Genomic DNA, 57,671 nt, shown 5'->3' with positions numbered 1-57,671 from the left:
TCGCATTACGATTCGGGAGGGTTTGGAGACCAAACCCCTACCTCCCCAGATCAAAATTGACACGCTTGTATAAATCTTTTAAGGCAATTTCAAAATTTACTGCTTCTAATTTTAATATAGAATCCTCTTCTAAATATTCTGTTAATAACCAGCGCCCATCTTTTTGTTTTGTGTATTGTTCTACATTATAACTGGTTTGGGAAATCAAAATATATTCTTGGAATGAGGCGATCGAACGATACTTTTTAAACTTGTCCGTTTTATCATAATCTTTGGTCGAACGAGACAAAATTTCGACAATCAGACAAGGATTAATAATTGCTGTTTGTTTTTCATCGGTAAAAATCGGTTCGCCATCTGTCATCATAACATCAGGATAAGTATAGCGGCGGTAACTTGGAATCCATAAGCGCATATCGCTCATAAAAATATCATAGTCCTTTTCATCAATACTCAAAGGAAATGAACGACAAAAATTCAGGGAAATTTTATTATGATTTGCAGTAGCCCCTGCCATAGGAACGATTTCTCCATCTAAATATTCATTTTTAAATTCTGCTTGTTCTTCCAATTCCAGATATTCTTCTGGGGTGAAGTATTTGGATTGAGTGGCAACAATCATCAGCTTATCCCTTCGACACGACTTTACCGCTAATAATATTATAATCTATTTGGCACAATTGCGATCGCCTGATTAAGATTTCGAGACGAGAAAAAGGTGGGCAATGCCCACCCTACAAGTCTAACTTAATAATTCAACAGCACGCTTAACAAAAGCATCTGCGGTTAAACCATTTAATGCCATAACAGCCCCTGCACTTGCAGCCGTTTCTCCTCGCTTCCAAGCAAACGTATCTCGCGGGGAAGAACTCCGCAACATAACCGGTTCTAACATCGCAGAAGAACCGCCAGTAATGCCTAATAAAACATCACCACCCAACAAGTTTTCAAACCCAGTATCATCTAAGAATCCCGCATCAGATTCGGAACAAGTTTCATAAGCTGTATCTGAAGGACGATATAAACGGCGAGGACTGATCAAACTGACAACTTTTGAGCCAATTCCTTGACTTTTCAACTCTTCTGCTGCATCTAAAACAGGAATTAAAGTCATATCACCAATAACAGCAAAAACAACTGTTTTTTCTCCTGCAATTTCCTGCACGATAAAACCACCTTCTTTTAACCCTTTTCGGGTTTGTTCAAAGGTGCTGCGAATGGGTAAAGGAGACTTAGAAGCAGTAATGGTAATCCCCTTATTTTTAGTACCCAAAGCCCATTCATAACAGGCTTGAATGCTATTAGCATCACAAGGGAATAAAGGAAATATATTGCCATTCCGCATTAAAGCAGCAAAATAGTTTTCAATTTCCGGACGTTGATGGGTCCAACCATTGCGTCCTTGCTCTAATGCCCCTGCTGTGAATAAAGTAATGGTAGAAGGTGTAACATGGCGCAATTCTGCCATTGCTTGGGTAACAGTTTGCCAAATGGGTAAACCATTGATGGCAAAAGATTCATAAGAACACCATAAAGTCCGCGATCCAAATAATGCTAAACCTGCTGCCAAACCCGCACAAGCATCTTCGCTTAAAGGTTCGTAAACTTGTCCCTCTGGTTGTTGAAAATAGTCTTCATCAACGGTAGGATGAACGATTTTTAAAGCAATATTGACGTTATTAATTCCCGAAGCTGCATTCCCATCTGCATTGGTCAAAACAAAATTAGGATCGTTTTGTCCCACGTGACCAATTAAAGTACCCATCGCCGTTGTTGCAACTTTTTTATCTCCACCAACGGCATATTCTTCTAAGGGTAATTGTCCCAGATCGGTTAAAGGATATTCTGTTTCCGTAACAACGGTTTTTGCCGCAGGACCTCCCTGCGATCGCGTACAATTTGTTCGCACTAATTCCCATGCTTCCGGTGTTAATGCCCGCGCTTTCAAAGCCTCAACGATATAATCTTTTTCCGTAGTATCTCCAGGATAAAGGTTGTGGGATTTTGCGCCGCGTTTGTGAACTCCTGCCCCTTTCAACTGTTTGACAATTAAAACTGTTAATTCTCCATTTAAGGCACATTTTGCCGCCCGATCTGTTGCATCTAAAATAGCTTCCATAAATTCCAAACGTTTTTTGAGAGAGAATGCCGTACTATCAACATAATCTCCAGTTTGTTTCGCATCATCGTAATGCTTTGCATCCACTAGGAAGATTTCTTTAAAGCCATTTCCTCCCCAATATTCGATCATTTCATCATTGGTTTTAGTGGAAACCATGCTATGATGTTCTTGGGAATAGCCATTCCAGACTAGAATGGGCAGAAAGTTCGTGACTTTAGGATAGGCAGTGTTAAAGTGAGCCATACTACTCATGACATAAGGCTCACCTAAACCTCCATCCCCAATTGTAACGGGAAATAATGTTCCGGGATGTAACTTCGCACCAGCCATCGCGAAATGCTGTCCTTGTCCCAAAGGTCCTGCGGGGTTGAGAAGCCCTGGAATTTGCCCAGATAAGTGACCCAAAAGCCCATCGGTTTCCCGATAGCGATCGCGCATTTGCTGTACGGTTTCAATGCCCATCTCCTCCAAAGAGCGATCGAGGAACATCGTGCTGTAGAATCCAGGGGCGTGATGTCCGACTTCGGTAATAATATTTTTGTACCCCAAGAGAATTAAAGCGGCGATCGCATCGGCAATACTGGCAAACCCTCCAGGATGTCCCGAGGCTTTTGAAGCAGTGACTTGTAAGGTTAAATAGCGAAGGGCATCTGCCATCAGCATCGTTTGATAAACTGCAGCCGGATCGCTAGGGGAACTAATTGCAGTTTGTCCCTCCCCAATAGCAGGAGTTTTCCCGTACTTCTCAAACTCGGGTAAGGTTTCGCTAAAATGCTGAATTCCTTGACAAAATGCGGGAATTGCGGTAGCAACGGTCATATTGTAAGATTCCTCTTTGAATAGGCTATAACTCTTAAATAAATCTTACAGTTTGCTGGGATCAACAGCCATGAATGTATGCCTCGAGAGAGAATAAAACGATTAAAATTCCCCCTTGCTCATTAAGAAGAATAACGCGATCCAGGCACGACATAATCCCAAGTTGTTTGTTGAGTGGGATTGACAAAAATATCGAGAGTGGGTGCATATTCAATTAATTTTCCTACCCGATCGCCCCGAGAGTTAATTTCGACATTAAAAAAGGCAACGCGATCGGTAACTAATGCAGCTTGTTTCAAATTATGAGTAATCAGAATAATCGTGTAATATTGTCGCATTGTCATTAATAGATCATTAATCCGTCCCGCCGAAATTGGGTCTAATGCTGCGGTGGGTTCATCCATTAAAATGACTTCTGGATTTAAAGCAATAGTGCGGGCAATACATAATCGTTGTTGTTGTCCTCCCGATAAATCCAAGGCGTTTTTCTTGAGTTTATTTTTGACTTCATTCCATAAGCCAACGTGACGCAGAGATGTTTCTACGCGATCGTCAAGATTACCGCGATAACCATTCACTCGTAAACCGACGGCAATATTATCATAAATTGATTTAGGGAAAGGATTGGGGCGTTGAAAAACCATGCCGATGCGACGGCGAATTTCTACGGGATTCATCCGGCGAATACTTTGTCCAAAAAAGCGAATTTTCCCGGTCATGCGGGTTTCGGGGATGAGGTCGTTAAGACGATTAAAACATCTTAAAAATGTGCTTTTTCCACATCCTGACGGACCGATAAAACTGGTAATTTGATTTTTGTATATCTCTAAACTAATATTCTGCAAAGCGGGAATTCCGTGATAGGACACAGAAACATCTTCCGCTTGTAAAATAACTTCTGGCAAGATTTCAGAAGATTCTTGCTCAGATTTTGATGTGAATACGGGATTATTCATTGTTATTGCTTGTTGGTTATTCATTGATAATTTTTCAGGGTTTATTATTCGCTAATTCTCCTTTTTTTTTGCGATAAAAATCGCGCAATAAAACCGCAAAAATATTGATCGTAAAAACGATCGCGCCCAAAACCAGAATTGTTGCCGCCGCTAAATTGTGAAACTCTTTTTGCGGGCGGGCAATCCAGTAAAAAATCTGGGTGGTTAAGGTTGTAAAATTACTTTGCAAGTCCCCTAGAGAAAATTCTGGCACAAAGGAGATATAAGCCACTGCACCAACGGCAATGAGAGGGGCTGTTTCGCCAATAGCACGGGATAGGGCTAATAACATTCCTGTTATAATCCTTGGGAAAGCTGAGGGTAAAATTACATTGTGAATCGCTTGCCACTGGGTCATTCCCACGCCAAATGCCGCTTGACGTTGACTTTGGGGAACCGATCGCAATGCCCCTCGAGTGGTAATAATGACCAGAGGTAACACAATGGAGGATAAAACCAAAGCCGCCGAAAGCAAGCTGCGCCCTCCCGTGATGGGTTGCAATACCCTAGCAAATAAGGCCAAACCCAACAACCCGTAAATAATCGAGGGGACGGCGGCAAGATTGGCTAAATGAATCTCTAAAATGTGATTGAAGGTATTGCGAGGTAAATACTCTTCGAGGTAGATCGCCGCCCCAACGCCAATGGGAAAGGCGATCGCGGCGGTTAGCACCAATAGCCATAATGTTCCCACTAAAGCTGCATAAATCCCCGCATCTTCGGCATTACGAGAGGCAAAACTGGTCAAAAAGCTCCCATCGAGTACGGGAATACCTTGCAGTAGTACACTGGTGAGTAAAATAACTAAGACGATCGCCCCCACTAAAGTCGTGCATAAAGTCAGAGAAAGAAACAGGCGATCGTAACGTTGGCGACGAGTTAAGGCTTTTTCAAAGGATAAATGAGTATCGAGGGGGAAATTTAAGCTGGCGATCGCGCGACTTGATTCTCTGGAGGAATCACTCTCAACTTCGATAGAGGGAATGCTTAACCCTTTCATCATCTGTTCGTGACGGCGTACTAACCAATGCCCCAACCAGTTCAAAGAAAAGGTGAGGAGAAACAGGACAAAACCGACGGTAAATAAGGTATGGAAAAGGAAAGAATTGGCCGGAACATCTCCTAAGCTCACTTGAATGATAAATGCGGTGATACTTTCAACGGGAACGAGGGGATTTAAGGTTAAATTGGGATTTTGTCCCGCCGCAATGGAGGCGATCATGGTTTCTCCCAAAGCACGGGAAGTTGCCAGGGTAATAGCTGCGACGATCCCTGGAAAAGCGATGGGTAAAATCACTCGCAGGATGTTTTCCCGTTTGGTAAAGCCGAGGGAATACCCCCCTTCTCGCAATTCCATTGGCACATTTTCGATCGCATCTTCGCTAATAGAAGAGACAATGGGAGTAATTAAAATTCCCGTGACTAATCCCGCACTTAAGGCATTAAATCCTCCTAAATTGGGGATAAATTGCTGCAGTAAGGGGGTGACGAGTAAAACAGCAAAATAGCCATAAACAATGGTGGGAATGCCCGATAGGGTTTCCAGGGCTGGTTTGAGAATGCGCCGAACTTGTTGGGGGGCATATTCTGCCAGATAAATAGCAGCTAACAAACCGATGGGAACAGCCACAAAAGTTGCGATCGCGGCAATGGAAAAGGTCGCACTGGTGAGAACGAAAATGCCGAACTTTTGACTGGCAAAGAGGGGAGTCCATTGGGTATCGGTCAAAAATTGCCAAGGGGAGACTTCTTGGAAGAAAAAAGTGGCTTCGTACAGAAAAACACCCAAAATAGCCAAGGAAATTAAAACGGGAATTCCGGCGGCGATCGCTAAACCGACTTCAATAATACGCTCTCTCATGAACAAACCCACCAATAATCCCTTGTTAAAATGTTTAGGAGACGAATTGAGGGAAAAACGAGGATCATTCATAGAGTATTATAGCGATTGCTCTTTTTTCTGCGGTAAAGTAAATCACTGGATGTTGGTATAGCATAGGTTAAATTTGTTTTTCTCGATCCTGTAATTTTGAATACTTTTCTATCTTTCCAAAAAATCCCTAACTTTTCGGTTAACAATGGGTTAACTGATGTTAAAACGACAACACTCCAGAGAGAATTAGGAGGCAATAGCACCCTAGGACAGTAGTTCGTGATAGTTGGGATCTAATTTAATTAAAATAAGGAGTTCGGTATTCCGAACCCCCAAGCAGAAAAAAAGGGTTAACTTAAAAACAGTTAACCCTTATGATGTTTCGGAACGCAAATTGGAGACTACTGGATAACCAATTTAACATTGGCATTCTGTAAACCGCGTTGCTTGACTTCAGATAAGGTTTTGTTGACAGCGTACTTTTGATTGATGGAGTTGATCAACTCGGTCTGGTTGTGCTTTTTAGCAACACCCCAAAGGTCGGCAATCAAATCAAAGGTACCATCGCCATTGCGAGACCAACCGAGATCGTATTCGCCATCGAGAACGGCAACCAAGTCGGCGCGAACGCGCTGTCCGTTATAACCGCGAACGTCAGCATCGTCTTTAACGCTGATGCCCAAATCGCGCAAAGAGGTTTGGAGAATCGCAACATCGGAGATTTTGGTACGCAAGGTGCTGAAATGAGACATTTGGATTTCCTCTCGAAAAGGTAAACGACAGTGATATATTTGTGATGTGTTTTTGAGTTTGAGCTTGCCGTCAGAGTGGCTTCTGAAGGCAGCTTTTTTTTTGCTTGTTAGCGACTTGCTAACGTTAAACTACTAGCGATTTGCTAGTCTTTGCTCCCTTCAAAACGAGGGGAGAAAGCCTGTTAGAACTCCATGCGCTGGTATTCAGCCGTGGCGGTGGCGGCAGGTCTGGCACGCTGTCTGGCCCATTCTCGCAGCGCAGTTACCTGTTCCATCATGGTTCGGGACAGAGGTAGAGTGGCTTTGAGTGCCGCAATAATATCGATTTGTACGAATTCCCGATCTTGGGCGAATGCTTCGTACATGGCGGCGATAATTGCCTGCTCGATCTCTGCTCCGGAAAATCCGTCGGACATTGTAGCAAGTTGGGGAAGGTCGAAGCGTGCAATGTCATCCCGTCGCTTGCATAAATGAATTCTAAATATTTCTTCCCGTTCTTGTTGCGTGGGAAGGTCAACAAAAAATATCTCGTCAAAGCGTCCTTTGCGTAAAAATTCCCCTGGCAATCTTTCGATCCGGTTTGCTGTTGCCATAACAAACACTGGGGAGGTTTTTTCCTGCATCCAGGTTAGGAAGGAGCCAAAAATTCGGCTCGATGTACCGCCATCGGAGTCCGCAGAACCCGTCCCCCCTGCAAAGGACTTATCGAGTTCGTCAATGAAGAGAATGGCGGGAGAAATTGACTCGGCGGTTCTGAGGGCATTGCGTAAGTTGGCTTCCGATCGCCCTACCATTGAACCATCATACACTCGCCCCATGTCCAAGCGCAGGATGGGCAATCCCCAGAGACGCGATGTGGTTTTGGCGATCAAGGATTTACCGCAGCCTGGAACTCCTAAAATGAGCATTCCTTTCGGTTGAGGAAGTCCGTATTCTCTGGCTCGTTCGGTGAAGGCGTTAGAACGTTGGCGCAGCCATTTCTTTAACTCGTCTAAACCTCCGATCGCGTCAAGGGTTTCATCTTCTTCGATATATTCCAAGATGCCATTGCGTCGAATCAGTTGTTTTTTCTCTGAAAGAATAATGTCAACTTCTTCTTGGGTGAGACGACCGGCTTTAACATAAGCCTTGCGGTAAACTTTTTCGGCTTCGTCTTTGGTTAAACCGAGGGCCGCTCTGAGTAGTTTCTCGCGAACTTCTGTGGTAATACGACTCGTCTTGGTTTTATTGAGGTGGCGATCGAGAACTTTATTCAGTTCTGCCATATTGGGCAGGGGATAGTCAAGAACGACGACTTCTTTCTCGAGTTCAATGGGAATTTCTTGTAGGGGAGACATGAGAATGATAATTTTCTCAGTCCCTTTAAAGGAGGCGATCGCATCTCTTAATGCTCGCTTTACGCCTGGATCTGTAATAAAATCGTGTAAGTCTTTAAATATAAATAGTCCCGCCTGTTCCTGCTGAATCACCCATTTAATTGCGGCTTCTGGGGAGACAGTATTGTGTCGGGTTGAATTCCGCGCTTGATTCCGATCTGGGTTTGTCTGTTCGTTTCCACATTCCACCATCCCCTGGGTCATCGTCCAAACAAAAACCTGTTGGTGTTGGGTTTCTGTTCGAGCGATGCGGGCGATCGCCTGCTCTGCTCGCTGCTCCTCGGGAGTAACGAGATAAATTAGGGGATATTGAGCTTTGATGAGAATGCTTAATTCTTCTTTCATGGTGATTAACCCTTAAGTAATCGATCGCTCAACAATCAAACCCCTTGCGATCTAAAGAGATTTAGAAAAATCTCCAAAAATATTAGGCAATGAGAGTGAAATGAGATTCTAATAGGGCGAAATTATTTTCTAACAGAAAAACCCAATAGAAATAAAATAACAGGAAACTTTAACAAGGAACTAAGGTCTCCTCTTCCCGAGATTCAGAATGAGAATTGAGTTCTTCATTGAGTTCTCCATTGAGTTCTCCTCTAACCTGCTCGCGCATTTTCTCAACCGAGATTTCCTGGGAAATTTCATTAACGAGAACGCCAGCTTGGTTTTTTAAAGAAATCAATTCACCCTCTCTTTGAACGACAGGAGAGCGACAGTCGGGACAATGATAAACCTGGTGGGTTTGCCCTTGTTTTCCCTCCAAAGATTGGTTTTGTTCCTGGGTTTGTTCGATAACTTCCGGATGCTGCAAGTAAAAAAGAACGGCCTTTTCTACCATTGCGGACATCGATTCAATATCCACGGCGGACTTGATTTTAAGTCTTTGGTGGAGGTCTGGTGGAAGATAAAGAGTAACTTTGTGCTTGTCTTGCATCTCGTGCTTGTTTTGTTTTTACCCGGGTATGTTGTGCCATCTTAATTGCCTTTTTGGGAAACTGTCAAGATGCCAAGCCAGTATGACAGCATTATTGTAATATTTGTTTACAAAGCGGGGAGAAATGAGGGGAGATTCATCCGGTAAATAAGTCGCTAAAGCCTTGTCTGCGGCGTTTTGGGGATTCTGGGGCGATGTAACCCCAGAGACTTTCCCAGTAAAAGAAGGAAACACCAGCAAAATGGCGATCGCGGACTTCTCGAACTTGTTCTTGAATGGTATTCATAGGGACGGGCTTGGAGACGACCCCGCTTAGAATGCCAATACTGACGGGGATATGTTGTTGGGCGAAACGGACTGGGGGTTGAGAGAGTTCGTTAATGAAGCCCTGGCGATCGCCACGATAGACTTGCAGGACTAATTCATCAATCAGACCTCGAGCAATCCAAACTTGCCAATTTTGTAGATAATTTGTATAGGAATAGCTTTGAGAATTGGGAGACAGAGAAATAAGACAATCGGGTTTTATGGCTTTAACTTCCTGATAAATTTCTGTTATCAACTCAGTAACTTTGTTTGCTCTCCACCCCATCCAACGCGGGTCGTAAGGGTTGCTGGGGGGTAATTTACCCTGATGTTCCTTTTGATAGATTTGCAGGGTTAAATCGTCGTAGCCCATTTCTACGGGTATCCCAAAATGATCGTCGATCTGAATGCCGTCAACATCATAATTTTGGACAACCTCTAAAATCAGTCCTTTGATAAACTTTCTCACTTCTGGATGTAACGGGTTTAACCACACCTGACGCATGGAAAATAAATTATTGAACCACTCAAAGGACTTTTTGGGTTCTTCGCTATCTTGAAAAGCATCGCGATATTCTTTTCGCTGTCGATCTAAGGTTTGCGTAAACCAGTCGGGATGACGTTTAGCTAAGACTGAACCTTGAGGAGTCATCAAACCATATTCAAACCAGGGAATAACCTTAAATCCTTGTTGATGTCCTCGGGTTACGACCTCTTTGAGTACATCGGAACCCAAGTGCATGAGTTTGAGGAAAGGTTCGCGATCGCGTCCGGTTGCTGCTTTGGCGATCGCACTGGGATAAAACGTATCTCCTCGATTCCAAACGACGGGATAGAGAGTATTAAAATGCAATTGCGCCAATGTATTAACAGCGCGTTGTATACCCCAAGGGAAAAAGAGTACGCCGCTATTGACATTGGTTAGCCAAACACCACGAACTTCCCCCGCATCTATTGGTAAAGGACGCGGAGAAATAGGGGCATTCAAGAGGGCGATCGCCAAACTCGCAATCAGTCCCAAGAGTAAACCGTTTTTAAACCAGTCCCAAAATTGAAGTTGCATCTATCTCTAGAGAGAAATTGTTTATTTTGAAGCAAAGATTTTCCACAAGAATCCTTAATTTAGAGGATTTACGCAACTAGGGAGCGAGACGCTCCCACTCCCGTATTCTCTCGTTTTAGGTTAAATTGCTTGACTCTCGGAAAAAGTTACGGGAAACTTAACAAAATATTGAGGCGAGTTGTTCCATTAATACGAAACTTTGTTAAGATTCTTGAAATATTAATACTGTTTCGCCGAAAAATGGGTAAGACAAAAAGAGAACTGCGATCGCATTTTTCCCCCTATTCTCTATCTGCATTTTGGAGGAGCAACCCCCAGCGATGAGCATGGAAACCCTAGAGTTTATTATTTATCCAGACGGTCGCGTACAAGAGAAAGTCACGGGAATCCTGGGCAAATCTTGCGCGGAAGTCACTGCGGCGATCGAGGCTCAACTCGGTCGGGTCATGTCTGTGGAAAAAACTTCAGACTATTACGCCCTCAAGCAACAGGGGAAAGTCTCTGATTCTGTTGCAGCAACTAATCCCCAAACGACTTGGACGGATTGGTAAGGTCACAAAATGAGCAAGGGGACGCAAGCAAACCAAATGGGGTGCAAGCAATCCAGATTGGGCGCAAGATTGGGCGCAAGCATTGGGCGCAAGATTGGGCGCAAGATTGGGCGCAAGATTGGGCGCAAGCATTGGGCGCAAGCATTGGGCGCAAGCATTGGGCGCAAGCAAACCAGATTGGGCGCAAGCAAACCAGATTGGGCGCAAGCATTGCGCCCCTACATAAAATTCTGATTTCAATTATTCATTAAGGAACTTTACAATATGTCTCATTTCAGCAATATCAAAACCCAAATTCGCAATCTTGTTTCTCTCAAAGCGGCTTTGACTGACTTGGATATTGAGTGGAAAGAAGGTCCCGAAACTGTTCGGGGTTATCAAGGTAAAACTCAGAGTGCTGAAGTTGTCGTAGAACAAGAAAACAACTACGACATCGGTTTTAGCTGGAATGGGGAAGAGTACGAAATGGTTGCCGATCTGCAATACTGGCAACAGCCTTTATCTGTGGAAGGTTTTATTAAGCAGGTGACTCAGCGTTATGCTTATCACACCGTTGTTGGCGAAACGGAAAAACAAGGGTTTCAGGTAGCGCGAGAGCAGAAAAATGAAGATGGTTCTATTTGTTTGGTTGTCCAGCGCTGGAGTGCTTAAATGAGCGATTTCGATCCTACTCAAGAGAGATCGGGTTTTGAACCGGAGTTGGGGGGCATTTTTCGAGATGCTCCCGATCGCACGGGTTTTGAGCCAGAATTAGGCGGGAAACTGCGAGAGAAGGGGGTTTACGTCGATGAGGTCACTTGCATCGGTTGTAAACACTGCGCCCATACGTCTCCGAATACTTTTTATATTGAGCCGGATTATGGACGGGCGCGGGTGATTCGTCAAGATGGCGACTCGGAGGACAGCATTGGCGAGGCGATCGATACTTGTCCGGTGAACTGCATTCATTGGGTAGATTACACGGAGTTGAAGGAGTTAGAAGCAGCACGAAAATATCAAACAATTCCTATTGCGGGTTTTCCTGTTGATGCTTCGATTTCGGCTGTACAGAACCGACTCCGACGGGAACAAGAACTTAAGCAAAAGGAACAGAAACGCAAAAAGGCGATCGGTGAATAAGAACTCTTTAAGAAATGTTGAGGCTGGTTGATATCAGTCTCTTTTTGTTTGTTTATTTTTATAGCAATATATTTGGAAGCATGGCAAGCAGAAGGTGAACCGATCCCCGAACCTCGTTTGCTTCAAATTGCCTTAAGAATATCGCTTTTCCGCAAACAATTCTCATGGTAAAAGGAAAGACCTGAAACCCTTGTTTTATAGTAACTGAAACCTGAATTGTTCCCTCATTCCCTTATCATTCCCTTCTCAGAATGATAAGTTAGGCTAGCATCAGATCGAAAATCTATACTTTTATTGCATCTTCTCATGCAGTTTCCTCAATGGCCGCGCCAGGCTGCGAACCACTTTAGACAACGCTTTGATGTTCATTCCCTGCAATTTCAGCTTACCATTGGCATTGCAGCCATGTCCGTAGTGGGCATTAGTAGCGTAACATTGGGCATTGCTTGGAAACTCGATTATTTAATTATCTCTTCTCATAAGAAACAAGTCGAACAATTAGCAAAACGCTTTAGTGAAAGTGTAGAAATTTATAGCGAAATGATGAGCGTAGATGAGGCAATTGAGAGAGCGATCGCCTATCTTGCGACGGAAGAAAACTCTATTTGGGTTGTGCGTCCCGATGGTACGATCGCACGATCGCCGAGTCTAGCACGAGGAGGACAAGAGCGCTTACTTTTAGTTGCCGATCGCCAAGCAACCCCTATCCCGAAAGTATTTCGCATTCGAGAGAGTTATTGGGCTATTTGCGCGGGGGATTTGCAAGTGGACGCACACACTGTCGGAACAATAAACATTGCTCGCAATATTACCGTAGATCGGCAGATGTTTCGTAAGCTACTTTGGACTCTTTCTTCGGTTAGCGCGATCGCCATTGGAGTCATTACTATTGCGATCGCCTTTTACATCAAAAAATCCCTGCAACCTCTACAGAAATTCAGCCAACTCACCGCTAGTTTTTCCGCAGAACAGTTAGGGAAAGAACAACTTTATCTCGACTCTGCACCCAGCGAACTACACCAACTGGAAAACGCCTTCAATCAAATGCTTGAGCGTTTTCACGAATCCTGGGAACACCAACGGGAATTTGTCAGCGATGTTTCTCACGAGTTGCGAACTCCTCTCACTATTGTTTCTGGATATTTACAAAGTACCTTGCGGCGCGGCAGTAACTTAACCGATCCTCAAAAAGAGGCCTTAACTATTGCATCTTCAGAAGCCGATCGCACGGTACAATTGCTAGAAGACCTACTCGAACTCGCCCGTGCTGATAGCGGACACCTGCACTTTCGCAAAGAACCCGTTTTCCTCAATGATTTTGCCTCAGAAGTGGTTGAGATGGCGAAACAATATAACCCCGATCGCGCGATCGAGTTTGAAAATAGCCCCGAATTGATCGAAGTCTGTGCCGATTTTAATCGCCTCAAACAAGTGTTATTAAATTTAATCGATAATGCAGTCAAATATTCCCCCAGCGATCGCCCTGTAACAGTTACGGTTTCTCGCGATAAAGATCGCGGTATTATTCAGGTGCGCGATCGCGGTCCTGGGATTCCTCTTGCTCAACAAACCCGCATTTTCGAGCGCTTCTACCGTCCCGATGAGGCTCGATCCCGCACGACGGGAGGAACGGGTTTAGGATTATCCATCGTTAAAACTCTCGTTGAAGGGATGGGAGGAATGGTTTCTCTGCGTTCTAAGCAAGGAGAAGGCAGTATTTTTATGGTTAACCTGCGATTAATTGATAGTAATCTCAAAAAAGTTCAACAAATAAAATAAAATAAAATAGAGGTGCAAAAAAATACACCTCCATGTTTTTTTTGATAAACTTAGATTTTCCGAGAATAATACTCAACTACAAGGAGTTCGTTAATCTGGAGGGCAATCCATTCGCGATCGATAATTCCATTCACTTTCCCGGTCATATTTTCCTTGTCGTATTCTAGATGACTGGGAATATTTGCTAAACCAGGAAATTCCATGTTGGCTTGTACCAAACGGCGAGAACCATCACGATTTCTCACTTTAATAACATCCCCTGGGCGACACTGATAGCTGGGAATATCTACCCGGCGATCGTTGACCATAAGATGGCCGTGGTTGACCAGTTGCCGCGCACCGGGGATCGTTCCCGCCATACCGAGACGAAACACGGTATTATCGAGACGCATCTCCAATAATTGCAATAACTTTTCCCCCGTGGACCCGGTAGCGCGACGTGCCTGTAGCATATAGCGCATTAACTGCTTTTCCGAGATACCATAGTTAAAACGCAGTTTTTGTTTTTCTTCGAGACGAATAGCGTATTCCGATCGCTTGCGTCGGTTTTGGCCGTGTTGTCCGGGGGGATAGGCGCGACGTGCGGTTTTTCGGGTTAAGCCTGGGAGTTCTCCCAAGCGTCGTGTAATCCGCAAACGCGGTCCTCTGTAACGAGACATTTATTTTCTTACTCCTGTTAGATTTGAAATTTCAGGCTTGAAGTTCGCTTTTGAGGGCGATCGGGTGTTGGTGGCTTTGCACCTAAATTTTTTACCCGAACTTACTATCATACCTCAAAACGGTTGCGCGATCGCCTCCTAGATTGAAAACTCCCTCGCGATCGCAATAACTTGTAATCTGAGAAAATGTAATAAACTGTTACAGTAAAGAGGGAAAAAGAGAATTTCTGAACAGCCCGATAGTAAACTGGTAGTATGCCCAAAATATCAATCCCAACCCCTCCAGAAAGCAAAATTCTGAAAGGGGTTCAGCCAAAACACAACCCAGTCAACAACAAGCAAAAGAGGAATAAATTGTCAATCTCAATTGTCAATTCTATCAATTCTTCCGGATTGCAAAAATTTAAGGACCCCCATAGAAAAAATCATAATGAGAGGTACAAAATGTTACATTTTCTTTACATTCTAGCTTTTACAGTCATTGCCTTTGTTGCGATCGGAAATTTGATTCGCAATCTCTTTACATTGGGTCGAGAATCTAATCGCAGCCTCCCCCATCTAGGCTTAGAAAATAACACATCTAATACATCTACGCCTCAGCCTGCAACTCGTAGGGCTTCTATTACCCATCCGGAATTGTTTGATAGTAATGGTAAACCCATTAACGAACCCTTATTAGTCATGCGATCGGTTGATGTAGAAGAAGCGAGAGAAAAACTTGATGCGCTTTATCGTTCTTCTCCCGGTGTAAATGAGAATGAAGGATAATGAATCATCCCTCTTTATCGCCTAAATTCCGCACTTCAAAATATGTTTGAATATTGATTAAAAATAAAGGAGTGCGGGTTCTGGGTGATAATTATAAAGCAAGAGTACATAAAAAAAATATGGTGCAAACTTTAGCAATTGAGAGAAATCTTAAAACCTTAAGGCAACTCCAAAACGAATTTGCTTTGAGTCGAACCGAAAAAGATGAATTTTTCCCAGAATGGTATCGGGATTTAGCCAAACTGACTACAAACGAGATAAATTGTTTAGATGAAATTAAAGAACAGTATTTGTATCAATTAAGTCAAGGAAGATTAGGAGAGGAAACAATTAAATTGATTGTCTTGTCTCCACTACTAAAATTAGCTGGCTTTTACGATCCACCCTTTCAGTTTCGTGCCGAAGAAACGATTCAATTAACAATTGAAAGTCAGGAAATAATTTATCGAGGTAAAATTGATGCCCTTGTCCTTCAAGATCGGCTTTGGATCGTTGTTATCGAATCAAAAGAAACCAGTTTTTCCCTTGAATTAGCAATCCCACAAACATTAGCTTATATGTTAGCCAATCCGCAACCCGATCGCGCTGTTTTTGGCATGATAACCAATGAAGGGAATTTTATTTTCTTAAAATTGGAGCATCAACCCTCACCCCAATATGAAATATCCGATCTCTATTCTCTCTTACCTCGTCAAAATCGACTTTATCCTGTTTTACAAATTTTGAAAGGTTTTGGCGATCGCATGAAAACAAACTAAAAAAATTCCTTACATCTCAGTTTTGCAAAAATGCGCGATCGCAGTACAATTCAGAAAGTTTCAGCATTAATTCTTTCCTTTTGATTCATGGTTGTCCTGCTCAAAAACACCTCATCCCATCAAGATTTAATCGTTACACCACCGACAGAAGGGATATCTTTACACGGTAGCGTAAAAATTCCAGGAGATAAGTCGATTTCTCATCGCGCCCTGATGCTAGGGTCCATCGCCCAAGGAAAAACAACCATTCAAGGATTATTGTTAGGAGAAGATCCCCACAGTACCGCCGCTTGTTTTCGCATGATGGGGGCGACGATTTCCGAGTTAAATGATACAGAGGTGAGCATAGAAGGGATCGGTTTGGGCAATTTGCGAGAACCTAAAGGAGTTTTAAATGCGGGAAATTCGGGAACGACATTGCGGTTAATGTTGGGATTATTGGCTTCTCATGGCGATCGCTTTTTTACGGTAACGGGAGATGATTCCCTGCGATCGCGCCCCATGTCCCGCGTCGTCAAACCTCTCGCCCAAATGGGGGCGACGATCTGGGGGCGAGAAGATAACGCCTTTGCACCTTTAGCCATTCGCGGACGACAATTACAGGGCATTCATTATCATTCTCCCATTGCCTCCGCCCAAGTCAAATCCTGCCTTCTTTTGGCGGGTTTATCGGCGCAAGGAAAGACTACTATTACAGAACCCGCCCTCTCTCGGGATCACAGTGAACGGATGTTAAAGGCTTTTGGGGCGGAATTAAGCGTCGATCGCGAAACCAATAGCGTTACAGTGGTTGGGCGATCGGGTAGTTTACAAGGGCAAAATATCATCGTACCAGGAGATATTAGTTCGGCGGCATTTTGGCTAGTAGCGGCGGCGATCGTGCCAGGTTCGGAATTATTGATTGAGAATGTCGGCGTAAACCCAACCAGAACAGGAATATTAGAAGTTTTGGCCATGATGGGTGCAGATATCGTACAGGAAAATGAACGCCTCGTGACTGGGGAACCTGTGGCCGATCTGCGAGTGCGTTACGGTAAGTTAAAGGGGTGCGCGATCGCCGGAGATATCATTCCTCGTCTCATCGATGAGATTCCCATTTTAGCCGTCGCAGCGATGTTTGCAGAAGGGACAACGACGATTAAAGATGCAGCAGAATTGCGAGTCAAAGAAAGCGATCGCCTGGCGGTGACAGCTTCGGAATTGAATCGCATGGGTGCAAAGATAACTGAACTCCCCGATGGTTTGGAAATTACCGGAGGAGTGACCTTAACGGGTTGCGAAACTGATAGTTATACGGATCATCGCATTGCGATGAGTTTGGCGATCGCGGCACTTGCAGCCAAGGGGACAACCACAATTCATCGGGCTGAGGCGGCTGCAGTTTCCTATCCAAATTTTGTTAGCACCTTAGAAAAAATTATACAATAGTTTATATTGCATCGATGCGTTTGTCGGCTTGCTGTCCGAGGATTTGCCCGATCAAAGAGCTAATTTGTTTTTTAGGGCTGCGATCGCAGGACAGGGTTTTTTCATCTGAAGATTATCTGCTGATTGTCCATTAAAAACACTCCAACGAAAGGGACCTTTTTTCGCGGCTGACATCCAGAGTAATCGTTTTGCTCGCGTCATGGCAACATAAAGTAAGCGATATTCTTCGGCTTTTTTTAACTGATTGGCTTCTTCCCATGCTTGCAAAGGTGGAGCAAATGAGGTTATTTTATCAGCTTCTCCTAAAGATTCTAAATGGGCATTATGAACAGCAGTACGAATTTGAGCGCGGGCGACTCCATCTAAGGTAAAATCTCCTAAAAACTTACTCGCTGTCGGTACCCAAGGGAACCCCGGAATGATATCTTCGTGCAGGAAAGGAATAAAGACATAATCCCAATCCAATCCTTTTGCTTTGTGCATGGTAATAATAGTTAATTGACCCGAACGAGTATAAAGATCGTCTGATTCTTCTTGGACTCCTTCAAAACGTTCGGAAGCAACGATTTCTTGTAAGGCTTCAATAATCGCTTTCAGAGATTTATTACCGAGGGTTTGTTTAATGGCTCTTTCGGCTAATTTCTGCACGGTTGCTAATTCCGATCCTGTATATTTCATGGTCATTCCTAAAAAAGAAATGAGATGATAGGAGGGCAATTCTAAACGGGCGCGAAGGAGATTATTACAATATCGTCTTGCATTTTTTACGTGCTGTTTTTGGGGTGGATCGAGAGGAGTAGGATAGAGAAATTGTTCTGGAGAAGCGGCTAAAGCGTTGAGGTCTTGGGTAGCAATAAGGTCACGTTGTTCGAGGATTTCTAATGCTCCTTTGAGATTATCTGGAGAATGGGGACGATCTAAAAATGCTAACAATTTGAACATTTCTGCGGGAATTTTGGAATGACGTTCCATTTCTCCCACTTCATAAATATTAAAATCTCGATCTTTTTGCAGAGGCTTAAGTTTTTCAGCGAGGAAATGTGCTTGGCGATTTTCTCGGACTAAAATGGCGGCGTTATGTTGGGGATTTTGAGATAATAAGGCGATCGCGCGTTGGCCAAGTTCTTCTACAGTTTGATAAACATCATCGGGAGTATAAATTTCTACCCCTTTTCCGGTGGCGATCGGGTTGGCATCGGGTTGAGGATCGTCGGGATCGACGGGGTGAATATTTTGCCTTCTGAAGGGGAGAAGTAAGTTATTTTGTTTTCTCTCTTTTTTCTGGTTTTCTTCCCTCCATAATTGGTTCGTCCAGTTCAAAACAAAGTTCGCGGACTGTAAGATAATAGGGCTACTACGTCCCGATTGATCCATTGTTGCCAGATTGCCCTGGCGATCGCACAGATCGCAAAAATGATTAAAATAAAGGGGATCGGCTGGAGTAAAAGTCGAGTTAATGGCTTGGTTGGGATCCCCCACACGAACGAGATTAACTTGGGATGAGTCGGGAGAAGTTGCCAGAATTTGCAATAATTGCGTCTGTAAGGGGGTTGAATCCTGCGCTTCGTCTTCAAATACCCCAAAGACTTGTTTTTGCCATAATTGACAGATTGCGGGGCGTTTTAACACCCGTAAAGCTGCTAGAATCATGTCATCGTAGTCAATGAAATCCCGCGATCGCATAATCTTCTCATATTCATCGTAAATCCCCGCAGCAACGGCTAAAGTTGCATAAGGATCCTCCAATTCTTGACTTACTCGCCATAAATCATCGGCTAGAAAACCCGAACTTTTTGCCTCATGAATGACGGTACTCGCTAAACTCGGTAATACTTCCGTTCGCAATACCGACTGACGGCGCAACCGTTCCGTTTCTTCCCCATCAAAACTGACTCCTTCCAAAAGCAGTTGATAGCGTTGAAAATTCTTGCCGATCCACTGTTCTACGGCACCTTTTAAGAGGCGATGGCTTTGGGTAGGAGTAATCACCGTAGAGGTGTCTAAATTCAACCCAGAGGCTTCAGGATGGCGCGAGGCGATATGTAATGCCAACCCGTGTAAAGTATGAACGACAAAACTACCTTGGGGTAATTGTAGTTTTTGCAGATTTTCGCGAATTTTGTTTTTGATACTGGCTGCAGCAGAACGGGTAAAAGTGACGACGATTAGTTGTTTGCGGGGATGCAGTTGATGGCGAACGATCGCCAGGGCGGCACCGACTGCCATACTATGGGATTTTCCCGCCCCCGGTACCGCCGAGATAGCCAGTTCTCCTCCCTCCCATTCGGCAATATTAAGCTGTCCCGGTCGCAAGCCATTATATAGTTCTTTCATTCTGACAAAAAAAGAAGATGAGATCGCGATCGCCTGAAAATTGATAGCACTAAAAAAAGCTCAATACATCCGATGTAAAATGTATTCAGCCAAATCTCTCAGGGCTTGAGAACATTCTGAAGGTTTAAAGGTTGTCAGATGTTCGATCGCTTGGCAAGAATGATATGCTGCCAGTTGCCGCGATTTTTCGATCCCCTCGCTTTCTTTAACCAAGGCGATCGCCGTCTCTAAATCCCCTTCTTCGCTAAATTCTCGCTCAATTAAAGTCGTAATATAAGGATTTTCTTCCATAGCATACAATACAGGCGCTGTCAAGTTCCCACTGGCCAGATCGGAACCGGCAGGTTTGCCCAAGATATCACTCGAAGCCGTAAAATCTAAAATATCATCAACAATTTGAAAAGCCAAGCCAAAATGACGACCGTAATGATAAATATCTCGCGTAATTTCGTTGGTCGCATCGCTCAATAATGCCGCAGATTTAGCACTATTCGCCATTAAAGATGCCGTTTTATAATAACTCTTCTCTAAATAAGATTCGAGGGATATATCAGTATCAAAGCGATTCAGACTTTGCTGAATTTCTCCTTCGGCAAAATCGCGAATCACCTCAGAGAGCAATTTTACCACTTCAAGATTATCTAAATTAGCCAAATACCAAGAAGATTGAGCAAATAAGAAGTCTCCTGCTAAAACAGCAATACGATTACCAAAAAGACTATTAACCGTTGCAACCCGACGACGAGTATCGGATTCATCCAGCACATCATCGTGAACTAAGCTGGCAGTATGAATCATCTCGGTAATTTCTGCAAGCCGACGATGGCGAGGGGTAATCTCTTGGTCTAACATTGTCCCTCGAGCCACCAATAGGACGATCGCGGGTCTTAATCGCTTGCCTCCAGCCCCAAACAAGTGTTCTGCTGCCGCACTCAGGATGGGGTGTTTTGCGCCGATCAGTTGTTTTAAGTTGTTCGCTAAAATTCCAAGGTCAGCATCGACTGGGGAAAAAAGAGATGTTACTGAGGTCATTTTTTTGCCGTGTCTGGCTAAATTTAAAAAACTTTACATACTTTTTAACATATTTTAACTTAAAAAGGAGTTTTCCCAAGGAAAGGCAAAAGGTAGAATTTTCTTTTTGGCTCAATTTTTGTTTATCGAGCTTTGCCCTTAATCTCATAACAAACCCACTAAATGTAGAGGTCCATTACCCGTAATTAATTCGATCGCCAGTACCAAGAATCCTAGCATGGCCAAGCGACCGTTCCAGACCTCTGCTGCTGTTGTCATGCCCCATTCCCACTTTTCTGGGGGATAAAGTTTAACTTTTTTCTCCATGCGTTTTGCTTCAGCAAAGGTTTGAGGTGGATTGGCGAGAGCATCTATCACTAAAGTCTTTAAGGATTCGATAAAAAGCGGATGGGTATTTAAAGCAGGAACTCGACCAAAGTTTTTGATTCCCGCTTCTTCAGCGATTTCTCGATATTCAATATCAATTTCTTGCAGGGTTTCGATATGTTCGGAAACAAAACTGATCGGTACGACGACAATCTCTTTAATACCCTCTTCTCCCAAAGTTACTAAAGCATCTTCCGTATAGGGTTTGAGCCATTCTACCGGTCCGACGCGACTCTGATAAGCGAGGGTATGAGGATTAGGTCGATTTAAGGTTTCCATAATCAAGCGGGTACATTCTTCGATTTCGTGCTGATAGGGATCCCCAGCTTCTTCAACATAACTGACTGGGACTCCGTGAGCGCTGAAGAAAAGATGAACGCGATCGGGATGAGAAAATTTATCTAATTCCCCTGCAATTAATTCTGCCATTGCTTGCAGATAAAAGGGTTGATCGTACCAAGAAGAAATGACGGTATAACGGATTTTAGCCAGTTGAGGGTCTTCTTGCCAAAGGCGATCGAGCAGTCGAAACGATGACCCACTCGTACTAATAGAAAACTGAGGATAAAGGGGAAGAATGACCAACTCTTCGATCGCATCTGCTTCGATCTGCGCGATCGCATCTTCCGTAAAAGGATGCCAATAACGCATACCTACATAAATTTTAGCATTGCATCCCTGTTCTCTTAATTTTGCCTGTAATGCGACTCCTTGTTCTTCTGTAATTTGTCGCAGGGGCGATCCACCGCCAATCTGTTTATAATTCGCTTGGGAAGTATCCGTGCGTCGTGTCGCAATAAACCACGCTAAGGGCTTTTGCAACCAAGGAAAAGGCAAGCGGATGATTTCGGGATCGGAAAATAGATTAAATAGAAACGGGCCAACGTCTTCGAGTTTGTCTGGCCCTCCTAAGTTTAACAACAATACACCTATACTATTATTTGTAGCCATAACAGTTTTCTAACTTTTTTCAGATTCTTTACCAAGTGTAACAATATATGTTGTTTCTTCGTTAACCTAAAGACAAGGAAATTGGCACTAGCAAGGAGTTGCAAATTTTGGCCACAATTTTTAGATCCCTCAGCTATCGATACCAATGGTTATATGACAGTATTACTCGCCTTTCAGCTTTAGCGGTGGGTGGAGAGGCACGTTTTCGTCAATTGGCTTTGCAAGGTTTACCGATTAAGCGGGATACAGACATTCTCGATTTATGTTGCGGTGCGGGTCAAGTGACGCGGTTTTTAGTGGGTTTGTCCGATCGCGTCACGGGTTTAGATGCGTCTCCAAAGGCGATTCAACGTGCCAGTGAAAATGTGCCTCAAGCAAACTATATTGAGGCTTTTGCGGAAAAGATGCCTTTTGAGGATTGTACATTTGATCTTGTTCATGTTAGCGCCGCTTTGCACGAGATGAATCCCGAACAATTTCAGCGCATATTAGAGGAAGTATATCGTATTTTACGACCGGGCGGAATGTTTGCGATCGTTGACTTTCATCAACCCACCAATCCTATTTTTGTGCCTGGTTTGGCGCTTTTTATGTGGTTGTTTGAAACAGAAACAGCGTGGCAATTGCTGCAACGGAATTTAAGCCAAGAATTGGAGAATATTGGGTTTCAGAGATGCGATCGTACTCTTCATGCGGGAGGCAGTTTACAAGTTGTTCAGGCAAGGAAGAAGTTTTAAATTTTAAAGATAATTTTTAAAGACTAAACAGTTTTTTGACTCGATTGCGAACCCAGTCTACAACATTGTTATTATCGTCTTTTTCATCGAGTCCCATATCCTGTAATTGTTTGCGTCGTTCGGATAATTCTTGCTGGTGTTTGCTTAACTCTTTAACAATATTCTCAGCCAACTCTAAATTTTCGCGCAGTAGCCTTTTAAAGCCGCTATTATTAATAACAAATAAAATAGTATCTTTCTTGGCGATTACTGTCGCAGTACGAGGAATGCCTAACATTAAAGCTAACTCGCCAAAAAATTTACCTGTTTCTAATGTTGCCAAATGCTTGTCAATTTTTTGGGCATAAACATCGACTGAACCGGATAAAATAATATAAAACGCATCCCCTGGATCGCCTTCTCGAAACAGTACATCTTCTTGTCGCAAGCGCTTGCGATAGCCAATTTCAATCAATTCTCTTAGTTCTAGATCGGTAAAGCCTTGAAAATAAACTACCTGCTTCAATAAATCGCGAATAGAGAGTGCTTTGGGAGAAGATGGAGGAGGCGATCGCATCTCATCTCCTGCCGATCGCAGCGATCGAGAGGGATGAATGATAGGGGAAAGAACTTCAGGATTTCGTAACCATAAATCTTGCTGAGGAAAAGGAACATTAATGCCTTGGTGTCGCAAACTATCTTCAATTAAAAAGTTTAAGGTACTTTTAACATAGGGTTCGCGATCGTAACCTCGAACCCACACCCGCAATTCAAAGTTTAAAGCATGATCTCCAAAATTTCTAAAAAGAACGTGAGGAGAAGGATCATGGAGAACATTGGGTTCATTATAAGCAGCATTTAATAATGCTTCCGTTACTAACACAGGATCGCTATCATAGGCAACCCCAATAGGAATATGAATGCGTCCTAAAGCATCTTCATAATTCCAATTAAGAACGCGATTTTCCACTAACTGACTATTAGGAACAATAACATCTCCACCTTCCCGAGTCCGAATTACCATCGATCGCAAAGAAATTGTTTTCACATATCCGGAAAGATGGTCAAATTCAATAAAGTCACCCACTTTAACTTTACGTTCCAATAACAATGTTAAACCACTAACGGAATTTTTGGTAAAATCTTGTAAACCAAAACCAATTCCTACCCCAAAACTGCCCACAATCACCGCAAGAGATTCAAATTTAAAACCTACACCTTGTAGTAGAATAACAAAAGCAAGACAGCCAAACCCATAGCTAATAAGAGTTGCGATCGCTTCTCGATTACTGGCATCTAACTTTAAAGGTTTGAGCAATTTTGCCTTCAACAATCGACGGAATAAACGGACGCAAAAGAAAACAACAATTGAAGCTAAAAGTAATTGAAAAATTGACCCAAGACTTAGATCAGACTCGGTGCCAAAGAAGGGGGTTTCAAAAATATTTTTGAGGCGATGGTAAAATAGTTCGACAAAAGAGCGCATTATAAATTAACAATCCGTGAATATTGAATGAGATTAGTTGTTTCCGTACCATGTAATCGGCAAAGGTGGTATAGTCAGTAAACGAGAATAGTCAGTTTGGGTTTCTGTGTCGAGAACTGTTTCGACTTGATTATAGATTGCTTCAGCCTCTTCAAAAGAATTACCAATACTGGTTAATCCTAACTTACCAAATTCCGATAAAGCACCCATCAAATGAAAAACCGTCCCCGTCTTCGTGCTACTGTCAAAATGTAAGCGATGACGGGTAATAATATCCATTAAATCCCCTGGTAATAAACCCCGATAACTGGATTTTTGTAGATTATCCGATGCAACATAATATTTCTCCCGATCTTGACTGTGAAAGAGTCCTGTTTTAGTTCGATATTCCCCATTTGTTAATAATTTAAGTGCCATAAAAGGATGAGTCGTTCCCCCTTTACGCAGATTAATTTCTATGGCATAAATTTGCCACTCTGGGTCGCGATCGCGCTGTCGAACTGCAACAAAATCAACGCCATACCGTTCCATTGCTCCTTTTGCTGCTAAAACTTTCCCGATTTTAACCCCTAATTCTTGCAGTTGCAAGCGATAAACTGCATCGGCTGGGAAACGACAACCTAGGTAAATTTGTCCGTCGGGACCGCCGAGAATTTGGTCGTGGGTAGAGAGAATTTCGACGTTTCCCGATGGGGTAATATAACCTTGAAAACTTGGCGATCGCTTCTCTTCTCCTTCAATATACTCTTCAACAATTGCGCCTAATTCTGGCAGGCGACTGGAAAATTTTTCCCAAGTTTCATCCTCAGCTTGAAAACGGAGATGAGGGAGGCGATCGCGCAAGGCTTCTCCGGCTTGTTTTAAGCTCGTTTGGCGAGGAGAATGAGAAGAAATGGGGGTTAAGTCCAAAAGCGCATTTCCTTCCCCAGAAAAGCCTTCATTGAGTTTAATGACAATCCGTTTTAAATCTGGCTTTCGTTGCCATAATGCCGCCGCTTTCGCCAGTAAATCCTCCTCATTCTCCACAGAAAGACTACCATCAGGATGAGCAACTTCTGCCATTGCAAAAATTTCCCGGCTGCCACTTTTTGAACCCCAATAGAGTAAATCTGGACAAGATGCTAACAGGGGAATTCCTAATTTTAAGGATAATTCTTGTTCTAATAAAGAAGAATTAAAACAAACCATATAAGACCGATCTAAGCGCATAGCTTTGCGAATGCGACCGATCAAGCGAGGACGTTCTAAAATCTTTTGAGATAAGGGTTTTAAGGATGAATCGTAGGTGGAAAGGAGCAGTAAACGAGCGCGGGCATGAGAGAAAGGAATACCAGGTAATAATTGTAAATAATAGTCAATAACTGCGGGAGAAAGCGGTTGAGCGGTAACGTAAATTAAGCGAGTATGAGGATTGCGGAGACGAATAAGGGAAAATAATAAACGTTCTTCATAGTGGAGAAATCCTGGAATTTTGCCCAATTGTCGTTGGTCAATACTCAAGGAGGGAATCACTAAAATATCATAATCATCTTGGTCAAAGAGGTCAATCGTTGCAGCACAACTTTTCAGACGACTTTGGAGTTTGCGTAACTGTAACCCAGCTTCAGATATTTCCGGCATGATTTCTTGGTTTGAAAATGCGATCGCCTCCATTTTAGGGGATAAATTGGGCTAATATTAAAGATGTTCTCTGGGTTTTCAACTTTTAGCGATGTTAACTCCTTCAATCTCTGCAATTATTTGCACCTACAATCGAGATACTTATGTGGGGGCGGCGATCGATAGCATTCTCGCCCAAGATTTGCCTGAGTTTGAAGTTATTTTAATAGATAATTGTTCCACCGATCGCACCAAGGCGATCGCCGCAGAACGCTTATCCGATCCCCGTTTTAAGTATTTTTATGAGTCCCAATTAGGGCTATCGGCGGCTCGAAATCGGGGTCTTAAGGAAGCAAAAGGAGATATTCTCGTTTATCTCGATGATGACGCAGTTGCTTCTCCTGGTTGGCTTCGCGCCATTTATGATGCCTATAAAAACAATGAAAAATTGGCGATCGCGGGGGGAAAAACAACTCTCATTTGGCCGCCGAACACCCCTCGTCCCAATTGGCTCTCACGGGATGCTTCTGGGGTCTTGGGTCTTTATGATCTCGGCGATGCACCCCTCTCCATCACACGCCCCGATCGCAGCCCGATTGGGGCAAATTACTCCATTCGACGCGATATTCTCGAGGCGATCGGTGGCTTTAATGTGAACTTAGGCCGTGTTGGCAAAAATTTAGTCTCAAATGAAGAACTTTTCATGACAGAACAAGCGCTAAAACAAGGCTGGATGGTGATGTATTTACCCGATGCTGCCGCAGGTCATAATGTTATCCCAGAACGTATTACTCCCAATTGGTTTCTCAAGCGGAGTTGGGGACAAGGAATTAGTGAAAGTTATCGCGATCAACTCGCTAACCGATCTGCTTTGGTTCAATTTGGAAATGGTGGTGAAAGATTGTTACGCGGTCTTTATAAGTCTCTTAAATATTTCGGTTCTCCAGAGCAAAGATTTGAAAACTTATTGTATGCTTACGGACAAATTGCTTACTTGAAAACCTCAATTCAAGGGATGTTGTTTGGCAAAATATCGGTAGACTAAAGGTTTGAGATACCATTGTTTGGCGAATTGGTCGTGAATAAAACGAGTCAAGGAAATGGGAGAAAATAAAGAACAATTGAATGGTATCAGACTTGAGAATGTTTGGGAAATGCGATCGTTCTTTATTTCCCACAATCGCTAGAATTTCCATCTCTATTATCTCAAACGAAGTAACTATGAAATTTTGCTATTGAAACAAGTCTAAAAATTGTTTTAATTCATTGAGAAGAGGATTATCAAAATCCCAATATTTGGGTGTGTAATATTCATTGTTCTTTAACTTTGATTTTATTTCTTCGATATTCAGTTGTTCTTTTTTGAGAGATTCATAGCCATAAAAATAAACCCAATTCTTTTTATATTCTTTTTCAGGATAAGCAATATTAAAATCCCCCATACATTGAACAAACTTATCTAGACATATTGGAGATTGAAGCGTTTTATTTGTTCGTATTTTCCTAAGTATATCTTCTAATTCTCCTTTTCCATTCAAATTAAAGATATGACAAAATATGTTAAAAGTGTTTTCACGATCATTTTCAGTATATGTTATGGGATATTTTTGATTTGGAAATTGAATTGCATTTTCAGTTCCAAAAGCCTTCTGAATAGCAGGATTTATTTTTTCTTCAATTTTTTTATCAATTCCGTCATTATCTGCATCAATCAAAATACCAATGTTTTTTGTTTCTCTTTTGTTAATGAAAATTCTTTGAGCGTTTAATACTGAGAATATTTTATCTTGCCCTGTTGCATCTTTAATATTATCATTATCATTATCAATATCATCAAGAAAATAATATTTTTCAGGTGCAGTTTTACAAAGATAGTCAATATAACTTTCTAAAAATTTCTTATCTGTTTTCCCTTCCACAATCAGAATATTTTTCATCTTACATCTGCTCCTAATTGAAAATTTTCTTCAAGTCCAACTGATTCTAAAACAGTCGCTACAATTTCATCTGGATTATCAACTGTTCTTGAAAAATTGATATACTTTATATTGTCACGATCGCATTTTTCTGCAACTCGACTAAACGCCTCAATACATTCTCGTGAATGGGTTGTAGCAAAGACTTGACAACTTGCCGCTTTGCTTATTTTAAAAATAATTTCCCAAAGTTCTTCATATTTTGTATAGTGAATTCCATTTTCGATTTCATCAATAAAGAGATATCCATTTTGACTTTTCCAAATGCCACAGATAATCGCAAAATAACGATTTAATCCCTCTCCCATTGAAGATAGTAAGACCGGTTGAAGTTTTCCTTTTAGTTTCACCTTAAATACACTATGTCTTTCTGTTGGTCTAATTACCAAAGAATCTAATCGAGAATCAAATTCTCCTAAAAAGGAATCGATTTCTTTTTCTATTCCTAAATCAATAACTTTTCCATACAAACTTGCTAATTTTATTTCATCAATAGTACTACTATTAATAAAATCGATATTTTCACTTGATTTTAAATCACGCCTATAGCGTGGCGATCTATACCGAGAGCTATCATTATTGATTATATCAATAAACCTACTATGTGGAATTTTATCGGAGTCATCGTTCACTTTTAACTCTACTTGGAGAGTATCGCTGATATTGTTATATTGTTTATCTATTCTGTCTTCATCTTCAAGGATAGATATTGTATTGTTCGATTTGATTTCCAAAAAAACACAATTATTAGTCGTTTCTAATTCAAACCAGCTTTCATCATAGGCAATCATGTCAAATTCATTATCTTGAAGGTTTTTACCTTGTCTTCTATAGATAATATCTTTTATGATGTTAATAAAATCAACTTTTGTTTTGGATTGAGTAATAATCTCTAATGCTTCTAAAAATGTGCTTTTTCCAATATTATTATATCCACCTAATAAATTTACCCTAGACAGGGATTCGACTGTCAGTGAATTAAAGCAACGAAAATTTTTGATTTTAATAGATTTGACAAAGTGCATATCATTCATCTTATAACTGCAAGATTTTATCTCAAAATCTATATCGTTAATTTTATTGAGTATTTGACCATTGTAACATACTGAGCGATCGCCTCTCCAATCTTCTCTAATATTCTCTAATCCTCTACAATAACTACTGTTCCCATTTCCACTTTCTCAAACAAGGCAACAACATCTCTATTTCGCATCCTCACGCACCCATGTGAAACGGCTTGACCGATTAATTCTTCATTGGGGGTCCCATGAAAACCGATCGCATTTTCTCCATCCGTCCAGAAGCCGATCCAACGCACTCCGAGGGGATTATTGGCACTGGGAGGGACAATTTCCCCTGTAAAGGGATGCTGCCAGGTGGGGTTAACAACCTTCTGAAATACCTCAAAATTACCCCTTGGTGTTTCCCAACCTTCGCGACCGATCGCAACGGGATAACTAACAATTAACTCCTCTCCTTCGTAATAATAAACCCGGCGATCGCCCAGTCGCAAAACTAAACGATATTCAGCAATTTTGGGCAGAAATTTATCGGCATCTCCTAACGGAGGAATTTCTAATAAAGAGGTGAGTTGTGCCGGAGGAATTATTTCTAGGGGAGATGCCAAAATTGGGCTTTGCAGTCCCAGGAAAAATAAACTAACTCCTAAACCCCAAGCAAAATAACATTGGCTGCGATCGCATTTTACCATAATTGCTCTGTAAGGTGAGAATTACTCACCTTACTCCTAGTTTTTTAGTTCAAGTGCTATTCCTTGCATTAGTGTTGAACGATCACTGTCGTTCCCATTCCCACTTGCTCAAACATGGCAAGAACATCTTTATTGTACATCCTCACACAACCATTGGAGGCGGCTTTACCAATAGAAGAGACTGTCGGAGTGCCGTGAAAGCCGATCACACCATTAGACATTTGAGCAAAGCCGATCCAGCGCAGTCCCAAAGCACTATTAGGCCCTGGTGGTGTCACCTGTCCCGTCCAAGGACTTTGCCAAATTGGGTCTTCGATCATCTGGAAGACCTCATAAGTGCCAGTGGGTGTGGGAGTTTGGGATTTGCCGATCGCCACGGGATAGCTGGCAATTCTTTCCTCTCCTCGTTCCACATAAACCCGGCGATCGCTTAAGTCTAAGCGTAAGTGAGTCACGGCGGTTTCGGGCAGATAGCGATCGCCGCTACCAAGGGGAGGAACATCGAGGGAAGCAATACTCTGGCTACTGAAGTCGGAAACAGAATCCTCCGACGCGATCGCCCTTGTTCCTACCATTAACATAGCCAAGCTGGAAACAATAACCATTAAACTGCGAGAAATACGCCGATCTCTGACTCGTGCCATCATTATCACAATCCTCACTGAAAGGGAATTTAAAGAATATTCAGGAAAAATTACGGGTTTGCCCTTCTAGATATTGTAGGCGAAACCTGAAAGTTCCCTGAGAAATTTTTCAAGATTAATAGCTTTGACGTAGAGGAGTTTACACTTGTTTCCGGGTAGGATGCGATAAAGCCAAAAATAACGGGCATTGTCAGGGAGTTTTCCCTCATTGATAATTGTTCATTGATTCACTATTCGGACTTACGCAGCTAGGGCTATTAGGACTTACGCAGCTAGGGCTATTCGGACTTACGCAGCTAGGGCTATTCGGACTTACGCAGCTAGGGCTATTAGGACTTACGCAGCTAGGGCTATTCGGACTTACGCAGCTAGGGCTATTCGGACTTACGCAGCTAGGGAGCGAGACGCTCCCACTACTGTATTCTATCGTTATAGTAGTGCGGGCATCCTGCTCGCTAATTCGTAAGTCCTAACTATGCTAGAGTCTAGATTTCTCAAACATTTCGGTAAATGGCTGCTTTTAGGTATTTTAACCTTTTTGGTGGTGTTTCACTCTACCCCGATCGCCGCACAAATGCCAGCTAATTCAATCGCAAAAGCCCCCATTCTTCTCGATGGAAAGGTTCTCTTTGAAGTGGGAGGATTTGGCAATTTTTCGCCCCGAGAACGTGCTAAATTTATCAACCAGAGGTTAATTGCTGAAGCGACTACTTCCGAGTCTGAAATTGATGTTGAGATTCTACAAGAAAACGGACAAGTAATTCTGCAAGTTGGCGATCGCTATCTTCTCACCCTGACGGAAAACGATCTCTTGTCAGCATCAACACCCTTTCAACAAGGGAAATTATGGCGTAAAAAAATTGCAATATCTTTGCAAGAAGCAAAGGAACAGCGTACTCCTAAATACCAGAAACAAGCGATTATTTGGATGGTGTCGTGTTTGTTAGGGGCGATCGTTTTGATTATTCTTTTACGCTTTAGTGTTGAATGGAGTGTTAATAAATTTTTCAAATGGATCGGCGATCCAGAACATCCGCTTTATTCTTGGGAACAACCCGTTAAGTTTCTCTTACGGATTATTTGGTTTATTCTCGATGTGACACTCTGTTTGAGTGTTTTTTATTGGATTAGCGATCGCCTACCGCAAACTCGGATTTTACGCTATCAGTTATTCTGGTTTATTTCCGAACCGATTATTCCCCTTAGCGATACGGAAACGAAATCGATTCAAGATGTTATTGTTTTAGTTTTGATGAGTTTGGGGTTATGGTTTATTGTCAGTTTGATTTCTCGTTGGATGCAAGGATATATTTGCAAACAAGCAGGTCAAGAGTCGGGGACTTATGAGGTCGTTGCGGTTTTAATTCGCTATGGGCTAATTGGTATTGCGTTGTTGGTTTTACTGCCCTTATGGGGCTTAAATTTGGCTTCTCTGGCTATTCTGGCCAGCTTTCTTGGGGTGGGGATTGGTTTTGGAGTCCAAAATATTGTTAATAATTTCGTCAGTGGCTTAATTATTGCGATCGAACGTCCGATTAAAGTGGGAGATTTTGTTACAGTTGAAGGATTAGAAGGAAGTGTAGAAAGAATCGGTTCTCGCAGCACAATTATTCGCACTCTCGATCGCGTCACCATTGTAGTTCCTAATTCTCGATTTTTAGATTCGGAAACTATTAATCGCAGTTATGGCGATCCAGTTTCTCGCTTGAAAATTTCTGTTAGTGTGGCTTATGGTTCCAATGTTTCTCTCCTTCGCAAAGCCTTATTAGAAGTTGCAACCAGTCATCCTGAAGTATTATTAAGACCAGAACCTCAAGTTTGGTTTCTGGAATTTGGCGATAGTTCTCTTAATTTTGAATTGCGCGTTTGGACGGCAGATCCGAAACAACAGGCTCGTATTAAAAGCGATCTTAATTATCGCATCGAAGCGAATTTGAATCATTATAATATTGAAATGCCTTTCCCACAACGGGACTTGAATTTGCGATCGCCAGAATTGCAACAATTAGTGCAATCTCTCCAGCAAAAATATCCGCTCACATCGGTAGATTCTCCGCTAACAACACCTGAGAATGAGAGTGATTTTTCCTTGAAAAATATTCCTATGACTATTGATGAAGGAGATATGAAAGCCGTAAATACGCGGGATTTAAGTCATTTAGATGTTGAAACATTAGTTATAGCTTTAAAAGGTTCTGAAGGCATTGAAATTAAAGATCGCCGCTATCGTTTAAAAACTTATTCGCGCTGTTTTATTGGGGCAGAATTGGTAGATTGGTTGATGGTGAGGGAAGAGTGTAGCCGAGAAGATGCGATCGCGATCGGGGAACATCTTCGCAAACGAGGTATTCTTCACCATGTCACCGACGAACACCCTTTTCTGGATGAATATTTATTTTATCAGTTTTATTATTAACTTTGCGTGTAGTTTTTCGGAATCTTTGATTTAAGGGGGTGTAAAAAATTTTGTGGGTGAAATATCAGGACTAAATGCGATCGCGATCGTTCCAACACAGATAATATTGCTCTTACAATTGAGGAATATCTCCGATTTATTCCCACTGCTAGAGATGGCCTCGATAGTACCCTGATGATTTTACAACATCGCTGTAAAGCCAGTCCCGAACGTCCGGAGATTAAAATTGTCAAAGATTATGTTAAAATGCCTGAAGTCGAGTGCTATCCCAGCCAACTCAATCAAGTGTTTATGAATATTTTTGCTAATGCGAATGATAATCAGACGATGGTTACAAAGAATTCTAAGCGTTTTTTTCCTCCTATTACTTCTAGGATGTAATGGAGGAAAACCCCCCATTAGCCTCGCACCAACAGGGGAATGGGTCAAAAAGGCGATCGCCTTACAAGTTCGCCAGTCCCAAGAACTTCTCAGTGAAAATCTGAAAGTTTCTAATCCCGATCTGAAAATTTCTGGGATTTCAATTCAAAAAATCGAGCCGCTTTACATGGCACATTTACCGACATTTCACATCACGGGAAGTTATAATTTAGAAATCGATCTACCCAATCAAAAAGTAAAGCAAAAAAGTAATCTTTTCGATATTTTCTTACAGCGCCAAAAAGAAGGAAAAACATGGCGATGGTTGAAAAAAGAAATTCTTAATTCTGAGGATAAACCCATCTGGAAAACCTATTTAGTTCGCCCTTATTAACAGTTATTAGTATTACAATGTCGAATGCCGATCGCCCCAGAAAATATGATGCTGTCCTTGGTTCTCAACAGAATATTCCCCGAGGGGCATTGGTTTTAGGTGGACTAGCAGGAGTCAAACAACGTTGGTCTAGTCCTGTTGTTGAATCGAGAATTGAAGCACTTCGCGAGGCAATTAAATACGGTAACAAAGGGCTAGAATTTGTGCTTAAAGGGCTACAGGATGACTCAGAAAAAGTTCAATATATTGCTTATATATTATTAAAAAATTGTCAAGAATCTCAAGAAAAATCTGAAATTAATCGAGCTTTGCGTGCTTATCTTCCTTATCGATTATTTACCTGTATTAAAACGATTAAAACCGGCAATAAGCTAACATTAAATTCTACAGGTACCGCGATCGCCTACCAAAAAGGCAAAAATATTCGCGTCATGAATCTCGATCGCGAGGAAACCCTCTATACTATTCCTAAATCTGCGATGCGAGAAATGTATGCCCTTTGTCCCGATGCAGATATCCTCGTGCGAGTTAAAAATAGCATTCATCGCAATAGTCCCGAGATCGAAATTTGGGATAGAGGGGAACTCAAACACAGTCTTTACGGCCATCAATTAGATATTACAGTCATTGCGATCGCCCCTGACGGTAAAATCCTGGCCACGGGATGCGAAGATGGCAGTATTCGACTTTGGCAAATGGCAACGGGCAAATTGCTAGGTAACTTTAGTACACATTTAATTTTTGGCTCTCATAATAGTGCAGTTTCTCACCTTGCCTTTAGTGCCGACGGACATACTTTAGTTAGTACCGCTCAAGATTCAACCATCAAACTCTGGGATTTGCGAACCCGCGATCGCCCTTATACCTTAAAACTCTTCTCCTCTTATGCCCTTCTCAGTCCTGTGGGCTTGATTCTGGCGGCGATCGCCTGGCAAGGGAAAATTCAGTTATGGGAACTCAATCTCGAAAAAAAGACCAACCACGCCTTCTGCACCTTTGACGATCGCACTTACTCAACCTCGGTTCTCACCTTTAGTCCTTACGGTCGCATTCTCCTGAGTGGAGGGCGAGATGGTAAAATCTCATTTTGGGATGTTTATGGGAGAAGTCAATTTCATGAACTTTCCGGGCATGAAAGCGCGATCGATTCTCTCGTTCTCAATTCCAGTGGCGATCGTTTAATCTCCACAGATAGAGGCAAAGTCATCAAAATTTGGGAAGTTCGTTGATAAAGGATGGCAATTTCTCCTCTCCCACCAAAAAAGTTCGGGAAACTGTAGCGATCATCTCACTCCGTAAAATTGCCGACTGTTTGCTAGAATAGTCGGACAAGACAATTGAAGGAAAAGTCAAGTATGTATGTTCAACTGAAACTTTTTGAAGATTCTTTAGTTGATAGTAACTTTAGCGGCAACCTCAAACGCCATCAATATCCTCTAGAAGAGATTGATATCGGTAATATTACATTTACAGGGGGACAACAAGAAAGCATTCATAGATGGTATCGTCTAACACCGAGTTTTTCACCTTCTTTAGTTCGTCACTTTATTCAATATTTTAATATAGATACAACCTCTCTTATTCTCGATCCATTTAGTGGGCGAGGAACAACAGCAATCGAATGCCAAAAACATCATATTCCTTGTATCGGATTTGAAATTAATCCTTTACTTCAGCGTGTTGGAGAATATTCATTAACCTGGATGCAATCGGATATTTCTCTTTTTTCAGACTATCTCAAAATACTCAAAGATAAAATCCAAGAATTTCGCGATCGTTCGTTAGAAGAAATATTAAAATATTTTTCTACAAACTTACCTAATATTCATAATGTTTTTCGTTGGTGGAAACCTGAAGTCTTGAAAGATTTGATTGTTGCCAAACAATTGAGTCAGTTGCCAGAGTTTAAAAATATTCAGACCTATTTATGGTTAGCCATTAATAGTGCTAGTTTAGACTGTGCAAATATTCATCGAAATCACCCAACAATTACTTTTGATGACAATCACGATCGCAAAATTGATGTTTATAAATATCTTCACTTGAGAATATCAGAAATTGAAACCGATCTTCAATCTCTTTCATCTTCTCATCTTAATGCAAATAATCTGAATAAAATAGAATTACAAGATTCTTGCCTTTCCATTTCCAAACAAAATCAATATTATCAGAAAATTACTCATTTAATTACATCTCCCCCTTATCCAAATCGTTATAGCTATGTCCATCAAACTCGTCCTCAACTCCACTTTATGGAAGTCATAAAAGAGCGTCAAGAAGCAACAGAAATTGATTTAAAAACAATTGGTGGGACTTGGGGAAGGGCGACATCAAATCTTAATAAACATCTCATCATACCTAATCGAGATATTCTTGAGATTCTTGATTATTTTCCTACTTTACGAGAACGCAGTCTTTTAATGTGTAACTATGCAACAAAATATTTTCTAGACCTGAATGAACACATAAAACACTTAAAAGAAATAGTTTCACCTCAATTTTATGGTGCTTATGTTGTCGGAAATTCTCGCCTCTCTGGAGTAGAAATATTTACAGAAACCATCCTAGCACGTTTATTTGAATATCATGGATTTAAAGTAAAAAAAATTATTGTTTTTCGCAAACGAGGAGGACGAAAACGACTTTATGAAACAGCAGTAATTATCAAATTATAGAGTGAATATGAGATTATATTCTATCCAAAATTTGTGTTATTATTTCTGTTAATCTTGTTTGATTTTGTTCCAAAAAATATTGCAAATCAAAATTAGTTAAATGATAAATAAATGTGAAAGTGTCTTCTCCTTCAAAAAGATTCCAACTATTGCGAAGACGAAGTAAAGGAGAGCGCAGAGAAGTATTACAAAATACTAACATAATCGGTATTAAATTTTGACTAGCGAGAGAACGTGCCATATCCCAATCTGCTTGAATTCGTTTAGAATCTCCAATTTGATAGCACGACCTAATTTCAAATGCCAATCCTTTTGAAGTTTGCCATGTTTTCTGTAAAAGCGGAAGTTCAAGAGCAGTTAGTAAATCGATGGGAATTCTACCATCTGTCGATCGCTCTTGTTGGCGATCGCCTATTTGAATCGTAACGCTATATTGAAGGTCTTGTTCTGTTAAATCAAAACAACAAGTTAAGAGATATTGAAAAAGTGCCTCATACATATCTCCTATTTTTCGATGCAAAGATGTTATCAAGTTCCCACCAATACGGGCAATAATATAACGATTATCATCCAAACCAAGGGGAGAAAAAGCAGGATCATTAGCGATCGCATACCTAAATGCGTCGCGATTCTCAATATCGGGAAAACGCTTGTAAGGATCGTAATCCAGAACTCGATTGAGGTGAAATTCCGCTATCTCTAGCAGTCGTGCTGTATTAGGTTGTGTTCGCATTCCTTTGTACTAAATTTATTGCGACTTTTCCAAGTTTAGCCAAAAAATGGCCTGCACTAAATTCCTTATTTCTCTTCTCCCACCAAAAAAGTTCGGGAAACCGTACTGACCCAATGCTTGCCAGAGGAGCTTATGATTAGGTAGATTAGCACTCGGAAGGTGAGAGTGCTAACTCCACTGAAAGCTAACACTCTCAACCCTAACACTGAAATTTTTTGGAGGAAATTGCATGGCAGCTTTAACTATTAACGTCTCTACAGTCAAACCTTTAGGCGATCGCGTCTTCGTCAAGGTCAGCCCCAGCGAAGAGAAAACCGCCGGCGGAATTTTGCTACCCGACACGGCTAAAGAAAAGCCCCAAGTCGGCGAAGTTGTCGCCATTGGACCCGGAAAAGCCGATAAAGATGGCAACCGAGTCGAACTAGAAGTCAAAGTTGGCGACCAAGTTCTCTATTCCAAGTACGCCGGAACTGATATCAAACTTGGTGGAGATGACTACGTTCTCCTTTCCGAGAAAGATATTTTAGCCGCAGTGGAATAATTTTTTCTATTTCTTTCCCTTCTTTTTTGTCCTTTTCACACTACACAATCAAAAACAGCTATGGCTAAGAGCATAATTTACAACGAAGAGGCCCGTCGCGCCTTAGAAAAAGGAATCGACCTACTGGCTGAAGCAGTGGCGATCACCCTCGGTCCCAAAGGCCGTAACGTCGTTCTCGAAAAGAAATTCGGCGCACCCCAAATCGTTAATGATGGTATTACCATCGCTAAGGAAATCGAATTAGAAGATCACATCGAAAACACAGGTGTTTCTTTGATTCGTCAAGCGGCTTCTAAAACCAATGATGTTGCTGGAGACGGAACCACCACCGCAACGGTTTTGGCTCACGCAATGGTCAAAGCAGGTTTGAGAAATGTGGCTGCTGGAGCCAACCCCATCGCCATCAAGCGCGGTGTTGACAAAGCCACCGAGTATTTAGTTGGTCAAATTGCTGAACAGTCTCGGGAAATTTCCGATTCTAAGGCGATCGCGCAAGTTGGCTCTATCTCGGCTGGAAACGATGAAGAAGTCGGCGAAATGATCGCTTCTGCAATGGATAAAGTCGGTAAGGAAGGGGTGATTTCTCTTGAAGAAGGGAAGTCCATGACCACCGAGTTAGAAATTACCGAAGGGATGCGCTTTGAAAAGGGCTATATTTCCCCTTATTTTGTCACAGACCCCGAACGCATGGAAGCGGTTTTTGAGGAGCCTTATTTGCTCATCACGGATAAGAAAATCGCCCTCGTACAAGATTTAGTTCCCGTATTGGAACAGGTTGCACGTTCCGGTAAACCGTTAATTATTGTTGCGGAAGATATCGAGAAAGAAGCCCTCGCAACTTTGGTTGTTAACCGCTTGCGTGGCGTTTTGAACGTTGCTGCTGTGAAAGCCCCTGGTTTTGGCGATCGCCGCAAGCAAATGTTAGAAGATATCGCTGTTCTCACCGGAGGTCAACTGATCACCGAAGATGCAGGCTTAAAGTTAGATAACGTCAAACTCGAAGACCTCGGCACAGCACGTCGTTTAATCATCACCAAGGACACGACAACCATCGTTGCTGAAGGTAATGAAGAGAAAGTGAAGTCCCGTTGCGAGCAAATTCGCCGTCAACTCGACGAAACTGAATCTTCTTACGATAAGGAGAAATTACAAGAACGCTTGGCGAAATTGTCTGGTGGTGTTGCAGTCATTAAAGTGGGTGCAGCAACTGAGACGGAAATGAAGGACAAGAAACTGCGTCTTGAAGATGCTATCAACGCGACTAAAGCGGCTGTTGAAGAAGGTATCGTCCCCGGTGGTGGTACAACTTTGGCTCATTTAGCTCCCATGTTGGAAAGTTGGGCAAACAGCAACCTGAAAAATGAAGAGTTAACTGGCGCTAATATCGTCGTGCGGGCGTTGACTGCTCCTTTGATGCGAATCGCTGAAAATGCCGGACAAAACGGCGCGGTGATTGCAGAACGGGTGAAAGAGAAAGATTTCAACGTCGGCTACAATGCGGTAAATGGCGAGTTTGTCGATATGTTTGAAGCAGGTATCGTTGACCCCGCTAAGGTGACTCGCAGTGCGCTGCAAAATGCGGCTTCTATCGCAGGTATGGTTCTCACCACTGAATGTATTGTGGTAGACAAGCCTGAGAAGGACAAAGCTGGTGCAGCACCGGGTGGCGGCGATTTTGACTACTAAGTTAGAAATCGGGTCTAGATAGTTTTGGAGGCAGGCGATCGGCCTGCCTTTTTTAGAAAAGAATCAAATTAGATATCCTAAAAAGTTCTACTAGCAAATTAAAGGTAAAAAAAATGACACTCTGTGCATTTAAATACAAACAAAACAATCAAGATCGTACAGCAGACTTATCCGCACATTGGGAGGTAGCTGAAGATGTAATTACTGATAACTATACTCCAGATGAAATTAGTGCTAAAGATCTGTTAACAATATGGAGTCAGCAAGTTGAACAAACATATCCAAATGGATTGATTTCTATTAGTTGGTATGTTGTTGGCAGCGGATTTAAGACAGAGTTTTTCCCATTTGCATTCGATCCTCAAAATGATGAGCGCAGAAAAGATTTTCTCCATCATTATACGTGGCCTATTGATGCACGAACGAGAAAAGAAATCAACTGGCTGGAATTGCCTGTAAGAGATAAACTCTGGAACACAGAAAAAAGCGATAAGGGAGGATTCATTCAAGAAGCTACTAGCTGGAAACCTTCTATCCTTCAGCCCTATGTTTATCTACCGAGTTTAACAAAAAATTTAACCTAAAATTCGTATTTTCCGTAGGTTGGGTTAAGCTGTCGCTAACCCAACTTTAATCTTAATATCGTAACTAATCTTCTCGAATTAAATTACCCTGTTCATCGTACCATTTACATGATAAATAGTTACCATTAACATACCCTCTTCGTCCTTCCACTTGAGAATTCGGACCATCAATAACAATCACATCTTCCCATACCGTTCCATTTGCATCCAATGTTCCACCTACAGCACGAACTACATTGCCATTATTTAAACCAGCAAAAGGACTGCCGTTAGGTTCTGGACGTAAAGCAAGCTGTCCACTTTGAATACCTCGTACAGTACAGATAACAGTGGCATCATAAATATCAGCCCGAGTAGAAGGTGCATTCATTAACACACCTAATCCTGTTAAGATAGCGAGAGAAAAACTTAATTTATATTGCATGAGATTCTTTTCAGTAAGTTGGTTGATAAGTTGCTCAATAATGTTTTTACTAGACTAGAGTATTCATACTACTATAAATCATTTTGTACACATCGCAAACGTAAGAAATCTTCACGAATCCATCCTTTTGCTCCACTACCCGGAAAACCTACACGATACCAAGTATATCCTTGACGATCTGTTGCATAATCTAATTCTGGAGGTGATAATGTTAGGACATAAATCCTATCTCCAACAAGACCATATCCCAAACTGCGAGAATTGGTTCCGGGATTTGCTCGAAGTGTAATACGAGAGCCTGGATCGTTAGCAACCAATGTCGCAGAACAGTGAGAACGTTCCCTTGGAAAAGTATGTTGAGCTAACACAACTGTGGAAGCGGATAAGATAGTTACAGCAGTGACTCCAAACAGCAATGAGTTTTTCATCGTCCATTATTCTTATAACTCTAATTTGATTAAAGCATAAGTCAAGATTCAGGTCAAACCAAACTTTTCTAGTTGTCTCGCTTTTGTTGTTCTCGTCAGTTTTTGTAGATTAGTTTACAGAAGGTTTTTCCTTCCTCGATACTTTGACGCGATCGCGCTATCTCAATCTTTCGCGATCGCACTTCCCAATATTATCGATCGGCAAAGCGATCGCAACAAGCGATTAAATGTCAAGAATCAGCTATAATTTGCATGAGGCGATCGCAAGTCAGAATTTGCAGATCGTTAACCGGAAAGTCTTGAGGATTGCGAGTGACAATTGCATCTAAGCCATTCACAATCGCTGCACCATACTGAATTGCATCTTCAAAATCCTTAAAATTGGCTTGAAGTGCAAGTTCAATAACTTTGCGATCGCAAGTTGCAATCTGACATAAATTAAATAATCGACTCAAAAAAATAATTGCCCATTCTTTTCCTTTACTCTTGCGAATAATGTAGTAAAGATCGCTGATAGTAGAAGCTGAAACATATCCTACGATCTTCTGATTTTCGATGATTTCAAAAACATCCTCACTCAAAGAAAAAAATGGCTTGCGTTCAAGAGCATAATCTAAAATAATATTGGTATCAAGCAAAATTTTCATAGATTGTGCTTTTCCTGAAGATATTCCCATCTAGCGCGATCGTAATCTAAATTCATTGATACGGGATTGGTATCGGTAAACAAATCTTTAAATGTCTTAATTTTTGTTCTCGATGGTGTTTCAGACTGCATCTCTCGATCTAGTTCGCGAGTTTGCATCGTCGTTTTTTCCATCGTCGTTTTTTCCGATGTTGCAAAAGATTGCAAAATAATGATTTCTACTTTACCGGGATTTAAGTTGACGGGTTCGGAAACAATCAAGTGACCGGATTCATCGATTGCTCCTTCCAGTTTTAAGGCTTGCATAGCTTTTTACCAATGTTATTACCGATCGATTGTAAGCGATTTTCTTTCTGAGGTGCTATGCGATCGCGCTATCTCAATCTTTCGCGATCGCACTTCCCAATATTATCGACAAGCAAAGCGATCGCCGCATTTATTCGGTATCGCGATCGGGTAAAATAAAATTATAGCTATGCTTCACGAATATGAGTACATCAATCAGCATTACCTTAGATGACGAGATTCTCCGCTTTATCGATGAGCGATCGCGCGATCGCAGTCGTTTTATCAACGATCTGCTTTTGGCAGAAAAAAGGAGAGTTTTCCTGAAAGAATTGGCATTAGCTTATAAAGAACAGGCAAACGATCCAGAATTTCAAGAGGAAATAGCGATCTGCGAGCGGTTTTATTGTATGCTGCACGTAAGTTAGATCATCCAGTTCTTGTCGCATGATTATTTGGTTAAATGCTCATCTTTCCCCCGCGATCGCAACATGGATTACAAATGAATTGGGAATAACCGCTTACCTCCAATATAATACAATCAATAGATTGGAGATGCAAAAACCACAATGACAACCCTACAAGTAATTGAAACAGCAATTAAAAAATTAAGCGATCGCGATGTTCGTCAGCTTTTGGAATGGCTACAAACTCATGTAGACGATCGCTGGGAAAAACAAATGAAAGCAGATTTAGAAGTTGGTAAACTCGATCGTCTTATCGCTCGAGCAGAAGCAGATATCGAAGCTAATACAGTGAAGGAGATTGATGAAATCTTATACCACTCCTGACTTCTGGAAAACTTATGCTAAATTATCTAACGACGCTAAAGAACAATCTCAAAAAGCATATCAACTCTGGAAAGATAATCCATTTCATCCTTCTCTACACTTCAAAAAAGTTGGTAAAAATCTGTGGTCTGCTCGTATTAACCTTGATATTCGTGCATTAGCGCTCAAAAAAGATGAGGATTATTATTGGATTTGGATTGGAACTCACGATCAATACAATGCTATTTTGAGTTAGTAATTAGCGTAGTTTTTGTAACCCAACTTTAATCTTAATCGTGTTGGGTTTCGTTCCTCAACCCAACCTACAGAAATTTGTTTTTTCCTTCCTCAATACTTTGACGCGATCGCGCTTCCCAACCCTTTACAATTCTAACAAGCGATCGCAAGTCACTAAACGAACAACATTTCTCGATCTACGATTCCGGTCATAGGATTAATGATTAATGTTTCTCCCTCCAACATTTGAATCATTATATTTTCATCTTTCTGCAATAAAGCAATACCTTGATCGGGTAAATCTTCATGAAGTCGTAAAGAACAACCTGGATTAAAAAGAAAAATTTCTTCCTCCGTCAATACAGCAGTTATTTGTCCGATCGCTTGAATTTGAACTATGTTAATATTTAAAGGAAGAGACATCAAAATACGACCTGTCTCTAAAGCGATCGCGGCAACTTGGCGATCGACTCCCAACCAAACTGTATTTTGTTCTTCTGAGACGATAATAATCGGATCGAGAGAAACACTCGTCCAACTCATACCATAAATTCCTAAAGAATTCCCCAGATCGAGAGAAGCAAATCTTTTAGCATAATCATGAACAATAATTTTGCGAACTCCTTCAAGGCGATCGAATTCTAGCTTGCTAATATGAGTTAGTTTCATAAGTTATTTTTTGGATAAATTAAAACAACAATTGAGGTTACTTGAGGAATGTTTTCTAGATCGCCATTGGGATAAAAATAACGAACGATAATTGCTCCAGATCGCTCATTACCAATAATTTCTACCTTTCTAGATAGATTTATTCCATATTTTGTCACTTTTCGACTTTGAGGTAATTCGGGAGCATTTAAACCTTCTGCAAAGATTTGTAAAAGTCTTTCTCTTCCTTCTTGCTCTTCTCGAATTCCTAGCTAGCATTTTCAAATTTTCTAGATTATCGGAAGAACGTCGAGTATTATTGGGATTTGAAGATACACGACCGAAAAAGAAGTCAAACTTAGTGACTCTAATGGTAAATCCTTCCCCTTGGATAACTTCATCCATTAGACAACAGCCAATAAACTTATAGTATTATCGCATATTTTTGAAGCAAGGAAATTGCACTCATCATGAGAATCGAGAGATGATTTCAAAAACATATCAGTTTTAAGGCTTGTATAGCTTTCGCCTTTCTGTTACAAAAGAAATTAAGTCTCGTATTTTGCTCTCATTTCCTCGATAGTTTTAGTTTTTCCTTCCCTGAGACTTTGACGCGATCGCGCAATACGATCTTGAAATCTTGGATCGCGTAATAATAATTCTTCCCACCAATCCTCGGTATCTTCCCAACCCATTAAAACTCCGATGGGCTTACCATCCCGAGTAATAATAACATTATCTTTTTCTGCAATTTTCAGATAGTTAGAAAAATCCCTGGCAATGCGATCGATTGAAACTTGTTTCATGATTCTCCTATACCATATTCAGCAAGCCAATTAATGACTTGTTCTTTCTCCTTGATGGCTAAGATTTCCACCACTCCATCAGTTACAGTGTATACGACATTATAGAAAACGCGCAAATCTTCAACTCGCAGCCGATATTGCGGCCATTCTAATCCTTGTAACCGCTTAATGCGACTTTTGCTCATTTTTTCAGGTTCGTATCTCAGATGAATTTCAATCGCATCAAGAATCTTAGCGCGATCGCTGGCTTTAAGTTCGTCGATATCTTCTTCTGCCTCAATAGTAAAAACAATCTCAAATCTCACGTCCAGTTGTCTAATTCAATGGCTATTAAAAATTATAGCAGGCGATCGCACTTCCCAATATTATCGACAAGCAATGACAACCCTGCAAGTAATTGAAACAGCAATTAAAGAATTAATGGCAAACTATAAAAAAACAGCGTAACCCAACTTTAATCTTAATCATGTTGGGTTCTGTTCCTCAACCCAACCTACAGAAAAATGAGAAAATGCTCATCTTTTCTCCGCATCAAAAAGCAGATCAACGCACTCCAAACTTGATTACCAACTAAGACATCTATGGTATCCTGAATGGCAACGATCGCAACCATAACAAAATACCTTTAAAAGAATGTCTCATTCTCTTCTACCCGTCCCTACTGGACGATTATTGATTCCGGGTGCTAATTCTTTCTCCTTACAAGAGAAACCGTTAAAATTCTCCTTAATTATTCCCACCTATAAAGAAAGCCAAAATATCAGAACGATTGTCAAACAATTAACTCACCTAATAGATCAAAAAATCCCGAACCAATATGAGTTAATTATTGTTGATGATAATAGTCCCGATCGCACTGGGGAAATTGCTTTAGAGGTAGCTAAATCCTACCCTCAACTTAAAGTAATGTGTCGTCAAAACGAAAAAGGACTCTCGACGGCAGTTATACGAGGCTGGCAAATGGCTCAGGGTGAAATATTGGGGGTCATTGATGCAGACCTGCAACACCCGCCAGAAATCCTTTTACAACTATACGAGAAAATGGAATGCAAAGCCGATCTTGCCGTTGCCAGTCGTCATATTGGAGGAGGAGGAGTGAGTGAGTGGAGTTTAATGCGTCGTTTTCTCTCTCGGGGCGCTCAACTCTTGGGACTCATTATTGTGCCTCAAGTGGTTGGTCGCGTTTCTGATCCCTTAAGCGGTTATTTTCTCCTGCGTCGCGATGCCATTCAAGGACGAGAAATGAACCCGACAGGCTATAAAATTTTGCTCGAAGTTCTCGGTCGTGGCAAGATTGAGAACATTAAAGAAGTGAGTTATATCTTTCAAGAACGCACCAAAGGAGAAAGTAAAGTCACCATTAAACAATATCTCGAATATATTCAGCACTTATGGCGGCTAAGATTTCCTAGCTGGTCATTAAGGCGATCGCTGCGATACAGTCAAGTTATTCTCAAAAGCAGCCGAAGACGGCGATCGCGCTTAAGCAAAAAAAATCAGCCCATCCTACCCCTCTCAAACTCGCGCTAAGATACGAATATCCCTCCAGAATTGAGAAGTTTTGATGCTAAAACGTCAAACCAGTGGTCCGGTTAGCTGTCCCTCCTGCTCTAAAATTGTCGCCGTCGAAGTCAAAACTTGTCCTCACTGCGGGCGACGAAATCCCGGAATGTGGGGATACAGAAGGAGTTTGCAACAATTGGGGAATGATTTTGGCATTATTCCCATTATTACCTGGGGTTGTATTGCTCTTTATATTGCCGCCCTTGCGATCGCCCCTGAAGAGATCGGTTTGGGGGGCGGAGGTCAAGGTTTAAATAGTTTATTGGGCTTTTTGTCCCCTAGCAATCAAAGTCTCTTTATTTTGGGTTCAACGGGATCTATTCCCATCTTTCAATTCGGTCGTTGGTGGACGGTATTGAGTTCGTCTTGGCTACATGGTAGTTTACTCCATATTCTCTTCAATTTGCTCTGGATTCGCCATCTCGCCCCCAGTGTTGCTAAATTCTACGGTGGGAGTCGTTTGACCATTCTTTATGTCGTTGCTGGCATTACTGGAGCCTTACTCACCAGTCTTGCAGCCACGGGTCTAGTTTCCTTACCGCCCATTTTGCAGGGCGCATCCTTCTCCGTCGGGGCATCTGGGGGAGTTTTTGGCTTATTTGGGGCAATGGTGTCCTACGGACAAACCACGAAAGATAGCGAGATTCGGAAAATAGGCTTAATTTATGCGGCGATCGGTTTTGCCTATGGTTTACTCGTTCCCCGAGTCGATAACTGGGGACATTTTGGCGGTTTTATCGGGGGGTATTTAGTGACAAAATTACCTGGGTTCAATCCTCATAAAAAAGAAGGGAACACTCATTTACTGGCAGCGATCGCCTTGCTCTTAGCTTCATTTCTCAGTGTTATTGCTTCTGTAGTTCACACTTATCTCTTTCTATCCCGTTAATTACAAGAAACAAACAAAATAAAACTTAAAACTATTTTTTTATCCCCCCAACCCCCATATCCTATTTTGAGCTTTGTCTGCCATAATCGAATACTCTAGGATTCTCAATGAGGCGACATTGAGATATTCCTTGTTCTGCTTTGATTCATCGCCCCCTACCCCTGACGATTGGAGTGCGCCTTGTGAAACTTCGTTGGTATATCCTCAGCGTGCTAGCTGCCGTCTTTTTTGCTCTACCCGCAGAAGCAACGCGATTACTATTTTGGGACTTCGATCGCGATCGCAATAGTCTCAGTTTCACCACCGATGGCAGCGTGCGACCGACAGTGAGATTAATTTCCGATCCCACGCGCTTAGTTATCGATCTACCCGGTACCGGCATCGGTCGCAGCGAGAGTCAGCGAGTAGGAGGTGCGATCGCCAGCGTGCGGGTCGGACAGCCTGATGATAGAACGACCCGCCTAGTGGTAGAACTCGCACCAGGATATTTTCTCGATCCCCAACAGGTAAAAATTGCTGGAACTCCTTCCCAATGGACGATTCAACTCCCCTCCCCTCAACGTTCTCGTGGGACATTTGAACCCCTCTTGCAGGGCGTTCCGGAATGGTTTCAAATCACTCAAAATGGCTTTTTTATTCGCCTGCGCGATCGCGATCGCCCCCAAGAAATAACCGTCGATCGCAGGGATAGTAACAGACAACTTGATATTGACTTAAAAGGAGCGAGGGTGCGATCGGAGGACTCCTCAAAAACATTTACTGTTAATCGCTATGGGGTCGAAGAAGTTCGCTTCAATCAATTGGGAAATAATGCCCGCATTACCCTAACTCTTAATCGGAATAGTCCGCGCTGGGAAGTCTCTGATAGTCGGGGCGGAGTCTCCATCGTTCCCGAACAAGGAAGTGAGATTTTAAGAGAGCCGCCCCCCGAACTGTTATCCCAAACAAGAGAAATAATTATTCCCGTCCCCTTACCCACTCAACCGACAATTCCCGATCGCACTAATTTTCCCCAACCCAACGGACGCGCCCTCGTGGTTCTCGATCCCGGTCATGGGGGAAAAGATCCAGGGGCGATCGGTATTGGCGGTTTGCGGGAAACCGATGTAGTTTTACCCATCTCTTTAGAAATTGCTCAAATTTTGCGCGATCGCGGCATAAATGTGGTCATGACGCGCTCAGACGATCGCTTTATCAGCCTACAGGGGCGAACAGATATGGCCAACCAAGCCCGAGCCGATATTTTCACCAGCATTCACGCTAATGCGGTTGGTGATGCTCGTCCAGAGGTCAACGGTTTGGAAACTTATTATTATTCTCGGGGCTATCGTTTAGCGCAGATCGTTCACCAAGCTATTCTCGAAACAGTTCCCATAGCGCGAAATCGCGGCATTAAGCAAGCGCGATTTTATGTCTTGAGGAATACCGCTATGCCTTCCATTCTTGTGGAGGTGGGTTTTGTGACCGGACAAATCGACTCTCGCAACTTAGCCAACCCCGCCTATCGCAGCCAAATGGCTCAAGCGATCGCCCTCGGAATTCTACGCTATCTGCAACAATATCCCTAAATTACCGCAATTCTCTTGTACCCAGAATTTTAAATCCTACCGTAATAACCGATCGCAACAAAAACAACGGGGATCGGATTGGCCTGTGCTAGAATGGGCTGACAACGGGCAAGCAACAGGGATGATAGGTCATGTTTGAACGCTTCACAGAAAAAGCCATCAAGGTCATTATGTTGGCTCAGGAGGAGGCGCGTCGCTTGGGTCACAACTTTGTCGGCACCGAGCAGATTCTCCTGGGTTTGATTGGCGAGGGAACGGGCGTGGCTGCCAAGGTTCTCAAGTCCATGGGCGTTAACCTCAAGGATGCCAGAATCGAAGTCGAAAAAATTATCGGTAGAGGTTCTGGTTTCGTTGCTGTAGAAATTCCCTTTACCCCTAGAGCCAAGCGCGTCTTAGAATTGTCTCTAGAAGAAGCTCGTCAACTCGGGCATAATTACATCGGCACGGAACACTTACTTCTCGGTTTGATTCGCGAAGGAGAAGGGGTTGCGGCACGGGTTTTGGAGAATTTGGGGGTAGACCTCTCCAAGGTCAGAACTCAGGTGATCCGGATGTTGGGGGAAACTGCGGAAGTGCCTGCTAATGCGGGACCCGGCGGACGCACGAAAACACCAACCCTGGACGAGTTTGGTTCCAATTTAACGCAAATGGCCGCCGATGGCAAGCTCGATCCCGTCGTCGGACGGGTTAAGGAAATCGAGCGGGTTATTCAAATTCTCGGTCGTCGCACCAAAAACAATCCTGTCTTAATTGGCGAACCAGGGGTGGGGAAAACCGCGATCGCCGAAGGTTTGGCCCAGCGTATTGCTCAACAAGATATTCCTGATATTCTCGAAGATAAGCGCGTTGTCACTCTTGACATTGGCTTATTGGTCGCCGGCACCAAATATCGAGGAGAATTTGAGGAACGCCTCAAAAAAATCATGGATGAAATTCGCTCGGCGGGTAATGTGATCTTGGTCATTGACGAGGTTCACACCCTGATCGGAGCCGGTGCCGCAGAAGGGGCGATCGATGCAGCAAATATTCTTAAACCCGCTTTAGCGCGAGGGGAATTACAGTGCATCGGCGCGACAACTCTCGATGAATATCGCAAGCATATCGAGCGAGATGCTGCCCTAGAACGCCGTTTCCAACCGGTTATAGTGGGAGAACCCAGCGTTGAAGAAACGATTGAAATTCTTTATGGTTTGCGGGAACGTTACGAACAGCACCACAAGCTGAAAATTTTAGACGAGGCTTTAGAAGCAGCAGCGAAATTGTCCGATCGCTACATCAGCGATCGCTATCTCCCAGATAAGGCGATCGACCTGATTGACGAAGCGGGTTCTCGGGTGCGCTTAATTAATTCTCAGCTTCCCCCAGCCGCGAAGGAATTAGATAAGGAATTGCGACAAATCCTCAAACAAAAGGATGATGCCGTCAGGGCGCAGGATTTTGATAAAGCTGGGGAATTGCGCGATCGCGAAATGGACATCAAGGCGCAAATTCGCACCATCGCTGCTGCCAAGAAAAATGAAGATGGTAGCGAGGAAGAGGGTCCTCACGTTGATTCGGAGGAAATTGCTCACATTGTTGCCTCTTGGACTGGCGTTCCGGTGCAGAAGCTCACGGAAAGCGAGTCCGAAAAGCTCATGAAGATGGAAGATACCTTGCATCAGCGCTTGATCGGTCAAGAGGATGCGGTAAAAGCCGTTTCTCGTGCCATTCGTCGCGCTCGGGTGGGCTTGAAAAATCCCAACCGACCCATTGCTAGTTTTATCTTCTCCGGTCCGACAGGGGTAGGAAAAACCGAATTAACCAAGTCTCTCGCGGCCTATTTCTTTGGCTCGGAAGATGCAATGATCCGGTTGGATATGTCGGAATATATGGAACGCCACACGGTGTCCAAGTTAATCGGCTCGCCACCGGGTTATGTAGGTTACAACGAGGGGGGACAACTCACAGAAGCCGTCCGTCGTCGTCCCTATACCGTCGTTCTCTTTGATGAGATTGAAAAGGCGCATCCCGATGTCTTTAATATGCTCTTGCAAATCCTTGAAGACGGTCGCCTAACGGATGCTAAAGGTCGCACGGTGGACTTTAAGAACACTTTGTTAATTATGACCTCAAACATCGGTTCTAAGGTGATTGAAAAAGGTGCTGCGGGGTTAGGGTTTGAGTTTAGCGATAACCAAGACGATGCCCAATATAATCGCATTCGTTCTTTGGTGAATGAAGAGTTGAAAAACTACTTCCGTCCCGAGTTTCTTAACCGTCTCGATGAGATTATTGTCTTCCGTCAGTTGAGTAAGGATGAAGTGAAAGAAATTTCCGAAATCTTGCTCAAAGAAGTGTTCCAACGCTTAACGGAAAAAGAGATTATCTTAACGGTTACGGATAAATTCAAAGAACGCTTGGTGGAAGAGGGATATAATCCCAGTTATGGGGCGCGTCCTTTACGCCGGGCAATTATGCGCTTGCTGGAGGATGTTCTCGCTGAGGAGATTCTTTCTGGTCGCGTTAAGGAAGGCGATAAAGCAGAGGTTGATATTGATGAAGATAACAAAGTTATCGTTCGTCCTCAACATCAATCTAGGGTTCTTTTAGAAAAGAGTTAAAACTTATTTTTGAGAAGAGTTAGAAAGGGGCGCGATCGCGCCCCTTTTTTTGTGCTATTTTTTTATTGGTCGTGTAAAAAATTGAGTTCATACCAAATCCAGTTACCGTAGACTATCATCATCCAATCCCCTTAAGCAAATCGAGTTTTAAAGGAATCTCAATGATAAATTTTGCTCCCTCTCCAATCGCAGAATGGCACTCTAATTTTCCCTTATGTCTTTCGACAATAACTTGATAACCGATCGATAGTCCCAGTCCTGTCCCACTCCCAATAGGTTTAGTGGTAAAAAAAGGATCGAAAATGTGCTTTTGTGTTTCTGGATCGATACCCTTACCATTATCCGCGATCGCGATCTGAACCCAGCAATTGTCGATCGATTGGGTTTGAATAACAATAGCAGGATTTTGAAATTCTTTATTCTCTCGTGCTGTTTCAATGAGAGCATCGATACTATTATTTAAAATATTGAAAAAAACTTGATTTAATTGTCCTGCATAACACTCAATTTCAGGCAAATTATGGTAGGATTTGACAATTTTAATTTCTGGAATACCTCGATCCGATTTTAAGCGATGTTGCAAAAATAAAATCGTACTATCAAGACTTTGATGAATATCAACCATTTTATTTTGAGCCTCATCTAAACGAGAAAATGTTCGCAATCCCACCACAATTTCTTTAACGCGATTAGCTCCACTTCGTATCGATTTGAGCAGTTTGGGTAAGTCTTCGTTAATAAAGTCAAAATCTATTTCTTCTAATTTATCCTCAATTTCTGGTATGGGATTAGGATAAAATTTTTGATAATCGTTGATAATATCTAGTAAATCTTGCGTATATCGATCGACATGGGGAACATTGCCATAAATAAAATTGATAGGATTATTAATTTCGTGAGCAACTCCGGCCACCATTTGCCCTAAACCAGACATTTTTTCAGATTGAATCAATTGCGATTGAGTCTGTTTAAGTTCTCTGAGAGTTTGTTGTAAGGCTTCCTGCTTTTTTTGGATTTCCTCAATCATCTGATTAAAGGCAACAGCAATACAATATAGTTCATCTGAGCCTTTTAATCTAGCCCGAATTGTCAAATTTCCTCCAGATAATCGTTGACTTGTTTTCACCAAATGCGATGCTCGTTTGGTCACAATGTTATCAAAGAAAAACCAGAGTAATGTTCCCAAAATGGCGATCGCAATTCCATACCCCAGCGATCGCCTTGTGGCATCTCGATAAGCTATAGCTCGAGTAATCCTTAAATCGTATTCAACTGCTAAAATCCCTACACGCTCGGGAAAAGTATTCCCCACCTTAAACTCCAACCCAACTGGATGAAACATCCACAGTGTTTCTCGATCTTTTCTTAATTGTACTTCTGCTCCTACTTGACGGCGAGCCTGAGTCATTTTCTCCCTAAAAGAAGAAGCATTGGTTTCTTCAATAGAGTGATCGCGCAGCGATCGCTGAGTAGACCATAAAACACGATCGTTCTCATCGAAAATTAAAGCGATATTAATGTTGTGAGCACCTGCTAATTGATCGATGAGAATATCTATCCCTCGCTCATCGCGATCGCGATAAAGATATTCTAATAAACCCACAGTTTGATTTCCTGTAAAAATAGCTTGTCGAGTCATATCTGCTTCTCCCCGCTCGAGAGCGAGAGAGATTTCACGTTGAAAAGATACCGCACTAAACACGGTACCAAACAGGAGAAGAATTATGGAAATAGAAAATCGTAGAGGAAAAGGAAAGCGAGTCATAGACGACAGAGAGATCAATATTTATTTCTTGAGAAAAATACAATTGTATCTAGATTTAAGATTGCTCGATCACCTTAACAAAGCGATCGTCAAATAAATTGTCCAGATCGACTTTTTGTTTCAGGGATTCCTGCTCGATTAGAAAAGTAGTTAATCGTTTTGCTCCCTCATGTAATTCCATATCTTGTCCAGAGAGCAAGCCTTTATTCTTCTCCAAATCCATAAGGCGCAATCCTTTCAGAGATTGGGTAAATTCTTCTTGGCTAATCCCTTGACGATCTGCCATCCGTTGCACTGCATCATCAGGGTTTTTCTGAATGTATTGTAAGGCTTTAAACCAACCTTCCGCTAAGGTTTGAAGTTTCTGGGGGAATTTGTCTTGTGTCTCTTGGTAACTGAGGAGAACATCGACAACTTCACCAGGCATTTGACGAGTATCGAAAAGTAAATTTGCCCCTTGTTGGAGTAGTTTGGAGAGAAGAGGATCGTAAGTAATAATAGCATCTATTTCCTTGTCCTCAAAAGCAGTTTCTGGCTCAATCCCATCTAAAGAAACTTGTTTGACTGCATCGAGAGGCAAATCCACACTTTGTAATGCACGGGTAAAAACGAGTAGGGATACAGCCTCGGGGGTTAAACCGACAGTACGATCTTTCAAGTCTTGAATACTTTTAACCTCAGATTGTCCCACTAGCGCATCCCCACCATTAGAAGTATCTAAGAGTAGCCATAGTCGCAAATCGTTATTTCGTTCTGCACGCAGTAGAGCGCTATCCAAAGTTGACGATAATACATGGATTTCACCATTATCAAATGCTCGTCGCATCTCAGCGATACCAGAATACTCAATAATCTCAAGGGGAGCATCATTAAAATAGCCTAGATCGCGAGCTAAATAAAGAGGTTCATATCCCGTCCAACTGGTCAGACCAATTTTTAAAGGTTGTTGGGGACTGGTATTACAAGCGACAAAGAAACAAGTTAGGAAAGCGATCGCCGAAAAGATAAGTCTGTGAGGAATGCGAGAATACTTCATGGGACTCATTTCAGTCATTCATTTTTCTCAGTATAACCTGACTTTTTTTACTTTAGAGGTGACAAGGAGGCTGAAAAGTAGAGAGAGTAGGAATTTGAGCAAACATCCCCAAAAAAGATTGCGATCGCCTATACTTTAGCTTTTAGCTACTTTATCAATAGGACTTGAGGGTGAAGTTTTCCTGTGACTTTTGACCCGAGGTTTGAGGTGCGATCGCCCGTAGATTAACCAAGTTGGGCAATGTTAAGCTATTTTTAAATGGCGATCGCACCTCAATGGGATCGCACCCTTTTATTTACCCATGCTCAAAAACGAACTTTGGCGCGATCGCTCTTTCCGTCTTCTACTGTACCTTGAATGGATTCTCTTAGGAATTGCTCTCATTGCCACCCTTTCCCCACAAAATTTACCCCCCCCTCATCGTTTGGGTTGGCAAACACCTCCTCCTCTGCGATCGCAACCTTTCCCCATCGGTGCGATCGGCTGTATTGGCTTATTGGGATTACTAGGATTGCGTTTGCCAACAGGAGGAAGACTGCAAAAAATCCTCTATGTGGCTTTAGGGTTTGGGTTATGTTGGTTGGCAATTTTCCTCGGCGGTCGCAGGGAATCCCTCTTTTTTGCCCTATTATTAATTGTTGTTATTCGCGCTTGTATTCTCTTCCCTTGGCCGGGACGTTTAACTGTTGCTTTATGTGCTTACGGATTCTTTATTCTGCGCCTCATCTTGAGAATTTATTGGGTTGTTCAGCGCCATAATGCCATTAGGCCAGGAGAAATTGCTTCGGAATGGTTGCGAATTGCTTTTAGTTTTGCTATTAATTCTGCCTTACTATTTGGGCTAGTTTTAGCCTTTGTTTTGTTAATGGTCGGGGCGTTACTTTCAGAACGTCAAAGCCGTCAAGCACTGACTAGCGCTAACGATCGCCTCCGCAAATATTCCCTGTTAATCGAAAATCAAGCCACCCTACAAGAGAGAACCCGCATCGCCAGAGAAATGCACGATTCTGTCGGCCATTCTCTCACAGCCCAAAGCATTCAACTGGAAAACGCCGCCCTCTATTTTGCCCAAAATCCGGAAAAAGCCCGCTATCATCTCACAGAAGCGCAACGTTTGAACAAAGAAGCTCTCACAGATGTGCGTCAGTCTGTAGCCAGTTTGAGAAACCCTCCTTTACAAGGGCGATCGCTGGATTTGGCCTTAAAAAAATTAATCCGAGAATTTCAACAAACTACCCAGATCGAGGTTATTTCGCAATGTAGGGGTTTGGTCTCCAAACCCTCCAAACCCCTACATCCAGAAATTCAAACCGTTCTTTATCGCGTCGTCCAAGAAGCCCTCACTAATATTACTAAACATAGTCAAGCCGATCGCGTCGAATTAGAGATATCCTCGAGTGCGATCGCCATCGATCTAGAAATCAAAGACAACGGTACAGGATTTGAACCGTGCGAAAATACGACAGGTTTCGGCTTGCAGGGAATGCAAGAACGAGTTGAAGCCTTGGGAGGGCGTTTTTCTCTTCACAGTCAGCCTGGTTTAGGCTGTCAAATTTGCATTAACATTCCGGCGATCGGTTGATAGTTGAGTTGATAGTTGAGGAAATATTGAACAAACCGATCGCCCCTCCCCCATCAGGATCTCCGCACATTAAAACAGCACCACTCTCCTCTCCGCCAGAGGGTTGCCACTATCCAACCTTCTTCCTCGAGGCGATCGGCAATGGGTTTAGCTTGGTCGAGGAGAATGCCACTGAGAATACCCCAGCCTTTAGGCTTGGTAATCTCAGTCATTTGGGGAATCATTTCGATAATCACTTCCGCCAAGATATTACAAACAATACCATCGACCTGTCCTCCTGCTAAAGAGAGAATGCGATCGATACTTCCCTTTTGTGCGATTAAATGTTGAGCATCAATGTGATTGAGATCGCGGTTAACCTCCGTGGATTTAATCGCCATCGCATCCGTATCTACCGCGTAGGCTTGCTTTGCCCCGATTAAAATCGCGCCAATAGAGAGAATACCCGAACCGCAACCAATATCTGCGATCGCGATTTCTTCCTTTTCCTCCCCCCAAATCCGCATTTCCAGCGCCTCCAAACAGAGTTGCGTCGTGGGATGAGTCCCCGTCCCAAAAGCCGCCCCAGGATCGAGACGAATGATCGCGCGATCGCTATCCTCTGGGGGAGTCAACCACACCGGATAAATCAAAAAGCGATCGCCCACCTCCTGCGCCTGCCAATACTTTTTCCAGGTACTCCCCCAATCTTCCTCATCAATTAACTTCCATTGCGTCATCGGTAGCGGCATCTCCACCGCCAAGGCATCTTGACGCAACCAGAGAGACAAAGCCGCCAAATCCAAAGAACGCGCCAAACCCTGCGGGAAATATGCCCTCATCGACAAAGACTCCCCTTGTCGTTCGCTAGCCGTCCCCTGACAGCCAAACTTATCCAGCCGCCAAAAAACCAGATCCTCTAAGATCGGTTCGCACAGAACATGAATTTCCCACCAGTTATTTGACATTGTGTTTGAATTGGTAATTGGTAATACTTGTCTCCTCTTCCCCTATTGCCTGTTGCCTATTTGTTGCCTGTTGCCTGTCAAAGCATCACCGTATAAGCATCATTAATGCCAGGAATTTCGGTAATTTCTTTCAACAATTCATCGGGAAGAGGATCGTCCAAACTCACCGCCATGATCGCATTACCCCGCACAATTTGACGACCCACCTGCATACTGGCAATGTTGACATTAAAATTACCTAACAGCATTCCCAGCCTGCCGATAATACCAGGCATATCCCGGTGTAACGTGAAGAGCATATGGGAACTGGGAGGTAAATTAATGGGAAATCCATTAATATTCGTTACCCGAATGTCCCCATCCTCCAGCAAAACTCCCGTGACAGAATGTTCTCCCAAAGAACCTCGCGCGTCGAGATGCAAAGACCCCGAATAGTCAGAAGAAGAAGCATCTTTGGTTTCAATCACCCGAATGCCCCGTTCTTTGGCCTCAATACTGGCATTCACATAGTTTACTCGTTCCCTCAGAGCTTGATAAAGCAATCCTTTCAAAGCCGCAACAACAATCGGTTGACTTTGTTCGGTGGCTAAAATCCCCTGCAAGCGGACGGTAAAATGATCGATGCGTCCCCCCGCCAATTGTCCGACTAAATTCCCTAATGTTTCTGCTAATTGTAAATAGGGCTTGAGTTTTTCCATCACTTTAGGATTCAAACCGGGAATATTGACCGCCGATCGCGCTGGAAGTCCTAATAAAACATCCCGAATTTGTTCGGCAACATCTACAGCAACGTTAACTTGGGCTTCAGCCGTGGAAGCGCCCAAATGGGGCGTAAGGACAATGTTTTCGCCTACTTCTCGTAAAGGCGATTCCCCCAAAGGTTCGCTATCAAAGACATCTAAAGCCGCACCCGCAATTTTGCCTGTTTTTAAGGCTTCAGCCAGAGCAGTTTCATCAATAATCCCACCTCGGGCGCAATTAATAATGCGAGTGGTGGGCTTCATTTTAGCAAGAGCCTCCGCATTAATTAAATTTGCCGTTTCAGGAGTTTTAGGGACGTGGAGGGTAATATAGTCGGACTCTCGGAAAAGAATATCCAAATCCACTAAACGACAGCCTAACTGTTCGGCGCGTTCGGAAGAAATAAAGGGATCGTAAGCCAGAATTTTCATGTCCATCGCTTTTGCTACAGTGGCGACATGAGAGCCAATTTTACCCAAACCGACGACCCCGAGGGTTTTGTGGGAAACTTCGGCACCGACAAAACGCTTGCGATCCCACTGACCCTCTTTCAAAGATTGGTTGGCAGAGGGGATGTGACGAGAGAGGGATAGCATCATCGCTAGGGCGTGTTCTGCGGCGGCGGTGGTGTTACCCTCGGGAGAGTTAACAACGACGATGCCTCGGCGTGTAGCGGCAGGAATATCGATGTTATCAACTCCGACCCCTGCACGTCCGATAATTTTTAATTGGGTTCCTGCGTCGATGACTTCTTGAGTTGCTTTGGTTCCCGATCGCACCATGAGGGCATCATATTCAGGAATAATTTTTATCAGTTCTTCTAGGGGAAGTTTGGTTTTGACATCAACTTGAGCAACTTGAGAGAGAATGTCAATCCCTGCTTGGTCGATGGGGTCAGAGACAAGAACTTTGGCCATAATGATAAAAACAAATTTAAAAAACTACAAAGTAGGAAATTTTCAGGAATGCAGTAGGCATTGTAGCGAGAAATGCACCATAATAAGGAGTTTGTTGCAAAGATTTTGAATTTTTCGGGTTTGTCAGGAACCTCAGCCTAAAGGCGTGAGGCTTGAAAGAGAAATCTAACAGGCCATTCTGACCAGACTAAGTACCCCGCGTACTACGTTATTTTAGTCACGACACCTTGGAATGCGAAGCTAGTTCCCCGCTCTGTCGTTAGCAGTTAAACAATTTTAAGGTCACTGAAATAGTGCTGCTAACCTAACAAGC

Annotated in this window: 54 protein-coding genes and 2 pseudogenes; 25 read left to right on the top strand and 31 right to left on the bottom strand. The window is 42.5% G+C overall.

Going from position 1 to position 57,671, the window contains the following annotated elements; translation table 11 throughout:
* Positions 1-37: 37 nt before the first annotated feature.
* The 8 genes from JUI58_RS15640 to JUI58_RS15605 all read right to left on the bottom strand — a co-directional run bounded on the left by JUI58_RS15640 (position 38) and on the right by JUI58_RS15605 (position 10,240).
* A complete protein-coding gene (locus JUI58_RS15640) occupies positions 38-622 on the bottom strand; it encodes a Uma2 family endonuclease (protein ID WP_204104731.1) in 585 nt (194 codons plus the stop codon).
* A gap of 120 nt (positions 623-742) precedes the next feature.
* Positions 743-2,941: a phosphoketolase gene (locus JUI58_RS15635; protein WP_204104730.1), complete on the bottom strand. Its 2,199-nt coding sequence runs from the start codon at positions 2,939-2,941 to the stop codon at positions 743-745.
* Positions 2,942-3,063: 122 nt separating this feature from the next.
* Positions 3,064-3,897, bottom strand: coding sequence for a phosphate ABC transporter ATP-binding protein (locus JUI58_RS15630; RefSeq protein ID WP_348539902.1), 834 nt, complete (start codon positions 3,895-3,897; stop codon positions 3,064-3,066).
* A 34-nt stretch (positions 3,898-3,931) separates the two neighbouring features.
* On the bottom strand, positions 3,932-5,869 hold the full coding sequence (gene pstC, locus JUI58_RS15625) for a phosphate ABC transporter permease subunit PstC (protein ID WP_204104729.1): 1,938 nt from the start codon (positions 5,867-5,869) through the stop codon (positions 3,932-3,934).
* A gap of 341 nt (positions 5,870-6,210) precedes the next feature.
* Positions 6,211-6,561, bottom strand: coding sequence for a DUF1257 domain-containing protein (locus JUI58_RS15620; protein ID WP_204104728.1), 351 nt, complete (start codon positions 6,559-6,561; stop codon positions 6,211-6,213).
* A gap of 182 nt (positions 6,562-6,743) precedes the next feature.
* The gene (locus JUI58_RS15615) at positions 6,744-8,282 is read right to left on the bottom strand and encodes an AAA family ATPase (protein ID WP_204104727.1); all 1,539 of its coding nucleotides are present in this window, start codon (positions 8,280-8,282) and stop codon (positions 6,744-6,746) included.
* 169 nt (positions 8,283-8,451) lie between these two features.
* Positions 8,452-8,871 (bottom strand): hypothetical protein, encoded by a 420-nt coding sequence (locus JUI58_RS15610; RefSeq protein WP_204104726.1) that lies wholly within the window; start codon positions 8,869-8,871, stop codon positions 8,452-8,454.
* Positions 8,872-9,007: 136 nt separating this feature from the next.
* On the bottom strand, positions 9,008-10,240 hold the full coding sequence (locus JUI58_RS15605; protein WP_204104725.1) for a family 10 glycosylhydrolase: 1,233 nt from the start codon (positions 10,238-10,240) through the stop codon (positions 9,008-9,010).
* Positions 10,241-10,560: 320 nt separating this feature from the next.
* On the opposite strand from JUI58_RS15605, the gene JUI58_RS15600 reads away from it, so the two are divergent.
* The 4 genes from JUI58_RS15600 to JUI58_RS15585 all read left to right on the top strand — a co-directional run bounded on the left by JUI58_RS15600 (position 10,561) and on the right by JUI58_RS15585 (position 13,689).
* Positions 10,561-10,791, top strand: coding sequence for a DUF2997 domain-containing protein (locus JUI58_RS15600; protein WP_239121508.1), 231 nt, complete (start codon positions 10,561-10,563; stop codon positions 10,789-10,791).
* A 264-nt stretch (positions 10,792-11,055) separates the two neighbouring features.
* Positions 11,056-11,442: a DUF1257 domain-containing protein gene (locus tag JUI58_RS15595; RefSeq protein WP_204104724.1), complete on the top strand. Its 387-nt coding sequence runs from the start codon at positions 11,056-11,058 to the stop codon at positions 11,440-11,442.
* The gene (locus JUI58_RS15590) at positions 11,443-11,910 is read left to right on the top strand and encodes a ferredoxin (RefSeq protein WP_204104723.1); all 468 of its coding nucleotides are present in this window, start codon (positions 11,443-11,445) and stop codon (positions 11,908-11,910) included.
* A gap of 306 nt (positions 11,911-12,216) precedes the next feature.
* The gene (locus JUI58_RS15585) at positions 12,217-13,689 is read left to right on the top strand and encodes a HAMP domain-containing sensor histidine kinase (protein ID WP_204104722.1); all 1,473 of its coding nucleotides are present in this window, start codon (positions 12,217-12,219) and stop codon (positions 13,687-13,689) included.
* 50 nt (positions 13,690-13,739) lie between these two features.
* On the opposite strand, the gene rpsD is transcribed toward JUI58_RS15585, so the two are convergent.
* On the bottom strand, positions 13,740-14,348 hold the full coding sequence (gene rpsD, locus JUI58_RS15580; RefSeq protein ID WP_204104721.1) for a 30S ribosomal protein S4: 609 nt from the start codon (positions 14,346-14,348) through the stop codon (positions 13,740-13,742).
* A gap of 444 nt (positions 14,349-14,792) precedes the next feature.
* Here rpsD and JUI58_RS15575 point away from each other — a divergent pair, with 444 nt between their 5' ends.
* The 3 genes from JUI58_RS15575 (at position 14,793) to aroA (ending at position 17,302) form a co-directional block, all read left to right on the top strand.
* Positions 14,793-15,116 carry a DUF2973 domain-containing protein gene (locus JUI58_RS15575; protein ID WP_204104720.1) on the top strand — a complete coding sequence of 108 codons (324 nt, stop codon included), beginning with the start codon at positions 14,793-14,795 and terminating at the stop codon, positions 15,114-15,116.
* Positions 15,117-15,235: 119 nt separating this feature from the next.
* Entirely contained in the window at positions 15,236-15,874 is a 639-nt protein-coding gene (locus JUI58_RS15570; RefSeq protein WP_204104719.1) for a restriction endonuclease subunit R, read from the top strand.
* Positions 15,875-15,961: 87 nt separating this feature from the next.
* The gene (aroA, locus tag JUI58_RS15565; RefSeq protein ID WP_204104718.1) at positions 15,962-17,302 is read left to right on the top strand and encodes a 3-phosphoshikimate 1-carboxyvinyltransferase; all 1,341 of its coding nucleotides are present in this window, start codon (positions 15,962-15,964) and stop codon (positions 17,300-17,302) included.
* 51 nt (positions 17,303-17,353) lie between these two features.
* Here the strand turns inward: aroA and JUI58_RS15560 are convergent, their stop codons facing one another.
* The 3 genes from JUI58_RS15560 to hemH all read right to left on the bottom strand — a co-directional run bounded on the left by JUI58_RS15560 (position 17,354) and on the right by hemH (position 21,985).
* Positions 17,354-19,636, bottom strand: coding sequence for an ATP-dependent helicase (locus JUI58_RS15560; protein WP_204104717.1), 2,283 nt, complete (start codon positions 19,634-19,636; stop codon positions 17,354-17,356).
* A gap of 60 nt (positions 19,637-19,696) precedes the next feature.
* Positions 19,697-20,668 (bottom strand): solanesyl diphosphate synthase, encoded by a 972-nt coding sequence (gene sds / locus JUI58_RS15555; protein ID WP_204104716.1) that lies wholly within the window; start codon positions 20,666-20,668, stop codon positions 19,697-19,699.
* A 144-nt stretch (positions 20,669-20,812) separates the two neighbouring features.
* A complete protein-coding gene (hemH, locus tag JUI58_RS15550) occupies positions 20,813-21,985 on the bottom strand; it encodes a ferrochelatase (protein ID WP_204104715.1) in 1,173 nt (390 codons plus the stop codon).
* Positions 21,986-22,092: 107 nt separating this feature from the next.
* Here hemH and JUI58_RS15545 point away from each other — a divergent pair, with 107 nt between their 5' ends.
* Positions 22,093-22,722, top strand: coding sequence for a class I SAM-dependent methyltransferase (locus tag JUI58_RS15545; protein WP_204104714.1), 630 nt, complete (start codon positions 22,093-22,095; stop codon positions 22,720-22,722).
* 16 nt (positions 22,723-22,738) lie between these two features.
* Here the strand turns inward: JUI58_RS15545 and JUI58_RS15540 are convergent, their stop codons facing one another.
* Together JUI58_RS15540 and JUI58_RS15535 are read right to left on the bottom strand one after the other, a co-directional pair.
* A complete protein-coding gene (locus JUI58_RS15540) occupies positions 22,739-24,187 on the bottom strand; it encodes a cyclic nucleotide-binding domain-containing protein (protein WP_204104713.1) in 1,449 nt (482 codons plus the stop codon).
* Between the two features lie 33 nt (positions 24,188-24,220).
* Positions 24,221-25,807, bottom strand: coding sequence for a peptide ligase PGM1-related protein (locus JUI58_RS15535; RefSeq protein ID WP_204104712.1), 1,587 nt, complete (start codon positions 25,805-25,807; stop codon positions 24,221-24,223).
* 91 nt (positions 25,808-25,898) lie between these two features.
* Between JUI58_RS15535 and JUI58_RS15530 the strand changes: the two genes are divergently transcribed.
* A complete protein-coding gene (locus JUI58_RS15530) occupies positions 25,899-26,831 on the top strand; it encodes a glycosyltransferase family 2 protein (RefSeq protein ID WP_204104711.1) in 933 nt (310 codons plus the stop codon).
* A 187-nt stretch (positions 26,832-27,018) separates the two neighbouring features.
* Here the strand turns inward: JUI58_RS15530 and JUI58_RS15525 are convergent, their stop codons facing one another.
* From JUI58_RS15525 to JUI58_RS15510, 4 genes are all read right to left on the bottom strand, one after another.
* Positions 27,019-27,723, bottom strand: coding sequence for a DUF3226 domain-containing protein (locus tag JUI58_RS15525; RefSeq protein WP_204104710.1), 705 nt, complete (start codon positions 27,721-27,723; stop codon positions 27,019-27,021).
* The gene (locus JUI58_RS15520; protein WP_204104709.1) at positions 27,720-28,796 is read right to left on the bottom strand and encodes an ATP-binding protein; all 1,077 of its coding nucleotides are present in this window, start codon (positions 28,794-28,796) and stop codon (positions 27,720-27,722) included. Before JUI58_RS15520 ends, JUI58_RS15525 begins: the two co-directional genes overlap by 4 nt.
* A 107-nt stretch (positions 28,797-28,903) precedes the next feature.
* Positions 28,904-29,473: a L,D-transpeptidase gene (locus JUI58_RS15515; protein ID WP_204104708.1), complete on the bottom strand. Its 570-nt coding sequence runs from the start codon at positions 29,471-29,473 to the stop codon at positions 28,904-28,906.
* A 68-nt stretch (positions 29,474-29,541) separates the two neighbouring features.
* A complete protein-coding gene (locus tag JUI58_RS15510) occupies positions 29,542-30,120 on the bottom strand; it encodes a L,D-transpeptidase (protein ID WP_204104707.1) in 579 nt (192 codons plus the stop codon).
* 472 nt (positions 30,121-30,592) lie between these two features.
* On the opposite strand from JUI58_RS15510, the gene JUI58_RS15505 reads away from it, so the two are divergent.
* The 5 genes and pseudogenes from JUI58_RS15505 (at position 30,593) to JUI58_RS15485 (ending at position 35,962) form a co-directional block, all read left to right on the top strand.
* Positions 30,593-32,533: a mechanosensitive ion channel domain-containing protein gene (locus tag JUI58_RS15505; protein WP_204104706.1), complete on the top strand. Its 1,941-nt coding sequence runs from the start codon at positions 30,593-30,595 to the stop codon at positions 32,531-32,533.
* Between the two features lie 153 nt (positions 32,534-32,686).
* Positions 32,687-32,851 (top strand): annotated as a pseudogene (locus JUI58_RS15500) (hybrid sensor histidine kinase/response regulator); the annotation flags it as partial.
* A complete protein-coding gene (locus JUI58_RS15495; RefSeq protein WP_204104704.1) occupies positions 32,847-33,287 on the top strand; it encodes a hypothetical protein in 441 nt (146 codons plus the stop codon). The pseudogene JUI58_RS15500 and the gene JUI58_RS15495, both read left to right, overlap by 5 nt.
* A gap of 17 nt (positions 33,288-33,304) precedes the next feature.
* The gene (locus tag JUI58_RS15490; protein WP_204104703.1) at positions 33,305-34,516 is read left to right on the top strand and encodes a WD40 repeat domain-containing protein; all 1,212 of its coding nucleotides are present in this window, start codon (positions 33,305-33,307) and stop codon (positions 34,514-34,516) included.
* A gap of 126 nt (positions 34,517-34,642) precedes the next feature.
* Positions 34,643-35,962: a DNA methyltransferase gene (locus JUI58_RS15485; RefSeq protein ID WP_204104702.1), complete on the top strand. Its 1,320-nt coding sequence runs from the start codon at positions 34,643-34,645 to the stop codon at positions 35,960-35,962.
* A 13-nt stretch (positions 35,963-35,975) separates the two neighbouring features.
* Here the strand turns inward: JUI58_RS15485 and JUI58_RS15480 are convergent, their stop codons facing one another.
* Positions 35,976-36,695: a hypothetical protein gene (locus JUI58_RS15480; protein WP_204104701.1), complete on the bottom strand. Its 720-nt coding sequence runs from the start codon at positions 36,693-36,695 to the stop codon at positions 35,976-35,978.
* Positions 36,696-36,924: 229 nt separating this feature from the next.
* On the opposite strand from JUI58_RS15480, the gene groES reads away from it, so the two are divergent.
* From groES to JUI58_RS15465, 3 genes are all read left to right on the top strand, one after another.
* Positions 36,925-37,236 (top strand): co-chaperone GroES, encoded by a 312-nt coding sequence (groES, locus tag JUI58_RS15475; protein ID WP_204104700.1) that lies wholly within the window; start codon positions 36,925-36,927, stop codon positions 37,234-37,236.
* A gap of 60 nt (positions 37,237-37,296) precedes the next feature.
* Positions 37,297-38,922 (top strand): chaperonin GroEL, encoded by a 1,626-nt coding sequence (gene groL / locus JUI58_RS15470; RefSeq protein ID WP_204104699.1) that lies wholly within the window; start codon positions 37,297-37,299, stop codon positions 38,920-38,922.
* 113 nt (positions 38,923-39,035) lie between these two features.
* Positions 39,036-39,506: a hypothetical protein gene (locus tag JUI58_RS15465; protein WP_204104698.1), complete on the top strand. Its 471-nt coding sequence runs from the start codon at positions 39,036-39,038 to the stop codon at positions 39,504-39,506.
* 64 nt (positions 39,507-39,570) lie between these two features.
* On the opposite strand, the gene JUI58_RS15460 is transcribed toward JUI58_RS15465, so the two are convergent.
* From JUI58_RS15460 to JUI58_RS15445, 4 genes are all read right to left on the bottom strand, one after another.
* A complete protein-coding gene (locus JUI58_RS15460) occupies positions 39,571-39,876 on the bottom strand; it encodes a hypothetical protein (RefSeq protein WP_204104697.1) in 306 nt (101 codons plus the stop codon).
* A 125-nt stretch (positions 39,877-40,001) separates the two neighbouring features.
* Positions 40,002-40,358, bottom strand: coding sequence for an SH3 domain-containing protein (locus JUI58_RS15455; RefSeq protein WP_204104696.1), 357 nt, complete (start codon positions 40,356-40,358; stop codon positions 40,002-40,004).
* A gap of 230 nt (positions 40,359-40,588) precedes the next feature.
* Complete coding sequence (locus JUI58_RS15450) at positions 40,589-41,005, bottom strand: PIN domain-containing protein (RefSeq protein WP_204104695.1); 417 nt, start codon at positions 41,003-41,005, stop codon at positions 40,589-40,591.
* Positions 41,002-41,310, bottom strand: a complete 309-nt coding sequence (locus JUI58_RS15445) for a hypothetical protein (protein ID WP_204104694.1) — start codon at positions 41,308-41,310, stop codon at positions 41,002-41,004. Before JUI58_RS15445 ends, JUI58_RS15450 begins: the two co-directional genes overlap by 4 nt.
* A gap of 182 nt (positions 41,311-41,492) precedes the next feature.
* Here JUI58_RS15445 and JUI58_RS15440 point away from each other — a divergent pair, with 182 nt between their 5' ends.
* The 3 genes from JUI58_RS15440 to JUI58_RS15430 all read left to right on the top strand — a co-directional run bounded on the left by JUI58_RS15440 (position 41,493) and on the right by JUI58_RS15430 (position 42,315).
* On the top strand, positions 41,493-41,717 hold the full coding sequence (locus JUI58_RS15440) for a hypothetical protein (RefSeq protein ID WP_204104693.1): 225 nt from the start codon (positions 41,493-41,495) through the stop codon (positions 41,715-41,717).
* 141 nt (positions 41,718-41,858) lie between these two features.
* The gene (locus JUI58_RS15435) at positions 41,859-42,080 is read left to right on the top strand and encodes a hypothetical protein (protein ID WP_204104692.1); all 222 of its coding nucleotides are present in this window, start codon (positions 41,859-41,861) and stop codon (positions 42,078-42,080) included.
* Positions 42,058-42,315 carry a hypothetical protein gene (locus tag JUI58_RS15430; RefSeq protein ID WP_204104691.1) on the top strand — a complete coding sequence of 86 codons (258 nt, stop codon included), beginning with the start codon at positions 42,058-42,060 and terminating at the stop codon, positions 42,313-42,315. The genes JUI58_RS15435 and JUI58_RS15430 overlap by 23 nt, the downstream gene beginning before the upstream one ends.
* A 155-nt stretch (positions 42,316-42,470) precedes the next feature.
* Here the strand turns inward: JUI58_RS15430 and JUI58_RS15425 are convergent, their stop codons facing one another.
* The 4 genes from JUI58_RS15425 to JUI58_RS15410 all read right to left on the bottom strand — a co-directional run bounded on the left by JUI58_RS15425 (position 42,471) and on the right by JUI58_RS15410 (position 44,055).
* Complete coding sequence (locus JUI58_RS15425; protein ID WP_204104690.1) at positions 42,471-42,965, bottom strand: hypothetical protein; 495 nt, start codon at positions 42,963-42,965, stop codon at positions 42,471-42,473.
* The gene (locus JUI58_RS15420) at positions 42,962-43,123 is read right to left on the bottom strand and encodes a hypothetical protein (protein ID WP_204104689.1); all 162 of its coding nucleotides are present in this window, start codon (positions 43,121-43,123) and stop codon (positions 42,962-42,964) included. The genes JUI58_RS15425 and JUI58_RS15420 overlap by 4 nt, the downstream gene beginning before the upstream one ends.
* Positions 43,124-43,492: 369 nt before the next feature.
* Complete coding sequence (locus JUI58_RS15415; RefSeq protein WP_204104688.1) at positions 43,493-43,750, bottom strand: type II toxin-antitoxin system prevent-host-death family antitoxin; 258 nt, start codon at positions 43,748-43,750, stop codon at positions 43,493-43,495.
* Positions 43,747-44,055 carry a type II toxin-antitoxin system RelE/ParE family toxin gene (locus JUI58_RS15410; RefSeq protein ID WP_204104687.1) on the bottom strand — a complete coding sequence of 103 codons (309 nt, stop codon included), beginning with the start codon at positions 44,053-44,055 and terminating at the stop codon, positions 43,747-43,749. The genes JUI58_RS15415 and JUI58_RS15410 overlap by 4 nt, the downstream gene beginning before the upstream one ends.
* Positions 44,056-44,383: 328 nt before the next feature.
* Here JUI58_RS15410 and JUI58_RS15405 point away from each other — a divergent pair.
* The 4 genes and pseudogenes from JUI58_RS15405 to JUI58_RS15390 all read left to right on the top strand — a co-directional run.
* Positions 44,384-45,157: pseudogene (locus tag JUI58_RS15405) on the top strand (polyprenol monophosphomannose synthase); the annotation flags it as partial.
* 157 nt (positions 45,158-45,314) lie between these two features.
* Positions 45,315-46,202, top strand: coding sequence for a rhomboid family intramembrane serine protease (locus tag JUI58_RS15400; protein WP_204104685.1), 888 nt, complete (start codon positions 45,315-45,317; stop codon positions 46,200-46,202).
* A gap of 182 nt (positions 46,203-46,384) precedes the next feature.
* On the top strand, positions 46,385-47,770 hold the full coding sequence (locus JUI58_RS15395; RefSeq protein ID WP_348539901.1) for an N-acetylmuramoyl-L-alanine amidase: 1,386 nt from the start codon (positions 46,385-46,387) through the stop codon (positions 47,768-47,770).
* A gap of 131 nt (positions 47,771-47,901) precedes the next feature.
* Positions 47,902-50,370, top strand: a complete 2,469-nt coding sequence (locus JUI58_RS15390) for an ATP-dependent Clp protease ATP-binding subunit (RefSeq protein WP_204104684.1) — start codon at positions 47,902-47,904, stop codon at positions 50,368-50,370.
* A gap of 118 nt (positions 50,371-50,488) precedes the next feature.
* Here JUI58_RS15390 and JUI58_RS15385 read toward each other — a convergent pair whose 3' ends face one another.
* Positions 50,489-52,135, bottom strand: a complete 1,647-nt coding sequence (locus JUI58_RS15385) for an ATP-binding protein (protein WP_204104683.1) — start codon at positions 52,133-52,135, stop codon at positions 50,489-50,491.
* A 55-nt stretch (positions 52,136-52,190) separates the two neighbouring features.
* Positions 52,191-53,189 (bottom strand): ABC transporter substrate-binding protein, encoded by a 999-nt coding sequence (locus JUI58_RS15380; RefSeq protein ID WP_204104682.1) that lies wholly within the window; start codon positions 53,187-53,189, stop codon positions 52,191-52,193.
* A gap of 283 nt (positions 53,190-53,472) precedes the next feature.
* On the opposite strand from JUI58_RS15380, the gene JUI58_RS15375 reads away from it, so the two are divergent.
* The gene (locus JUI58_RS15375) at positions 53,473-54,753 is read left to right on the top strand and encodes a sensor histidine kinase (RefSeq protein ID WP_204104681.1); all 1,281 of its coding nucleotides are present in this window, start codon (positions 53,473-53,475) and stop codon (positions 54,751-54,753) included.
* A 53-nt stretch (positions 54,754-54,806) separates the two neighbouring features.
* Here JUI58_RS15375 and prmA read toward each other — a convergent pair whose 3' ends face one another.
* Positions 54,807-55,700: a 50S ribosomal protein L11 methyltransferase gene (gene prmA, locus JUI58_RS15370; RefSeq protein WP_204104680.1), complete on the bottom strand. Its 894-nt coding sequence runs from the start codon at positions 55,698-55,700 to the stop codon at positions 54,807-54,809.
* 77 nt (positions 55,701-55,777) lie between these two features.
* Positions 55,778-57,358 (bottom strand): phosphoglycerate dehydrogenase, encoded by a 1,581-nt coding sequence (gene serA / locus JUI58_RS15365; RefSeq protein ID WP_204104679.1) that lies wholly within the window; start codon positions 57,356-57,358, stop codon positions 55,778-55,780.
* Positions 57,359-57,671 lie beyond the last annotated feature (313 nt).

Origin of the sequence: Spirulina sp. CCY15215 (assembly GCF_016888125.1) — a bacterium.
Lineage (GTDB): Bacteria > Cyanobacteriota > Cyanobacteriia > Cyanobacteriales > Spirulinaceae > CCY15215.
This window is presented reverse-complemented; position numbering and strand designations above follow the sequence as displayed.

What these genes read in the sequence shown, in the direction of transcription:
- JUI58_RS15640 (WP_204104731.1), bottom strand. Translation starts at nt 622, where the DNA reads ATGATTGTTGCCACTCAATCCAAATACTTCACCCCAGAAGAATATCTG.
- JUI58_RS15635 (WP_204104730.1), bottom strand. Translation starts at nt 2,941, where the DNA reads ATGACCGTTGCTACCGCAATTCCCGCATTTTGTCAAGGAATTCAGCAT.
- JUI58_RS15630 (WP_348539902.1), bottom strand. Translation starts at nt 3,897, where the DNA reads ATGAATAATCCCGTATTCACATCAAAATCTGAGCAAGAATCTTCTGAA.
- pstC (WP_204104729.1), bottom strand. Translation starts at nt 5,869, where the DNA reads ATGAATGATCCTCGTTTTTCCCTCAATTCGTCTCCTAAACATTTTAAC.
- JUI58_RS15620 (WP_204104728.1), bottom strand. Translation starts at nt 6,561, where the DNA reads ATGTCTCATTTCAGCACCTTGCGTACCAAAATCTCCGATGTTGCGATT.
- JUI58_RS15615 (WP_204104727.1), bottom strand. Translation starts at nt 8,282, where the DNA reads ATGAAAGAAGAATTAAGCATTCTCATCAAAGCTCAATATCCCCTAATT.
- JUI58_RS15610 (WP_204104726.1), bottom strand. Translation starts at nt 8,871, where the DNA reads ATGCAAGACAAGCACAAAGTTACTCTTTATCTTCCACCAGACCTCCAC.
- JUI58_RS15605 (WP_204104725.1), bottom strand. Translation starts at nt 10,240, where the DNA reads ATGCAACTTCAATTTTGGGACTGGTTTAAAAACGGTTTACTCTTGGGA.
- JUI58_RS15600 (WP_239121508.1), top strand. Translation starts at nt 10,561, where the DNA reads ATGAGCATGGAAACCCTAGAGTTTATTATTTATCCAGACGGTCGCGTA.
- JUI58_RS15595 (WP_204104724.1), top strand. Translation starts at nt 11,056, where the DNA reads ATGTCTCATTTCAGCAATATCAAAACCCAAATTCGCAATCTTGTTTCT.
- JUI58_RS15590 (WP_204104723.1), top strand. Translation starts at nt 11,443, where the DNA reads ATGAGCGATTTCGATCCTACTCAAGAGAGATCGGGTTTTGAACCGGAG.
- JUI58_RS15585 (WP_204104722.1), top strand. Translation starts at nt 12,217, where the DNA reads ATGCAGTTTCCTCAATGGCCGCGCCAGGCTGCGAACCACTTTAGACAA.
- rpsD (WP_204104721.1), bottom strand. Translation starts at nt 14,348, where the DNA reads ATGTCTCGTTACAGAGGACCGCGTTTGCGGATTACACGACGCTTGGGA.
- JUI58_RS15575 (WP_204104720.1), top strand. Translation starts at nt 14,793, where the DNA reads ATGTTACATTTTCTTTACATTCTAGCTTTTACAGTCATTGCCTTTGTT.
- JUI58_RS15570 (WP_204104719.1), top strand. Translation starts at nt 15,236, where the DNA reads ATGGTGCAAACTTTAGCAATTGAGAGAAATCTTAAAACCTTAAGGCAA.
- aroA (WP_204104718.1), top strand. Translation starts at nt 15,962, where the DNA reads ATGGTTGTCCTGCTCAAAAACACCTCATCCCATCAAGATTTAATCGTT.
- JUI58_RS15560 (WP_204104717.1), bottom strand. Translation starts at nt 19,636, where the DNA reads ATGAAAGAACTATATAATGGCTTGCGACCGGGACAGCTTAATATTGCC.
- sds (WP_204104716.1), bottom strand. Translation starts at nt 20,668, where the DNA reads ATGACCTCAGTAACATCTCTTTTTTCCCCAGTCGATGCTGACCTTGGA.
- hemH (WP_204104715.1), bottom strand. Translation starts at nt 21,985, where the DNA reads ATGGCTACAAATAATAGTATAGGTGTATTGTTGTTAAACTTAGGAGGG.
- JUI58_RS15540 (WP_204104713.1), bottom strand. Translation starts at nt 24,187, where the DNA reads ATGCGCTCTTTTGTCGAACTATTTTACCATCGCCTCAAAAATATTTTT.
- JUI58_RS15535 (WP_204104712.1), bottom strand. Translation starts at nt 25,807, where the DNA reads ATGCCGGAAATATCTGAAGCTGGGTTACAGTTACGCAAACTCCAAAGT.
- JUI58_RS15530 (WP_204104711.1), top strand. Translation starts at nt 25,899, where the DNA reads ATGTTAACTCCTTCAATCTCTGCAATTATTTGCACCTACAATCGAGAT.
- JUI58_RS15525 (WP_204104710.1), bottom strand. Translation starts at nt 27,723, where the DNA reads ATGAAAAATATTCTGATTGTGGAAGGGAAAACAGATAAGAAATTTTTA.
- JUI58_RS15520 (WP_204104709.1), bottom strand. Translation starts at nt 28,796, where the DNA reads ATGAATGATATGCACTTTGTCAAATCTATTAAAATCAAAAATTTTCGT.
- JUI58_RS15515 (WP_204104708.1), bottom strand. Translation starts at nt 29,473, where the DNA reads ATGGTAAAATGCGATCGCAGCCAATGTTATTTTGCTTGGGGTTTAGGA.
- JUI58_RS15510 (WP_204104707.1), bottom strand. Translation starts at nt 30,120, where the DNA reads ATGATGGCACGAGTCAGAGATCGGCGTATTTCTCGCAGTTTAATGGTT.
- JUI58_RS15505 (WP_204104706.1), top strand. Translation starts at nt 30,593, where the DNA reads ATGCTAGAGTCTAGATTTCTCAAACATTTCGGTAAATGGCTGCTTTTA.
- JUI58_RS15495 (WP_204104704.1), top strand. Translation starts at nt 32,847, where the DNA reads ATGATAATCAGACGATGGTTACAAAGAATTCTAAGCGTTTTTTTCCTC.
- JUI58_RS15490 (WP_204104703.1), top strand. Translation starts at nt 33,305, where the DNA reads ATGTCGAATGCCGATCGCCCCAGAAAATATGATGCTGTCCTTGGTTCT.
- JUI58_RS15485 (WP_204104702.1), top strand. Translation starts at nt 34,643, where the DNA reads ATGTATGTTCAACTGAAACTTTTTGAAGATTCTTTAGTTGATAGTAAC.
- JUI58_RS15480 (WP_204104701.1), bottom strand. Translation starts at nt 36,695, where the DNA reads ATGCGAACACAACCTAATACAGCACGACTGCTAGAGATAGCGGAATTT.
- groES (WP_204104700.1), top strand. Translation starts at nt 36,925, where the DNA reads ATGGCAGCTTTAACTATTAACGTCTCTACAGTCAAACCTTTAGGCGAT.
- groL (WP_204104699.1), top strand. Translation starts at nt 37,297, where the DNA reads ATGGCTAAGAGCATAATTTACAACGAAGAGGCCCGTCGCGCCTTAGAA.
- JUI58_RS15465 (WP_204104698.1), top strand. Translation starts at nt 39,036, where the DNA reads ATGACACTCTGTGCATTTAAATACAAACAAAACAATCAAGATCGTACA.
- JUI58_RS15460 (WP_204104697.1), bottom strand. Translation starts at nt 39,876, where the DNA reads ATGAATGCACCTTCTACTCGGGCTGATATTTATGATGCCACTGTTATC.
- JUI58_RS15455 (WP_204104696.1), bottom strand. Translation starts at nt 40,358, where the DNA reads ATGAAAAACTCATTGCTGTTTGGAGTCACTGCTGTAACTATCTTATCC.
- JUI58_RS15450 (WP_204104695.1), bottom strand. Translation starts at nt 41,005, where the DNA reads ATGAAAATTTTGCTTGATACCAATATTATTTTAGATTATGCTCTTGAA.
- JUI58_RS15445 (WP_204104694.1), bottom strand. Translation starts at nt 41,310, where the DNA reads ATGCAAGCCTTAAAACTGGAAGGAGCAATCGATGAATCCGGTCACTTG.
- JUI58_RS15440 (WP_204104693.1), top strand. Translation starts at nt 41,493, where the DNA reads ATGAGTACATCAATCAGCATTACCTTAGATGACGAGATTCTCCGCTTT.
- JUI58_RS15435 (WP_204104692.1), top strand. Translation starts at nt 41,859, where the DNA reads ATGACAACCCTACAAGTAATTGAAACAGCAATTAAAAAATTAAGCGAT.
- JUI58_RS15430 (WP_204104691.1), top strand. Translation starts at nt 42,058, where the DNA reads ATGAAATCTTATACCACTCCTGACTTCTGGAAAACTTATGCTAAATTA.
- JUI58_RS15425 (WP_204104690.1), bottom strand. Translation starts at nt 42,965, where the DNA reads ATGAAACTAACTCATATTAGCAAGCTAGAATTCGATCGCCTTGAAGGA.
- JUI58_RS15415 (WP_204104688.1), bottom strand. Translation starts at nt 43,750, where the DNA reads ATGAAACAAGTTTCAATCGATCGCATTGCCAGGGATTTTTCTAACTAT.
- JUI58_RS15400 (WP_204104685.1), top strand. Translation starts at nt 45,315, where the DNA reads ATGCTAAAACGTCAAACCAGTGGTCCGGTTAGCTGTCCCTCCTGCTCT.
- JUI58_RS15390 (WP_204104684.1), top strand. Translation starts at nt 47,902, where the DNA reads ATGTTTGAACGCTTCACAGAAAAAGCCATCAAGGTCATTATGTTGGCT.
- JUI58_RS15385 (WP_204104683.1), bottom strand. Translation starts at nt 52,135, where the DNA reads ATGACTCGCTTTCCTTTTCCTCTACGATTTTCTATTTCCATAATTCTT.
- JUI58_RS15380 (WP_204104682.1), bottom strand. Translation starts at nt 53,189, where the DNA reads ATGACTGAAATGAGTCCCATGAAGTATTCTCGCATTCCTCACAGACTT.
- JUI58_RS15375 (WP_204104681.1), top strand. Translation starts at nt 53,473, where the DNA reads ATGCTCAAAAACGAACTTTGGCGCGATCGCTCTTTCCGTCTTCTACTG.
- prmA (WP_204104680.1), bottom strand. Translation starts at nt 55,700, where the DNA reads ATGTCAAATAACTGGTGGGAAATTCATGTTCTGTGCGAACCGATCTTA.
- serA (WP_204104679.1), bottom strand. Translation starts at nt 57,358, where the DNA reads ATGGCCAAAGTTCTTGTCTCTGACCCCATCGACCAAGCAGGGATTGAC.